Annotated in this window: 45 protein-coding genes and 1 pseudogene (1 of these 46 only partly in view); 25 read left to right on the top strand and 21 right to left on the bottom strand. The window is 57.1% G+C overall.

Annotation, left to right across the window (positions count from 1 at the left end):
- The 9 genes and pseudogenes from idi to M0639_RS17325 form a co-directional block, all read right to left on the bottom strand.
- Positions 1-191, bottom strand: partial view of an isopentenyl-diphosphate Delta-isomerase gene (gene idi / locus M0639_RS17360; protein WP_042445154.1) — the 5' end (the start) only. It extends 403 nt beyond the left edge of the window; only the first 191 of its 594 coding nucleotides appear in the window; it begins with the start codon at positions 189-191; its stop codon lies off the left edge, out of view.
- A complete protein-coding gene (locus tag M0639_RS17355; RefSeq protein ID WP_064075640.1) occupies positions 181-1,665 on the bottom strand; it encodes an MFS transporter in 1,485 nt (494 codons plus the stop codon). The genes idi and M0639_RS17355 overlap by 11 nt, the downstream gene beginning before the upstream one ends.
- Positions 1,662-2,216 (bottom strand): hypothetical protein, encoded by a 555-nt coding sequence (locus M0639_RS17350; protein ID WP_248671208.1) that lies wholly within the window; start codon positions 2,214-2,216, stop codon positions 1,662-1,664. The genes M0639_RS17355 and M0639_RS17350 overlap by 4 nt, the downstream gene beginning before the upstream one ends.
- Positions 2,217-2,894: 678 nt before the next feature.
- Positions 2,895-3,503 (bottom strand): annotated as a pseudogene (locus M0639_RS35205) (AMP-binding protein); the annotation flags it as partial.
- A 325-nt stretch (positions 3,504-3,828) separates the two neighbouring features.
- Positions 3,829-4,359, bottom strand: coding sequence for a hypothetical protein (locus M0639_RS17345; protein WP_042445148.1), 531 nt, complete (start codon positions 4,357-4,359; stop codon positions 3,829-3,831).
- Positions 4,356-5,510, bottom strand: a complete 1,155-nt coding sequence (locus M0639_RS17340) for a beta-ketoacyl synthase N-terminal-like domain-containing protein (RefSeq protein ID WP_144245798.1) — start codon at positions 5,508-5,510, stop codon at positions 4,356-4,358. Before M0639_RS17340 ends, M0639_RS17345 begins: the two co-directional genes overlap by 4 nt.
- Positions 5,511-5,512: 2 nt before the next feature.
- Complete coding sequence (locus tag M0639_RS17335; RefSeq protein WP_042445145.1) at positions 5,513-5,761, bottom strand: acyl carrier protein; 249 nt, start codon at positions 5,759-5,761, stop codon at positions 5,513-5,515.
- 13 nt (positions 5,762-5,774) lie between these two features.
- Positions 5,775-6,836: a UbiA family prenyltransferase gene (locus M0639_RS17330; protein WP_080726500.1), complete on the bottom strand. Its 1,062-nt coding sequence runs from the start codon at positions 6,834-6,836 to the stop codon at positions 5,775-5,777.
- A 2-nt stretch (positions 6,837-6,838) separates the two neighbouring features.
- Complete coding sequence (locus tag M0639_RS17325; protein WP_042445141.1) at positions 6,839-8,074, bottom strand: cytochrome P450; 1,236 nt, start codon at positions 8,072-8,074, stop codon at positions 6,839-6,841.
- Positions 8,075-8,434: 360 nt separating this feature from the next.
- On the opposite strand from M0639_RS17325, the gene M0639_RS17320 reads away from it, so the two are divergent.
- Positions 8,435-8,974: a TetR/AcrR family transcriptional regulator gene (locus M0639_RS17320; protein ID WP_042445134.1), complete on the top strand. Its 540-nt coding sequence runs from the start codon at positions 8,435-8,437 to the stop codon at positions 8,972-8,974.
- Between the two features lie 311 nt (positions 8,975-9,285).
- The gene (locus M0639_RS17315) at positions 9,286-10,104 is read left to right on the top strand and encodes a helix-turn-helix domain-containing protein (protein WP_042445132.1); all 819 of its coding nucleotides are present in this window, start codon (positions 9,286-9,288) and stop codon (positions 10,102-10,104) included.
- Between the two features lie 101 nt (positions 10,105-10,205).
- On the opposite strand, the gene M0639_RS17310 is transcribed toward M0639_RS17315, so the two are convergent.
- Entirely contained in the window at positions 10,206-10,967 is a 762-nt protein-coding gene (locus M0639_RS17310) for a hypothetical protein (RefSeq protein ID WP_064075642.1), read from the bottom strand.
- Between the two features lie 1,393 nt (positions 10,968-12,360).
- Between M0639_RS17310 and M0639_RS17305 the strand changes: the two genes are divergently transcribed.
- Positions 12,361-12,987 carry a hypothetical protein gene (locus tag M0639_RS17305; RefSeq protein ID WP_042445128.1) on the top strand — a complete coding sequence of 209 codons (627 nt, stop codon included), beginning with the start codon at positions 12,361-12,363 and terminating at the stop codon, positions 12,985-12,987.
- A gap of 552 nt (positions 12,988-13,539) precedes the next feature.
- On the top strand, positions 13,540-15,714 hold the full coding sequence (locus M0639_RS17300) for a bifunctional DNA primase/polymerase (RefSeq protein WP_042445125.1): 2,175 nt from the start codon (positions 13,540-13,542) through the stop codon (positions 15,712-15,714).
- 787 nt (positions 15,715-16,501) lie between these two features.
- Here the strand turns inward: M0639_RS17300 and M0639_RS17295 are convergent.
- Entirely contained in the window at positions 16,502-17,149 is a 648-nt protein-coding gene (locus tag M0639_RS17295) for a hypothetical protein (RefSeq protein ID WP_064075645.1), read from the bottom strand.
- Positions 17,150-17,306: 157 nt separating this feature from the next.
- Between M0639_RS17295 and M0639_RS17290 the strand changes: the two genes are divergently transcribed.
- The 3 genes from M0639_RS17290 to M0639_RS17280 all read left to right on the top strand — a co-directional run bounded on the left by M0639_RS17290 (position 17,307) and on the right by M0639_RS17280 (position 19,389).
- Positions 17,307-17,471, top strand: coding sequence for a hypothetical protein (locus M0639_RS17290; protein WP_156525113.1), 165 nt, complete (start codon positions 17,307-17,309; stop codon positions 17,469-17,471).
- A gap of 618 nt (positions 17,472-18,089) precedes the next feature.
- Positions 18,090-18,551: a hypothetical protein gene (locus M0639_RS17285; RefSeq protein ID WP_064075646.1), complete on the top strand. Its 462-nt coding sequence runs from the start codon at positions 18,090-18,092 to the stop codon at positions 18,549-18,551.
- Between the two features lie 133 nt (positions 18,552-18,684).
- Positions 18,685-19,389, top strand: a complete 705-nt coding sequence (locus M0639_RS17280) for a hypothetical protein (RefSeq protein WP_042445117.1) — start codon at positions 18,685-18,687, stop codon at positions 19,387-19,389.
- 22 nt (positions 19,390-19,411) lie between these two features.
- On the opposite strand, the gene M0639_RS17275 is transcribed toward M0639_RS17280, so the two are convergent.
- On the bottom strand, positions 19,412-21,253 hold the full coding sequence (locus M0639_RS17275; RefSeq protein WP_042445115.1) for a S8 family peptidase: 1,842 nt from the start codon (positions 21,251-21,253) through the stop codon (positions 19,412-19,414).
- Between the two features lie 504 nt (positions 21,254-21,757).
- Between M0639_RS17275 and M0639_RS17270 the strand changes: the two genes are divergently transcribed.
- The 12 genes from M0639_RS17270 (at position 21,758) to M0639_RS17215 (ending at position 38,887) form a co-directional block, all read left to right on the top strand.
- On the top strand, positions 21,758-22,408 hold the full coding sequence (locus M0639_RS17270) for a hypothetical protein (RefSeq protein ID WP_144245797.1): 651 nt from the start codon (positions 21,758-21,760) through the stop codon (positions 22,406-22,408).
- A gap of 1,006 nt (positions 22,409-23,414) precedes the next feature.
- Positions 23,415-26,705, top strand: a complete 3,291-nt coding sequence (locus M0639_RS17265; RefSeq protein WP_156525089.1) for a hypothetical protein — start codon at positions 23,415-23,417, stop codon at positions 26,703-26,705.
- 2,063 nt (positions 26,706-28,768) lie between these two features.
- On the top strand, positions 28,769-29,746 hold the full coding sequence (locus M0639_RS17260) for a helix-turn-helix transcriptional regulator (protein WP_197486232.1): 978 nt from the start codon (positions 28,769-28,771) through the stop codon (positions 29,744-29,746).
- A 101-nt stretch (positions 29,747-29,847) separates the two neighbouring features.
- A complete protein-coding gene (locus M0639_RS17255) occupies positions 29,848-30,237 on the top strand; it encodes an SRPBCC family protein (protein WP_042445863.1) in 390 nt (129 codons plus the stop codon).
- Between the two features lies 1 nt (position 30,238).
- Positions 30,239-31,483 carry an NAD(P)/FAD-dependent oxidoreductase gene (locus tag M0639_RS17250; RefSeq protein WP_042445866.1) on the top strand — a complete coding sequence of 415 codons (1,245 nt, stop codon included), beginning with the start codon at positions 30,239-30,241 and terminating at the stop codon, positions 31,481-31,483.
- Positions 31,484-31,545: 62 nt separating this feature from the next.
- Positions 31,546-32,751 carry a cytochrome P450 gene (locus M0639_RS17245; protein WP_042445869.1) on the top strand — a complete coding sequence of 402 codons (1,206 nt, stop codon included), beginning with the start codon at positions 31,546-31,548 and terminating at the stop codon, positions 32,749-32,751.
- A 5-nt stretch (positions 32,752-32,756) separates the two neighbouring features.
- On the top strand, positions 32,757-33,071 hold the full coding sequence (locus M0639_RS17240) for a 2Fe-2S iron-sulfur cluster-binding protein (RefSeq protein ID WP_042445962.1): 315 nt from the start codon (positions 32,757-32,759) through the stop codon (positions 33,069-33,071).
- A gap of 1,026 nt (positions 33,072-34,097) precedes the next feature.
- Positions 34,098-35,510, top strand: coding sequence for an SIR2 family protein (locus M0639_RS17235; protein WP_080726525.1), 1,413 nt, complete (start codon positions 34,098-34,100; stop codon positions 35,508-35,510).
- A 55-nt stretch (positions 35,511-35,565) separates the two neighbouring features.
- Complete coding sequence (locus M0639_RS17230) at positions 35,566-36,441, top strand: DNA-processing protein DprA (RefSeq protein WP_042445876.1); 876 nt, start codon at positions 35,566-35,568, stop codon at positions 36,439-36,441.
- A gap of 179 nt (positions 36,442-36,620) precedes the next feature.
- A complete protein-coding gene (locus M0639_RS17225) occupies positions 36,621-37,214 on the top strand; it encodes a hypothetical protein (RefSeq protein WP_042445879.1) in 594 nt (197 codons plus the stop codon).
- Positions 37,211-37,999 (top strand): primase 1D-like protein, encoded by a 789-nt coding sequence (locus tag M0639_RS17220; protein WP_042445882.1) that lies wholly within the window; start codon positions 37,211-37,213, stop codon positions 37,997-37,999. The genes M0639_RS17225 and M0639_RS17220 overlap by 4 nt, the downstream gene beginning before the upstream one ends.
- Positions 38,000-38,407: 408 nt before the next feature.
- Positions 38,408-38,887, top strand: coding sequence for a hypothetical protein (locus tag M0639_RS17215; RefSeq protein ID WP_064075763.1), 480 nt, complete (start codon positions 38,408-38,410; stop codon positions 38,885-38,887).
- A gap of 133 nt (positions 38,888-39,020) precedes the next feature.
- Here M0639_RS17215 and M0639_RS17210 read toward each other — a convergent pair.
- A protein-coding gene (locus M0639_RS17210) for an IS3 family transposase (protein WP_156525125.1) occupies positions 39,021-40,246 on the bottom strand; the annotation gives its coding sequence in 2 pieces (ribosomal slippage) (positions 39,021-39,937 and positions 39,937-40,246; 1,227 coding nt in all).
- A 621-nt stretch (positions 40,247-40,867) separates the two neighbouring features.
- Between M0639_RS17210 and M0639_RS17205 the strand changes: the two genes are divergently transcribed.
- On the top strand, positions 40,868-42,046 hold the full coding sequence (locus tag M0639_RS17205; protein ID WP_230793123.1) for an LppP/LprE family lipoprotein: 1,179 nt from the start codon (positions 40,868-40,870) through the stop codon (positions 42,044-42,046).
- A gap of 46 nt (positions 42,047-42,092) precedes the next feature.
- On the opposite strand, the gene M0639_RS17200 is transcribed toward M0639_RS17205, so the two are convergent.
- The 4 genes from M0639_RS17200 to M0639_RS17185 form a co-directional block, all read right to left on the bottom strand.
- Complete coding sequence (locus M0639_RS17200; RefSeq protein ID WP_042445890.1) at positions 42,093-42,278, bottom strand: hypothetical protein; 186 nt, start codon at positions 42,276-42,278, stop codon at positions 42,093-42,095.
- A 195-nt stretch (positions 42,279-42,473) separates the two neighbouring features.
- Positions 42,474-43,643, bottom strand: a complete 1,170-nt coding sequence (locus M0639_RS17195) for a helix-turn-helix domain-containing protein (protein ID WP_230793122.1) — start codon at positions 43,641-43,643, stop codon at positions 42,474-42,476.
- Positions 43,636-44,442, bottom strand: coding sequence for a hypothetical protein (locus M0639_RS17190; protein WP_042445893.1), 807 nt, complete (start codon positions 44,440-44,442; stop codon positions 43,636-43,638). Before M0639_RS17190 ends, M0639_RS17195 begins: the two co-directional genes overlap by 8 nt.
- 588 nt (positions 44,443-45,030) lie before the next feature.
- Entirely contained in the window at positions 45,031-46,056 is a 1,026-nt protein-coding gene (locus M0639_RS17185) for a sigma-70 family RNA polymerase sigma factor (RefSeq protein ID WP_042445897.1), read from the bottom strand.
- Between the two features lie 476 nt (positions 46,057-46,532).
- Here M0639_RS17185 and M0639_RS34955 point away from each other — a divergent pair, with 476 nt between their 5' ends.
- Together M0639_RS34955 and M0639_RS17170 are read left to right on the top strand one after the other, a co-directional pair.
- Positions 46,533-49,400 carry a VldE C-terminal domain-containing protein gene (locus tag M0639_RS34955; protein WP_080726526.1) on the top strand — a complete coding sequence of 956 codons (2,868 nt, stop codon included), beginning with the start codon at positions 46,533-46,535 and terminating at the stop codon, positions 49,398-49,400.
- 40 nt (positions 49,401-49,440) lie between these two features.
- Positions 49,441-50,037, top strand: a complete 597-nt coding sequence (locus M0639_RS17170; RefSeq protein ID WP_064075759.1) for a hypothetical protein — start codon at positions 49,441-49,443, stop codon at positions 50,035-50,037.
- A gap of 206 nt (positions 50,038-50,243) precedes the next feature.
- On the opposite strand, the gene M0639_RS17165 is transcribed toward M0639_RS17170, so the two are convergent.
- The 3 genes from M0639_RS17165 to M0639_RS17155 all read right to left on the bottom strand — a co-directional run bounded on the left by M0639_RS17165 (position 50,244) and on the right by M0639_RS17155 (position 53,709).
- Complete coding sequence (locus M0639_RS17165) at positions 50,244-51,608, bottom strand: hypothetical protein (RefSeq protein ID WP_042445905.1); 1,365 nt, start codon at positions 51,606-51,608, stop codon at positions 50,244-50,246.
- Between the two features lie 248 nt (positions 51,609-51,856).
- The gene (locus M0639_RS17160; RefSeq protein ID WP_042445907.1) at positions 51,857-52,759 is read right to left on the bottom strand and encodes a hypothetical protein; all 903 of its coding nucleotides are present in this window, start codon (positions 52,757-52,759) and stop codon (positions 51,857-51,859) included.
- A complete protein-coding gene (locus M0639_RS17155) occupies positions 52,756-53,709 on the bottom strand; it encodes a hypothetical protein (RefSeq protein ID WP_144245822.1) in 954 nt (317 codons plus the stop codon). The genes M0639_RS17160 and M0639_RS17155 overlap by 4 nt, the downstream gene beginning before the upstream one ends.
- A gap of 371 nt (positions 53,710-54,080) precedes the next feature.
- Between M0639_RS17155 and M0639_RS17150 the strand changes: the two genes are divergently transcribed.
- The gene (locus M0639_RS17150) at positions 54,081-54,584 is read left to right on the top strand and encodes a hypothetical protein (protein ID WP_144245823.1); all 504 of its coding nucleotides are present in this window, start codon (positions 54,081-54,083) and stop codon (positions 54,582-54,584) included.
- A 116-nt stretch (positions 54,585-54,700) separates the two neighbouring features.
- Here M0639_RS17150 and M0639_RS17145 read toward each other — a convergent pair whose 3' ends face one another.
- Positions 54,701-55,618: a site-specific integrase gene (locus M0639_RS17145; RefSeq protein ID WP_042445916.1), complete on the bottom strand. Its 918-nt coding sequence runs from the start codon at positions 55,616-55,618 to the stop codon at positions 54,701-54,703.
- A gap of 675 nt (positions 55,619-56,293) precedes the next feature.
- Here M0639_RS17145 and M0639_RS17140 point away from each other — a divergent pair.
- Together M0639_RS17140 and M0639_RS17135 are read left to right on the top strand one after the other, a co-directional pair.
- Positions 56,294-56,845, top strand: a complete 552-nt coding sequence (locus M0639_RS17140; protein ID WP_080726527.1) for a recombinase family protein — start codon at positions 56,294-56,296, stop codon at positions 56,843-56,845.
- 272 nt (positions 56,846-57,117) lie between these two features.
- Complete coding sequence (locus M0639_RS17135; protein WP_042445920.1) at positions 57,118-57,591, top strand: hypothetical protein; 474 nt, start codon at positions 57,118-57,120, stop codon at positions 57,589-57,591.
- Positions 57,592-57,671 lie beyond the last annotated feature (80 nt).

Here is a 57,671-nt window from a genome sequence, read left to right as displayed (position 1 = left end):
TGGTACTTCGTCGCAGCCCGTTGCTGCAGCAGGAGACGGCGGTCAAGACTGAACATGAAGACTGAGAACGCACGATGCCGGACGCCTCCATCCTTGTGGGCATGAAGTTTGTCCACGATTCCCAGGTCCGAGCTGGCGTCGTCGACTAGGCGAACGTGGCGGCGTATGTCCAAATCAGGCTCAAGCGTCATAGCGAAACAACCTCTCCTTTGCCGATACGAGCCACACGACAAGTGCGACGACTACAACAGCCGCCGAGAGTGTCACGACGAGATCCCATGCTTCGACGAACGCCGTGGCGAGGGCGAGACTGTTCGAAGGATCGGCCTCGGCGGTTGCCTGCATTTGATCGATGTCTACGCCCAACGACGAGTTGAGGCGATGCAGGAAAACGGATCCAAGGAATGCGACGCCGCAAGCTACGCCGAGTTCTTGGAGTGTATTTCCTGTTCCTGAAGCCATGCCCGTGGTTTCTTCGGGGACCAATGCTGCGGTGCCTTCGGCCCGCAGGGGGCTGAATATCCCCAACCCGACGCCGGCGACGACAAATCCTGCGATGAGAATCGTCCACGTGCTGTCGGGGGCGAGAAGTCGCAGTAGAGCTAACCCAGCCGCGAGCATCACGAGTGACAGCGTGACTGCATTCTTGCGACCGAGCGCGGTTTGCAGTGGCATCGCCAGGATCGACCCGACGAGAAGCGCACCAGTGAGCACCATCAGTCTGAGCCCGGTTGCGATCGGATCGAGACCGTTGATGATTTCGAAGTACAAGACAGAGATCAGGATGAGTGGAAAGACGGCAAGGTACACAAGCAGTGTCACGATGTTGATGCCGACGAATGTCGGGTTACGAAAGAGGCCCAGGTCGAGCAGTCGCATTGTGGGCTGTCGTTGCATCACGACGAACGCTGCGAAGACCGAAAGTGTGACGACGATCCCTGTGAGAATCCATGGGTGTGTAAGTCCCATGTCATAGGCATGCGTGAGAACGAATACGAGGGAGAACATCGATATACCCAGTACCGTTGCGGACAGCAGTCTTCGAGCAACCGGCTGTTGAGGGTCTCCGCTCGACTTGCACGGAATCAGCACGGCAGCAACGAGTATCATGGCAGGCACATTGATCCAGAAGATCCATTGCCAACTCCAACTCAGCAACACGCCACCAATGATCGGCCCAGCGGCAAGTGCGATACCAGAAGCGCCGCCGAAGATGCCGAACCCGATCGTTCGTTTGTCCTGGGCAAAGTTTTGAACGATCAGAACTGGAATTGAGGCGAGTAGGGCAGCGGCGCCTATGCCCTGGCACCCGCGGGAAACGATCAAAGGCAGCACGCTGGTCGAGAGTGCTGCGAAGGTTGATGCCACCGCGAATATTGCTGCGCCAGTGATCATCACGGTCCGAGGACCGAATCGGTCGGCGCATACTCCGAAGAAGAGCAGCACGCCGGCCATCGCGGTGGCGTAGGAGTCGAGTATCCATTGCAGATCGGTGAAGGTGGCGCCGAGGTCATTTTGCAGCGGTTCAAACGCCACATTGATGACGGTCAGATCAAGAATGAGAAAGAACGTCGCGACCAGGATTGCAACTCCTGCTGCTACCGGTCGTGGCCCCGGATCAGTCTTTGACAATTCGGGGGTTCTGGAAGCTGGTTGCGTTGTCATGATGCGTTCTCCTTCATGGCAGGAGTAGGTGCGTGAGCGATGAGGGCCGCAGCTTTTGCAGGGTCTGTGATCGGGAGGTAATGGCCACCGCGACTGACGATCTGGTGGCGGTGACACATCGTGACCGGGGCCACGGTTGAAATCGGATCGTCTTCCATGGTGATTTCTAGATGAGTCTGCATGTTGGTCAGAGGTTTTCGCAGTTCGGTCATCAAGGAAGAAGCGAGTGTCAGGTCGTTCGCAACGCGGCGGCGCGCCCTGTTCAGAGCAGCGGGAGATGCGATGAGTCGGGACATCAGCATGTGCTCGGTATGTTGTATCAATTGTTCTTGATGGACGGAGGTAAGCGTGACTGGGGGCGGCGCGCAGGCGATAACGATTCGATCGGCAAAGTGATCGGGATACTTGTCCTGGGCTAGACCGAGCAATGCAACTCCGAGGCTGTGGCCGAGCAAGATATCTCCGGCCTGTGTTTCCGACAGCACGTACTCGGTGATCGTTCGTGCGACTCTGTCCAGGTCGGACAGTTGCTGTAAGTCGTATTCGATCACTGCGACCCTCATCTCCAGATGGTCCGCGAGACCGGCATATGGTTCCGCGCTTGTGCCCGCGCAGGGCAGGACAACCAGAGTCGAGTCAAATCGTGAAGAGAGGTCCCGCCACCGCAGGCGAGAACCGACGCGGCGCGCCAACAAGCGATGGCAAGCACCACGATCGATCTTGCCGGTACTGGTGAGAGGAATTCGAGGCACAGAGACACAAATATCTGGAACCAAGTGGGAATCGAGCGCAGTAGACAAGGCACTGCGGGTTGCTTTGCTCAGATTTGTGACCGGTTCGTTGGCGTCGTTGTCTGCGACTCCCATTACGAGACGAGGCGCCGATACTCCATCGAGAGTGATCTCTGCGACTACAGTCTCGATGGAAAGCACTTCTCTTGCAGCATTTTCGACCTCAACAGGGGAGAAGAGTATCCCGCCACGATTCAGTAAGTCGTCAGCGCGGCCCAGTATGGCGAACCCTCGTCCCGATGGCTGGACTGCGTCGCCACTGATAAACGTGTTCTGTTGGAGGTGTGCATGGTCCGATTCTGGGGCGACGAGGTACCGAGAAGAAGCCATCGGCCCCTCGATGGTGAGTAGGGGACGGTCGGATCCACCTGGGTCGGTCGCGGTAGCGAGAGTTGTGGTGGGCAGGGCGGTAAACCCCGCATCGGTCGAGCGTCGCGTCGCAACTATGTGTAGAACTTCGGTCGCGCCGTATCCGTCGATGACTTGACCACCGATGTGGGCTTCGAGCTCTTGCCGCAGATTGTCGGGCAAAGGTTCACCTGCAGAAACTGCGGTCGAAAGTCCAGCGAGGTCATGGTTGGCGGCTGTGTTTCGAGATCGCCGTGCAATGGCTGCCCAAATTCGCGGTGACAGTGCAGCAATGTCAATCTTGTGTGCGACGAGTGTCGATATCAACTCATCGGTCGCTGTTGGCTGATTCCAAAGCACTGCCGTCGTGCCGGTGAGCAATGGAATCAGGACCGAGTTTCCAAATCCGTACCCGAAGCTCAGGTCTGCAGCGGTCAGAATACGGCTATCCGGTGTTGCGCCGTACAGTGCGGGGATGGTCTCGGCAAAAGCACGGAGGCCGCTCTCGTAGTGGCCAACTACTTTCGGCTTCCCTGTACTCCCGGACGTTAATTGCCCGAACTTCAGACGGCGGTCTCGATCGAGCGGCGAAATCTGACCGTCCCCGATGTAACGGATGTCGGGATTGCCGTCCGTGAGTTGAAGCGTTGCGGCCGCGTCAATCGATTCCGCGAGCGTCGACAGCTTCCCCTCCGCCATAGGCCGGCCGACGATGGGCACCGCACCGCACCTCCACAGCCCGCACAGTGCTTCGATCCACGCCATGGTGGTGTGCGCGGCGCATAAGACGAGATCACCGTTCTTTATACCGGTGGAGGAAAGGGTGAGCTGCCACTGATCGACTCTCGCGACGAACTCGCCAGCTGAGATTTCACGTTCACACTCGTCGACGTACAGGATCGCCGAGTTGGATGTCGGGACTGTGGGCAATGACCATAGCCATAGAGCGAGATCAATTGTTTGGGAGCGGGATTCAGTCATCCTTGGCTTCTCTGATTGGAGTTTCCCATCGACGACATATTGCTCATTCAGACACCGCAAGTACTGAGACAGCGGCGACGACCTGGCTTTCTGTTGAATAGCTGTAGCCAGACAGCATGATGTCGGTGGTCGAACTTCGTAAGTACTGGTGTGCGAACCACACATGGTGGTCGTGGAACGGTCCGAAGATCGACAGACAAGGACCCGTCATCGCATGTTCGGTCGCCAAGTAAGCCAGAATGCCATTGGCCCCGCTCACAGGACCGGACGCGGCGATCGATCGTTTGCGCGAGGCGCCAAGTCTGCTAATTACATTGAGATAGTGATCGGAACCCGATGTCGAGGATGCCCACACAGCTCCTACGCGGAGCCCAGACGTGTCGACAACACTGAGAGCCGTTCTGACTGCAAGTGCTGCGACCGATTGCTCAGTGCGATCAGGTAATTCGCACACAGACGCAAAGTCTCCGTACGGCTCCACTTCAATGTTCACACAGTCACTGTCCGGGTCGGTCACTGCAGTGACGTACCCGATGGCAGCAATCGGAACTTGCGCGATTGTGGTGACGTTCATGGTGCTCCTATTACGACCGCTGCTACAGACCCGCCGAAACCGAATGAGGTTGACAGCACATAGTTATTGCCAGCGAGCGGTACAGCAGAGCAGGGAACTTGCACGTGGGCAAGCTCCTCAATACCGCTCTCCAGGGTGGAGATGGTCTTATTGGGAGGGACAACACCTTCTCGAAGCGAGGTGACTGCGACGACGGTTTCGATCACCCCTGCCGCGCCCTGACAATGTCCTGTTGTTCCTTTGATCGATACCACTGGTACGCGATCGTGCCGCGCGGAGAATATTCGGTCGTACGCACTAGCTTCGAGTGCGTCATTGGCGCGAGTTCCTGTGCCATGGGCGCAGATCCACCCAACATCATCGACCGTGATCGAAGCGGACGCGAGTGCATCTGTGATTGCGATGGAAAGCCCCGTCGCGGTAGGCGAAGGGGCGACGAGGTTCCATCCGTCGCACGCTTCTCCATACCCGGCAATGCTTGCGAGTGGTGCTTTCGCAAATTCTGGGGGTTCAACGACGACAACACCGAACCCCTCGCCAGGCATCATTCCTCGCCGGTCGGCGTCGAATGGGCGAACCATGTCATCATCGCTCAATCCACCTAGGGCCAGGAAAAGGGTCAGCACTTCATAAGAAAGAACCTCCGCACCAAGGCATATGACCATATCCGCGCGCCCAGATGAGACGAGCGACTGCGCGAGCCCGATGACGGTAGTTCCGGCGGCACAGCCTGATCCGATTCCAATCACGTCGACATGTCCGCCGAGGAACGTCGCCACTGCTGCGGTATCAGAGTCAAGGGCAGCCCGCACTCCCTCAGCTGCCGAAATCGGGTCGCTGCGGTCATGGTCGGGGCGAGAGCCCATGACCGTGGACAGGAGAACTACAGGCCGATTACGTTCCACATCTTCGTCCGCAGCGACGATCCTGTTACGGATCGGACCCAATGCCTCTTGCAATAAGGACTCGAACAGATACTGATCGCCCTGTGCCTCGCAGGCGAGTGCATAAGCGCGATAGTCGCTGTCATGTCCGATCCCGGGAATTCGGCTCGCCTCGATAGCATCGCCGAAAAGCATTCTCTTCCAGAGTGTGTCGCGACTATCGCATTCCGAAGTCCGGCATTCTGCATAGGTGATCTTCGACGCCAAACTTAACACTGCGAGCCTGCCGCGGCCTTGGATTGGATCAGTTGCTGCAACTGAAGCAGTGTGAGGACTTCATCCGCCTCACTGTCGGATATAGAGATCTCGTACTTGTCCTCGAAGTATCCGTAGACTGCGATTAGATCGAGCGAAGAGAGCCCGAGATGGTCGTGGACATGGTCCTCGTCGGCAAGATCACTGGCTTGCAGACCCGTGGTTTTCGCTACGATCGCTCGGAGCTCATCGTCAATCGTCATGGTGATCCTTTCATCAAGCGAGGGAATCGACGGAGTCGTTGGTTAGGGAATGGCGAGGCCACAGAAGCGCCGACATACGAGACGCGGACTTGCGGGACAGGTGCTTGTTCCAGTGCGCCAGAAGTGACATCAGGACCCACGCGATAACGCAGACACCCGCGACGAGAGCAAACTGCAAGGACGGGTTCACTGCAATGCCGATGCTCACCACGGACGCCATTGTGACCAGGTAAACGTGCTCGCGGACCGCGATTGCGTCGGCCCGGGTACGAGCGCGCCGTACACCGAGAATGACGCTCACCTCGCCTGCTGCGATGATGGAACATGCGAGAAATACGGACAGTCCAACTTGGGTGACAGTGATTGCCCCGACCGTGAACTGCACAAGGGCCGTGATGAGAACAGTTCGCCCCGCGCCGTTCTCCACAGCGGTTAGCCAGACCGAGCGGTAGCCGATCAAGGTGTCACCGCGGCGATCTGTGAGGTCTTTTGCCCCAGCGATTATCACTGAGACCGTCGCCAGCAATACCGCGACTGCGACCGCTACCCGCCACTGCTCAGAGGAAAGCGTTCCGTTGCCGGCAGCGATGCCAGTCACCCACGGCATGACGAGCGTTGCAGTCAATAGTGCGATCGTGGCACCCGGATATCGTTTAGTCACCCTGCCGAACGAATAACCGATACCAATAGTGATATTGGCGACCAGAACGACAGCTAGGGCAGTCTTCGACGGTGCGTCGCTAGGGCTCAGTGCCACCATTGCTGTCGAAAGGAGCACGACCGATAACCACGCTACGAATGTTGCTCGACGCAGACCACGAGTCCCGAAACTCAACGCCCATCGTGTACGCAGCGGTTGATTAATTCGATCAGCGGGAAGATCTACCAGTCGGTTGAGCCATTCTACGGAGACGCAGAACGTAATCCAGTAGATAATCCACAACAGAAGATGTGGTGGCGCTTCGTGCGCGACAAAGAAGCTGCCGGAAAGGAACCCGGCAATATACAGGGCAGAGAATCGGGGCGATCCGGTTCTGACGAACCGGGAAGCGCGACTCGCCAGCGGTGCGGACATTGCTATCGGCTTACCGCTACGGAAAGTGTCTCTGGACCGCGTAACCCCATGCCAGGCTTGTAATTGATTGGCTCTGCAACTTCGATGGAGCGGTACCGTTGCGATAGTTCGCGTAGAAAGTGCTGAAGCATCGAGTTTGCCAGTGCCGAGCCGAGGCAGTGATGGATCCCACGCCCGTAAGAAAGTGAAGACACATCAGGGCGCGTGACTGAGAATGTGTCTCCGCGCTCGACTGCTTCTCGATTTCCGGAGGCAAGAAGGACCATGACGGCGTCACCCTTAGTGATATTTGCGCCACTTACCTCGCAGTCCTCCAATGCGATTCGCCCAGCTTCGTGCGCCGGAGGCTCAAAACGGAGCACCTCAGCCACTGCATTCTCAATGAACTGTGGGTTGGCGCGTACCTGTTCGAACTGATCCGCATGACGGGAGAAAGTGATCAGCATGTTGCCGATCGTGTTGGAGGTGGTTTCTTGTCCGGCGACCGTGATGAGGAGGCATGTCGCGGCGATCTCGTCAACGCTGAGCTGGTCACCGCCGTGACTGACTTCGGACAGTCGCCGGACAAGCCCCTCGGGCGCATTGCCGGATGTTGCGAGAGTTCGGAAGTAATCGATCGATTCTTCGATTGCGGCAGAGCGGCGATCGGCGACTTCTTTTGGAATCGCGAAGTTGATATCAAGTACGCCGGCCACAAGATTCGACCATTCGGAGAATCGCCCGCGATCTTTGTCCGGAATACCCAATATTGACGAAAGTACCTCTACAGGAAACGGTTCCGCAACCTCGGAAACGGCGTCAGTGCAGTGTTCGAGATGCCGAACCGCTGATGAGGCCGCGGATAGGACGATGTCGTCCATGGAAGTCGTGGTACTGCGGGTGAAGGCATCGGAGACGAGGCCCCGGAGCCGGGTGTGTTCGGGCGGATCTGTGAGCATGAAAGGACGGGCGTCGCCGTCGATGCCAAGACCAAGGAATGGTGGCATGTCTTCGCCCATCATCGACGTCAGATGGTCGAAGAAGGTGGAGTTGGCAAAATCCTTGCCGAATAATCTGCTTCGAAGCACCTTGTCGCACGACGTGTAGTCAGCAACGATCCAGGCGCCCAGAGCTGAGCGATGTATTGGAAGCTCCGTGCGCAATCTTGCGTAGACCGGGTATGGGTCTGCCTTGAAGGTTGGATCGAAAGGATTGACTGCGAGAGCGAGATCGCCCGTATCGTCGACCGTGTGTGTCATGTTTCCCCCTGTGTGGATCAATGTGTGCCGTCGCGCTGCCGCGCGAGACCGCGATGACGAAAAGCGAAGGAACTCAATCGGTTACAAGCCGGTAAATCACGTAGAAGCCGAACCAGGCGATTGCAGCGCAAGCAGCGACGAGGAGGATGTCGAAGAAGATGACCATGAAGCGAGCCCCATCCGTTTGGTTCATGGAGAACAAATCTCAGTATGAATCTGGTTGTGTGCCTGTGGATATAACCACATCGCAACACGAGTTGCAATAAATCCATTGCTTGACCCTGTTTGACGCAGCAAGCTAGGACCAAAGTCCCGAGAGTGAGGAGAACGAACCCGTTGGTTAAACGCAGAGGAACGCATGTGACCACGGCGGTGCTCGATGCAGCCGCCAAGCTGATCGTCGAGGATGGCTACGACTCGGTTACGGTTGCTCGTATCAGCAAGCTCGCCGATGTCCATCCGACCTCGATCTACCGTCGCTGGCAAACGCTCAACAACATCCTTGCCGAGGCCGTCTACAACATTGTCGAGGACGATGCCCCGATCCCCGATACGGGCGATGCTCGAACAGATCTCATACAGTTCTGTCAGACACTGAGAGACTTTATGGGGACTGCGGTTGGACAATCTCTGGCCCGCCAAGCCATCGAACCGGTCGACAGTGACGATATGGCCGAACGGAGGCGGGAGTTTTGGCAGAAACGATTCACTGCGGCCGGTACGATCATCCACCGCGGAATAGAGAATGGTCAGATCAGGAGAGATATTGATCCAGGGCAGGTTCTCGGGTTAGTGACGGCGCCACTTCACCTTGAGGTTCTTCTGGATGAAGCTCAGGAGCCCGTCAATATTGAGGCGAACGTGGATATCATTTGGAGGGCTATCGCGTCGAGTGAATGATTCTGTTGACGGTGAGCTTGGCCCAGTTGGAACATATGGACTGATGGGTTTCTGACCGTGGCAGTGAATCGATGAGCCGGATGCTGACGCGGCCGTGTGGCGTTCAATCGGGGAATGCCACACAGCCGCTCGCCGGGTCGACTCAGCCAGGGCACCTTTCTGCCTATCGATTGGTCTGTTCGTAAGTGCCCGGAATTCTCTAAACACTTGTCGCCCACTCCGCCGGGAACGAAGATTTCTTCAGGCTTAGGGCACAGCCCAATCGATGGCATTGCTGGTCAGGATAGTTTTCTCCCGGATACGCTCGAACGGTGACTTCTATACGAGACTTCATCGATGCTCGCACGCATATCGGCTTCAGTCAGCGAGAGGTTTCAGCGATATCGGGCGTCTCCGAATCAACCATCCGCCGCGCCGAGCTGGGCGAATCGAATGTCTCGATCGTTGTGTTCAATCAGTTGATGTATGCGGTCGGTGCCGAACGGGCTGGCTTTCAGCCAATTTGCGACTACTCCGCGATGGTGGCGGCACGATTTGTCTTGGGGGATGCAACAGTGCAGCTCAGTGATGCCGCCCGCGAATGGATTACCCGCTGGCGGAAGATGGGATCCGCAGCAGACGATGCCTCAGGGTTCAGGACAATCCTTCGAACTGCCGGATATGCGGCAAGGATTTTGGATCGACCGCACAAAGAGACGTATCGCGGTCCTTTGCTTCCGACCCAGATCTTTTCCAGACTCCGCGAGTTGCAACAGTCTGACAACCTCGATTGGGCGGTCACCGGTGCGGACGGCTTGCCGATGATCTACGTATCGGATCCCCGGCTGGCGTTAGAACGACTCAATGACAGTGGGGGCGGTAGTAATCGACGATCACGCTTCTGGGAGGGAGTGACGTTACTGGATATGTCTCCGGTGGTGAATGCGCGTGTGCGTGGACGTGTTTTAGCTGGGGGAGACAAGGTGCGTTCGATGGGCGAGATACAGACGGTGATCGACATGTATTCGGCCGGTCAGATAGACGCAGCAGATAGGCGTGCGAACAGCATCCATGCGAGATCGTTCGCCGACTGGGAAGGGCTCGGGTCAGGACTGGTTCGTCGTGCCCACGAGACAGGGGAGCAAGCGTGAGTCGCAGTCAAGCGTCATGCAGCGATCGCCGGCCCGGATAAGGCCGATGACAACATCGCGTAAGGGCTGGTCAGAGGAAGAACGTGCGTACCTCGCTGCGATCATCGAAAGTGAGGGAGGTGGTCTGGTGGACTATCGGGATCAGGTGTCTCGGTCGGGTTCAGGGATTCATTCCCGGGAGATCGAACCGCAGGAGCGGATGTAGGATTTTGCAGATATTGTTGCGCAGCTTCGGATCCCGAGGGAGTTGCCAGGCCCTGGACGGCATCATCCTGTCTGATTTCGCCGATCACCCACTCATATACCTCTGGCCAGCTCATCGATCGGATCATTGCGACAACGTCTTCGTTCGAAATGTGACCTCTCGCGGAGCGGAGTTCTGGTCGGGTCAACCATTCATCCGCGTAGTCGATCACGGCGTGCGTCAGGTCTGCGACGGATTCCGCGAGAGTCTGTTCACCCGACAAGAGGCCGAGATCTGGTGCGACGATCACAAACGCGCCGTTGTCGTCGAGGAGGGCCTCAAAGCCGGCGAACTGATAGGTGGAGGCTGCAGGTGCCGGGAGAAATGTTCTGGACGGGTCCGGTTCGCGGTTGATCCACTCGACGATCTCCTCGTCGGTCAGTCCGTCTACCTGGGCCGCAAGTGCTGCGCTCCGCTCCGGATGCTCCGAGGTTGGGTGGTCGGAGTGATTCCACCAGTATGCATACTGCCGCAGCTGTCGGACTAACTTGTCGGTCGCTTTGTCAGAGTCGGAGTCAGTGGCCGAAATCCCAAGCCCAGGAACATAGACCGTGTAGAAGCCGCTGACGAAGACCATCCGAAAGTCTGCATCGAATTCCGGTATCGGTTCAATCGACATTATGAAACCCCTTGTCTCTCAGGTATCTTACTCTGATATTAGAGAGACCGTTCGACAGTTATTTCAGATTTGAAGTCCCATGCATGGAGTGCCGTTAGGGCAGATTTCGTCGCAATCGAACGATGAAGCTCTCGTATGTGATTGGACAGCGGTTACTGAACTGGCCATGGCCGGGGGCTACATTGCCTGTCGCCGGATCGCGGTCAGGTTGTCGACCAACTTGGTGGTCAGTTGCCCACGAGCCAGAAGCTCAAGCGGAGTCTGGGTGCCCGCGATGCGAATTGGGGTCTCCCACCAAGCGAGGGCTCCCCACGGATCAATTTCCGCTTTGAGATCCGCGTTTGCGTGGGTGACGATTGGAATGACCGCCCGTGCTGCAATGTCGAATTGGAATGTCGGATACTCCCAGTTCGGTCCATGCGGAAGTCGGATTAGGGAGAATGCTCCTCTGAGTGCCTCCAGTCTGAGTTCTGCATCAGAGTGATTGCGGTACAGCAGGTTTGCGGCTTCTGCGGAGCGGATGCACGAGAGCCGCCGGCGTAGCGATTCTGTAAGCGTCGGCATCCTTGGGTCATCCTCATCCGGGTGAGTCGGTTCAGCCATCATGTGCCCTCAACTTGCCTTCTGGTGTGGCATTGCCCGTCGATCGTAGCTAGTTAGGTACCGTGTTTGTCCAGGCATTATGGGATGAATCGGGGAATCATGGTCACGAGATGGTCTGTTCGAGTCGATCCGGTCTTGTGGGATGACGTAAAAGGTCGGCTAAATTCACAGGAGAACCGTCAGCCGAGAGTGACTATGAGTTCGATCATCGAAGTTGCGTTGCGCAGGTGGGTTTCCGAGTGCGCCCCTATCACTGAATTGATTACGGCTGAGGAGCTCGAAGACACTAAATCGCCTAGAGTGCCGGTGCGAGGCAGGAATCGCCCAATCGACGCGTCCGACGATAACGACGATTTCGTAGCAGCGAAAGCGAAGGTCCGCCTCAGTTCGGGGCGACGAGTCGCGGATGCTTCCGTGCAGACCCCTTATGTACCAGCGAGAGAGCGGTTTGCGCCGAAGAGTTTGTCGATAAGCGCGAGTGTGAAATCTGACGTTCTCGCGACGGCGCGTGCAGTGGCTGCGTATCGGAAGTCCATGCACCTCGCACCGGGTACGTTGGCACATCCAGCGCTGGTCGTGCAGTCGGCGCTCCGAGATTGGCTCCGCGAAAATCCCCGGAAAAAGTGATCTACATCATATATTGGTTGATTTTTCGGCTGAAAAGTAAACGAAACATTGCTTCTGACCAGCGGAAATAGGTCTTTCGCTGGCAAAATATTATTACATCGCACTCCTCTGCTGCGTTCTATTAATCCAGCGCACCGCAAATCGCGGTGCGGAGAGGGTCGGAATGGCAGAGAAAGCGCTTGAAAAGCATGAGTGCGAAGCCGCGAAGCTTCACTGGTTAGCGTCCCAGTACGAGGATGCATACTGCAGGCTCCTTCTGCTCTGCGACGATGGTTTGGTCGGACATGCGGCCGGATTGACTCGTCCGGCTGCACTGCTCCGAGAGGCGGTTGCCCGCGCAAAGATCGGGCAGGAAGTCGCGGCGGAGTTGAATCTCCAGCGTGACGCTCTCGTCGAACCGCGTGACGACGACACCATCTACGATGCTCGCGATCGGGCAAATCTAGCTCGGGCGTTGATATTGGCCGAAGCGTATTTCGAAAAGATGTATCGCGTCGAATCTCGATTCATTGCCGAGATCGCAAGCCGACTGTCTGGACTCGTGGATATGAGTCAACGCTGTGCAGACATCGGTGACGATTGTATGGCAGACCGAAGGGCATTGGCCTCATGCTTGCTGGAAGATCAACCGGAATCTTCCCTGATAGCAGCGCTGTGGGACTTCAGGACGAACCTCGATGGCGATGACGGAAGGGCCGAAGTGGTTGATCGGTTGATTTCATACGTAGAGGTAGTGCGCGGGCTGCTTATGCCCGCCGATTACTTCCTGCACCATCAGAGTGCCGAATGACGAAGCGGGCCTCCGAGGTTGGCTCATTTTGTCCGCATCCAGACTGCGCTGACTCCAGTTGTGTCGTCGAAATTGGTTGCAGCGCGACGTGCCTCACCTGCGGGTCCAAGTGGATCGTGACGCTCTAGATGAACGAGCGGCGTGACCCCTCGGATGTTCAGCTGGCCTGATTGATCACCACAGCGGAAAACGGTTCGATCAATAGGGCTGATCGAGGGGTTGGGGGCTACTACCAGGCATCTGATCTCAAAGCAGGTCAGACTGCCTGGTAGTAGCAGGGGCGTCGCGGATCGCCTATTTTCAGATCAATACGGAGCGCAAATTCGGCACTAACGGTCCGTGGCATCTCTATGCCTTTTTGCTATTGGCGATATTGAAAACTGTTCGTCAATAGCGCTATCGAATCTGCATTAGTGATTATCGCTGGACATTTCGGCTATAAGCCGAATAAATTTCGTCGTAGACGAGTTAGCTACTCGTTCTGAAGAACTGAAGCAAGCAGGGTGGCTCGGTTAGAGGTGACCATGTTCGTCACCCTGCTTGATTTCAGAAATGAACAAACACCTCACTTTTAGGACATTCCGTATGATCCTCTGCGCGCCCGAAATCGATGAAGAAACTCGATCTTCGACTGACTATCTTAATGAGCTGCGCACACAGGAATGCCCTCGAATCACGCCGGAATCAACTCGGGATGAGCGAGGTCTACTGATCGATTGGCTACTCCTCGATAACGGAATCAGTTTGATTCCCTGCACGATTGACAAGACTCCAAAGATGCCGTGTCTGCAAAAGAAGCTGGATCCGGCCAATTATCAAGGTAAGAAACATCCCTCGTGTGAGAAGTTTGGGCACGGATTCAAGACTGCGACGCGGGATCGGGAGCTGCTGCTTGACGTTCTCGATCTGCATCCCGAAATGGTGCTCGGTGTGGTGCCCGGCCAGGACAGGCTGATCCTCGACATGGATTCGGACGACGCGATTGCGAGCTTTTTGGCTGCAACAGGTGCCGACGTGGAGGAGAATCCTTGGGTGTCGACCGAACGCGGCGCACACCTGCACGTTAAGTGGCCTGGCGCAAAGTCATTCAAGACCAAGCAGCTACCCAATGTTGACATCCGCAAGGGTGGAGTCGGCTTCGTGATCGCGCCGGGGTGTGAACGGTCAGAGCGGGCGTTGTATACCCATACGCGTGGTATCTGGGGGCATGTGGTCGAGAACGAGGCAGTCGTTCGGTACATTCTGAAGACGGTGGCGCGTCGGCCGAAAACCTCTGGTGTCCAACGGAAGCAACATGTGAAGGCCTGTGGGGCTGAGAAGATCTTGCTGGAGAAGTGGCAGAACAATTTCGATCTCATGTACGGGCAGCTGAAGGACACCCCAGCAGGCCGCGAATACCGATCCCGCCGGACCAAGCCCTCGTCCCGTACCGATGACCAAGACGCGTACGACCTCTGCTCTGTATGGAATGTGGCCTACCACTTGGGCTTCACCCAAGAGCAAGCCCTCGGCTTGGTGAAGAAGTTTCAGCCAAAGCTGGCGCAGAAGCGCCTCGAAACCCGTGACGAAGTTTGGCTGGTCGAAGACGTGGCACGGGTATACACATCTGCCGCGGGATGGACCGGCAATCCCCTCGTCAGGTATCAGGCCGAGCAGGCATTGCAGACGATTGAGCGACTGTGCGGTAAAGAATCTCGGCAGTATCTGCTGCTCGATTGGATAGTCCGTATGTGTACGACCACACAGAAGGACGTACTCAATGTCGGGCAAGAGGCTACCGCCGAACTTTTCGACGTCACGCATGTGACGATAGGTCGCGACCTCCGTTTCCTCCGCCAAACGATGGTGGAAGGCTTGGCCGGCGAAGACGGGCAACCCGTCCCGGTTCTCAGAGTCGTTCGGCGGCACTGGTATGACGCAAAGCGCTGGAAACACTGCAGGACGACGTCGTACGCAGTCGGTGGCATGGTGGCGGTCGGTGCGGACGGCAAGGAGTGCCCCGATCTGGAAAAGGCAGCCGTTCTACAGGCGGAGGAAGCATTACTCACACAGGTGAACGACGCGATCGGACAGTGTTGGTCATTGGTGCAGATGGATTACGAGGTCGACTTGGTCGGAGGCACGATCGATGTCCGAATCCTCGACGAGCGCCTTCAGACATCGGCCCCCGTCGTGCAGTTCGAGATCGCACCGAACCAAGAGGCTTTCAGTCCGCTGGTTCGGCGTGCCCAAGCGAACTGCCCGAACTTTGGCTCGCCTGAGAGCGGAAGCAACAGGTGCCCCGATGTGCGAAAGGCGCCAAACACGAAGGCGCCGGCGAAGCCCTTGGAGAAGTTGGTCGAGAAGGTGCCGGTCAAAGCTGCAACATTGGCTCGGCAGCGGTCACGGTACGAGCGGATATTCGATGGCGTCAAGTTGGAGCTTGACGACGAAGGCTTGCCGATGGACATGCAGGTGCTCGAGTGCATCGACAGCGCTTGTCTGATCCGTTCATGGGACGACGTCGATGTGATCCAGGTGGTAACAAACATCGCCATCGGGTGGGACGAGATCCGTCGCAAAGCCCTGACTATGAGGAATTCGCCCGAGGCTGAGGCGGCGATACGTGCAGTCGAAGGCGAGACGTGGAAACTCCTGTTCGAGGCTGAAGAGCGGCTGGGCAAACGGTATGACAGTCTCCGGAGAGCAGCGGAACGCAATGTTATCCGCGCAATCCGGCACCTCTAGGTCTGTATCGCTCACAGAAGGAGGTTTGCGCGGTCAAATCGATTGTGACGCAATGAACTCTCGATTCGAGTACGTCGTACCCCCTCGAACTTTCGGCGCGTCACAATCGCAATGCGGGGCCATTGGGGTCGCAGTGTGGTCGGTGAGAGCTTCGGGTTGCGCTTCGAATTCAATTACGATTTCTGTCATCGTAAACTGTCTGTCGGATGGTCGCATTGAAGGCGATCCGGGTGAATTTGATAGGGGCTCTGAGCTCTACGAATGGGGCAATGTTCAATACGTCCACGTCCTCCGCTTTAGGGGCACCACTGATCCCCGGGGTCCGTACAGAAGGGGTGCTCCGAAAAGAGGCTCCGCAACGTATAGGGAATCCACGCAAAGAGATGAACCTCGAAGCTGTTCCTACTCAAGGGATTCGCGTCGAATCGTGAGCTATCCATCGTGAGCTCTGAGCTCGTCGTATGGGTCAATGTTCAATACGTCCACGTCCTCCGCTTTGAGAGCACCACCGACCTCAGGGGTCCCGCAGATAAGGGCGATTCATCACAGGCTGTCCCCTAGGAGAGGTCTCGGTATGGAAGTCAGTCTCCCCGTGGGGCCATATCAGTCTGCGATCGACGGGAAAGTGATGTGCTGCACGGAGTTCCGACCAACTTCCGGGGCGAAGCCTCGACGTACCTGAAGCTTCATGGGGCTATTGCTGAAGCTGAGTGCGACGCTGACGAACTTTCGATACTTCTTACGAACGATCTATCGAGACGAAGCTCTGAATCGAACTGAGAGCGAATCAGAGCTCCCGGTATCCGTAGACCTCGCGGAGGATCTTCCGCGAAGATCGATCCTCTTCGAATGGAACCTCTTGCACCGCATGGGCCCACGACGATGATAGCCATTCGATCGGCGCTATATGGCCGGCATCGGAGGTCTTATGGCCGCAGGGGTAGAACATCCGATTCTCGGGCCAATGTCCGCGGTCGTAGTAGCCGACCGAAGCGCAGATCGTGCAGCGGGCGAGCCCGGCGGCGTGCGCATCGTGGATCGGTTCGAAGTCGTTACCCCGATCTGTCGGATCCTCGATGATGATGCCCGCGATGAACTCCCGAGAATGTGTGAGCCCGTCGATGCGGCCAGGCTTCCGATTCAGCAATGGTGCATCTGTGACCATCACATAGATATCATCTGGCCGTCGGTCGATGACGCGGGGCGGTTCGAACTGTCCGCTCGCGTGGTCCTCGACTACCAGGTGGGCCGATCTGTCGCTGTAACCGGTCGACAGGGTGAACGTGACACCGGCGAACTGCTGATAGGCCCAGTGTAATCCGAGGTCGGTCAGCAGTGCGGCCCATCGCCGGTGAGTGGGTGCCTCCAGTGCTGGCTCGTCTTGTGAAGTGCTGCCGCCGAACGGACGGAAGATGGATGAATGATCTGGGCTCATGGGAACTCCGATGGCGGAAAGGATTTGACGGGCGAAAAATCTCTATATGGCTATTTTACTAGGCTGGTCGCCGCATCTACAGCTCAAATAGACGGGTATAGAGCATATTTGGGTATCCGCGCTGTCAATGTCGAGCGTTGAGGAATAGGCTGACCGAATGAACGCAGATCCGACGCAGTCCAAGTGGGAAGCGATGGTGGAGCGCGGTGAGGTCCAGCTGGTCGATCCGAATGGCGCGCTCGATCCGCCGATTCCTGCGCTCGAACTTCCGCACGGCATGACGTCTGATTCCATCCTCGACGACCTCCGAGGTGATCACTGATGGAGGTACGCCAAGGTCAAAGGGAAGCGTAGGGAAGTTTTCGCGGGTGTCCCAGACAGAATTCCGGCTGGCGTCGGAAGTTGGGGCCTACCTGCCGGTCAGTGGAAAATGATGATGGTCGAGAACGCCTGACGACTATCGACTTGGAGGGCGCGTTGCGGCCCCCTAGCTGCGACGCTGATCGATACTGAAGCTCGTAGCGATCTTCGCTCTTCGATAGCGATTTGAATTAGCCCGCTTCGATCTGAACGCTCACAGGCCAATCGCGTCGATCACAGCTCGCCAGATCGAATTGGAGCGGTGGCGCCTCCGTCGGCCCTAGCTGAATGATTGGCTGCGAGAGCGAGAGGCGCCCGTCCAAGCGAGGGTCTACTGGGCGGACCAATGTCAGTCGTTCGAATATCCACATAACGAAGTTGATGCGAATCTACATGGTTGCTGAGTAGCTAGTTCTCGGATCAACGAAACGAGATGACGCCTCAGATCGATTGAGTGTTCATAGGTGTGCATCCCGATTCATCCGCCAAAAGTACTAGAAATAAGCATCACTGGTTTTCGTCGACGATGGCGACAGCTCTATTGTTGAGATCAATCCGGCCATTGCTCTACGGTTAGCCGATGACTTGCCGAGTCCACACAGTGTTCGACGACCCGACCTGCATCTACTGCAACTCTGTTGCGACCCGTCGTGCAGCGCAGGAGTCCGCCAAGGCGGACAAACAGATGCTGGATATGCATCAACAGGCTGCCCGTGCGCAACGACGGACTGCATCCGCTGCGAAATCGGAAGCGCGACGACAAGAGCGTATCGAGTGGTCGCAGCTGCAGAAACAGAAGAAGCAGGCCCAGTCCGCGGCCACGAAGGCAGCGAGACAGGCACAGGGTGGGGGTCTGCTGCCGAATGAGAAGTTGAAGATCGCCGCCGTCCTGCTGTTGTTTTGGGGCACAGGCATTGTGGTCGGATACCAGGACAGGAATTGGTTCGTGGTGATCGCCTTCCTCGCCGTCGGTGTGGGGGTGGGCTACTTGGCGTTGAAGCGTGTCACCAGACAGAAGAGGCAGCGGGATCGAGGCGACTAGCCCTTGGTGCTGAGCCATTGAGGTTCGACCGGGTTTTCGGGACGTTGTTGAAAGACAGGGGAATAGGTTCTTGAGGGTTTCAGTGCCCAACAATCCGACTCGACCGGCTCCTCCCGGTGCGGCGAGGACAAGTGTGAGCTGCACGCCGCCGATATTGCTGCCGTATATCGACGATCCTGAACTGATCCGGTTGGTCGAGGCTGATGGATTGCTTTCGCCATCAGAGCCACGGAAGGGAGTCCTCCAGTCCGTCGGCAAGGTCTTGTACGTCCAAGCACGAGGCTTGATTGTCGTGCCGATCGGCGTTAAGTCTTCCAAAATGATTCTCTGCATGGTGTTGCGTGGCAACGAATCCACGCAAGAAGGGCCGATCGTCACGATCGGCTGGGATCAGCTTTCGTATGCACCCGAGCTCGGAGTGCGACTTCCTGACGACCCACCTAGCCTGGATGCAGACAAGGGCGGGTCAGTTGGCGACGACGATTCAGAATCTGCGGTCGATGATGAGGAGTCGACAGATATTGGATCTGATCTGACTGTGGGTGAACCTCGGGAGAAGTTGCTGTTCGTGCCCCACCTGGATGATCCTGACGCGGTTGAAATGATCGGGGCGAGGTTGCATTGCTGTCCGCCGAGAGATGATGTTCGAACGCTGTACGGCAAACTCCTTTACATCCACGAGGGCGGGGTAATCGCAACCTTGATTGGAGTGGTCGATGGAGAAGAGGTCGCGGTACTGGTTGTTCGGGGCAATGCGACCTACAGGGACGGGGCGGAGGTCTGTCTTCCGTCAGCTCTGGTGTTGAGGGCGTTTGAAGTCGGAGTGCGGTGCCCCTAGGTGCGGAGTTCGCAGGTCATGATCAGAAGTGCACCGACGCGACCGAGCCCATACAAGCGGTACCCGTTGCGGACGCCGCCTGCAACCGCTGGCCCGCCCAGTTCGTGGATTCCTGGCCGGAGATCAAGCCGTATACGCGGACTGTGTAGTCGCCCTGTACTGAAATTCGAAGATCTATTTCAGATCTGCCTCCGTTGCCGGGGCTTGGTAAGTCCACGGTTCGTTCGGTCCATCCATCGGTATCGCGGATTACTTTCACCCTGTAGCCAGTCAGTTCAGCTTGAATTGTTTCCCATCTGAGGATCGCTGTCCTGCTATTTCCGCTCCCTTTTCTTTCGCATGAGGTCCAATTGGGTGTCCCCGACCTGACGCAATTCAGAGTTTCGTGGGCATCGATGATGTAGTACTTGCGAGAGCTGCCGTCGCCCGGGCGGGTGACGTATTTCCCTCCGGATCGGGCGCCTTGTTCCAAGCAGTACTTCATTTGGCGCGGCGTAACACTGGTATTTCCGCTGAATCCGAGTGCTGCGGTACCTGTCACGAACGGAGCAGCCATGGAAGTACCGGATGCTTGTGTGTAGTTTCTGACGCAGAAAAACAAGCAATCAACATTCGTCGTCGTAATTCCACTGTCTTGTACCCCGCCAGGCGCGACAACATTGACCGCGCCCCCGTATGCCGATTTAGGGGCCCACTCGTCGTCTCGTGTGGTCGCTCCGACAGTGATTACTCTGTCTGATAGTGCTCCGAGCGCTCCGGGATAGGAGAGGTTCGCGTCGGCGCAGAAGTTGCCCGCGGCCGCCACCCAGAGTGTGTTCGGACTGAAGTTGACCACTGCGAGCAGTTGTCGCTTCATCTCGTCGAGCTTTCGGCCGCTTGAGCTGACACCCAGACAGGTATTCAGAGTTTTCTCTCCGAATCCGAGGCTTATGTTGACGACTCGAGCTTGTGTACTGGCAGAACGCATTTCGCTGAGTAGATTTGCGAAGTACTTCGCAGTGTATGACCTGAGATCGCAAATCTGGGACACGCCAGAGATGCCCTTACCGTTGTTTCCCACAGCGCAAGCAATTCCTGCAGTCTGGGTGGCATGGCTCTGAGGTGCGTCGTAGTACGGGCCGTTTCGACGCATGTTCGACTTCAGATCTTCATGTTCTCCGTCGACGGGGAATTGATCGATCACACCGACTGTGACGTTTGATGAACCGGTGGTGACATTCCATGCATCTCGTGCCTCAATTTTCCGCAGTCCCCAGTTTGCCCGATTCTCGGTGTGCCACTCCTGCAAATATTGATCGTCGGTCTCGGCGAACTCTGCAGCTGGGGCGAAGTTGTGTGCGGTGTTGACAACGCCCGGGATTGCAGCGATGGACTCCACCATCGAATCTATATCGGCGCTCGATCTCCCCTCAAACCGCAATTGATACAGACCAATCTCCTCGGACGAACCGAAGATCACCGAAGATGTGGACGCTGCGATCTGGCGGATGGTGGTGCCCGCGGCAGCGCCGGGCTCCACCATCACAAGCACTTCGTCGGACACCACTTCAAAGTTGTCGTTCGTCACTATTCGATCGACTGGGGCGGTGGAGATGCCGACCGGGATATGGTCGGCGGTCACGAATTCCGTTGTGATAGTTACCCTGATGGGGTTTCCCAGCGCGGCCGACTCGCTGGACAGCTGAACGGTTCCCTCATACTTTTCCTCCGCGTCAGTTGGCAGGGTCACTTCAAGTGGGATGAAGTAACGGCCTTCGATGAAGGGTGGATTCTGATCTAGTCGAATCGTGGCGACAGTGCTGAGAGTCCCCGAGACTGACGCCTCGATCGTGCGAGATCCGTCTGTTCCTGAGATGAATCCCATCGGCACGATTTGGCTAGATCCGTTTCTGACCGAGGCAGTGATCTGATCCAATACCCAGTGATCGGGACCTGATGGGGTGGTAGTGACCGGCGGCGTAGTCGTAGGTTGTGACGAAGTTGAACTATCCGAGGATCCTGAGGAGCCGGCAGACCCGAACGGATCCGCCGCGCTGACGCCTGCTTGGTGAGTGGCGAGCGTTAGCGCTGCAACCGCTATAAGTGCAGTGGCGAACGTGCGCATTCGTGTCATTCCACTCCTCGCTAGACAGATTTGGGTCAATTTCTACACCAGTACGCGTCGAGGTGGCGCATTGTCAGCGGAGATTCATTCGAACGGATGACACTGTGGCGATGACAGAGGAGCGGCGTAATCAGGGAAGATCTATCACTGTCCAAATACCGGTCGGACCTTGCTCGCATTCAGCACCTTTCACTCTTGCCGTTTCTGTCGGAGCTCTGACTTAGGTTCCACGCGATACTGTTCAGCTTCCGTCTGGAGGTCCTCGTGACGATCGATCTGTCCGCTCCGGAACTTGTGCTGTTCCCACTAGCCGCATCGCCGGTAGCAGTGTCAGGCACAAGGACGTCCCGCGATAAGAAGCTCACCAAATCGGTAGGGGAGCACTGGGCCTGCACCGTCCTGGCTGGGCTCGGCTGGGCAGCTTCGCTGACGAGGGACGGAGTCGCTCGAACGGATGTCCTTGCGGTATATATGGAATCTGGAGCGATGGTGTCCGCGCAGGTCAAGGCGGCCTCGTTCAGTACGAACCCTTCCTGGTACTTCGGTGAGAAGGGATTGCTGCCGGCGATGTCACCGCAGGAGTGGTACCTGCTGGTTGTCCTGCCGGAGAATCCATTCGGTACCCCTCGCACCTTTGTCGTGCCGAGAGACCATGCCGCGGCCGGTGCGTGGATTGCGTACCGGGACTGGCTCACCGACCCGACTGCCGAGCCGGGGGCTAGGACGACCAAGCCCAGCGCTGCGCGTACGTATTCGTGGGTGTTTGAAGACTACGAGGATCAGTGGGAACGAATGACGATGCCCGCGGATGAAGCGCCGATCCTGCTGCCGACCTATATGAGGGATCTCGCTGCGAGTGAGCGGGTCGGGCTCCCTCCGGGTCATCCGTGGCAGCATCGTCTGCCGGAGTGGTGACAGACATGAACTTGATGTCGACGATCACCGCACGGTGGGACAGATCAGTCACATGTCCCCTTTCGGAAGTGTCAGCCGAAGGACCGAACGGGGCATCAAATGTGGAGGCTGATCTCACGGCATCCATGGCTGGTCACCCGTTCTCCCGCACCATTTCCAAGCTCCGTCCTCCTTGGTGAAGTACACCCGTGACTGGTACGGGGATCTGCTGGACTTGGTCTGCCATCTCATGTCCGCCCGAGCTGTCGCGGTGTCATCTCTGACGACGTTCGTGAACTCCAATATGTCTGCGGGGCTGTAGGTGCTCGGTCCTCCTGCCACGGAAAGGAATTCCTGACAGGCGAACTGCGGCATTGAAGAGCGATCCGGCGCGAGCAGTGAAGCATGAAAGCCTCGCTGTACTGACAGAAGCTCCGCCTTGAGATCTTCGCCGTCGTCAGCTCCGCATCCAGTCGCAAACGCTATCAGCGCGGAAGCGCAGGCTGCACCGTAGCGGCGATGGCGTTTCGGGTCCGATCGTTTTGTGGTGCGCACCAGTTCTCCTTCACGGATTTCAATCCGATTGTTGAGCAGACATTTTCGATTCTGTCTTGATGTTAGAACCGAGTTCCCTGTCTGGGCTGCGCTGCAGAGTTGAGCTGCATCAGAAGGGCTATCCTTCACGATTAGTGGAAATGTAAAGGGCTACTTTCTAATTCGAGAAGATCGAGCAATATGTGTCGGATTGGGTCGGGTCAACCGGAGCTCAGGAGTTTTGCGGCAGGCCTCGCGAAGAAAGCCTCACCTTGCCGAACCAGAGTGCAGGCAACCGCTTCAATGCGCCGCCGTGATCGAAATGTATTGCGCCCAGAAATCCACTACTGAACGGTCGAGGCCAATGAATCGAGAAGTGAAAGACAAGGCCGACGAGGAGAATCCGGCACCGTCACGATTGAGAGGGATGCTTCGACGATCGTTCAGAGCCGTCAGAAGTACCCGATGGTCAACGAGAGCCTTACTCCTCGCATTGATCTGCGCAGTTATCTTCGCGGCGAGTGGGCCGGCAACGGCTGCGTCGGAGACTGTTCAAGCGTCCGCCAGCGTATTGGCCCAATCCTCGGACGTGGTCGAGGCGGATTCCACAATCCGACCGCCGTCCGAATATCGAACCGTGATGCTCGAGGCCGGAAACCTTTTCCAGGCGAATCGGTACATGGTGTTCGAGCGATGGAGGAGTGCGACCGAGGTTCCGAGCCCAGATCAGTCATTCTCCTCGATGGCGCAGATCCCGTCGGCGATGATCAGCGGTATCGCAAAACTCCTCCTGTCTGGAGCAGCGCTGATCGCCTATGTGCTGGGATTCATGCTTACGGTGAGTCTTTCGATCGATCTGATGTCAAAAGCAATCTATTTCGTGGACGGGGTTGTTGGGAAGGCCGCTTTCGGTGCGTTTGGTTTGGGCGGAGGTTCGTCGGACCTGGTCTGGACAATTCTCATGTTCGCGGGCGCGCTTTTCCTGTGCAAGTACGTTCCAGCCAGATTGAAAGGGGAGTCAACCCGGCTAGCGTGGAAGGACTTGGGCACGGTCGTGGTCATTCTGTCCCTGTTCATCGGGATGGCCTTTCAGTCGACGAAGAACCACTACGACCCCAGCATTCCTGGATCCGGCACGGCTCCGGTCGCCCAATCCGAGGCCTCTTCGACAGTCTTGACCGCCGAGGAAGGTTCAATGGATCCGTCTGATTGGGCGGGGCTGTCGCCCGGATGGCTCGTCGTCGGCATTAACAAATTGGCGGGTTGGGGGATGGGTTGGCTCAGTTCTGCCGTCAACACGGTGACGAATGCCGTTGACAGCAGCGTGAATCCGACAGACCAAGATGGATCCGCGTGTGACAGGTACATCGACGGTATGCATGCGATCTACTTGAACACAGCTGCAGGCCAAGCTGCCGGAGGAAGGGCCAGGATCATGGTTTCGTTCGACAACCTGGTCAAGCAGCTGTACTTCTACAACTACCAGTCTGCGGCTCTCGGCACGAACGTGGGCGCGAGTAACGCATGGTGCCGATTCGCGGAGAACCAAGCGGGCTCTGCTACCGGCGATCAGATCCTGATTGCTCGAGTGGCGGGACTGTACAGCGAACTGATCGGCACCGGGGGACTCGGCGTCATAGGGGGCGATCCGGAGAAGGTGATCGATCCAAGTGTCGTCGCAACGAACAAGGACACCGGCTCCAGGAATGTCCCGGTATCGAATGGTCATCTTGTTGATGCCGACGGTGATTGGATCGACGGTCAGTCAAAGTCAGTCGCAGAGAGAATCTTTGGTCCGTCCTATTATGCGGAGAAGACCGAGCGGAAGGACAATGTCAACGGATCAACGATGAGTGTGTTCTACTTCGCCGCGTGCGTCTGGAATGAGATAGCCGGACCGGTGAGCCTGAACAAGGAATGGTTGAATGCCGGTCGCGGCTCGGTCGACAAGTTTGACCCGAACGACAAGATCACGGATGCCTCGGTGTGTGGCGTCGGTGGGAGCGAGAAGGACGACACGCAGATCTGGTCGCAAGGTTTCGGGCCCAACTATGAAGCCTCGAACACCTGGAACTACTGGAACTACAACGGGGACGCGTCGCTCAGCCTTCCGATAGTCGGGAATGTCTGGGGCATGAACAAGTCGGCGGCAGATCAGCAGTTCGATTCCGCCCCTGAAGCGAACATCACGTACCAGAAAGTGATCGGTGGCAGTTCCGGCAACGTACTCGTCTTGGGGCTGACCAGCTTGGTTCTTCTTGCATTTCTCGCACGCTACTTCGTGTCATTGGTGGCTGGAGTGGCGATAGCACAACTGATCGGAGTACTGATCCTGCTGGTGCTGCCGCTCATTCCAGTATTGCTGGTCTTTCCTGGCGCGAGGATGAAGCACATCTTCATGACACTGGCGAAGACATTCCTGTCGTCGCTGCTTGTGGTCTACATGGTCGGGATTGCATTCGAGATTCTGTTCGCAGCGCTTCGGTTCGTTACAGCACTCTTGCCGGTGAGAAGCTTGGATACCGAAGCAGGAGCGATCCTTTCAGGATTTGCCTGTATCGCGGTCTTCTTCGTCATGAAGTCGGGGCTGAGTCGTTTCGCCCAGATGGACATCGGTGACTTCAAATCGACTGCGATCAAGATCGGTGGTGCTGCAGGATCGCCGATACTCGGTGCAATGGGACTTCCCACACATTCGCTGTTCGATGCGAGTTTCTGGGGCGGCACTGGTTCGGATGGCACCAGGAATGTCACGACTGACGAGGACAAACTTGCAGGCCAGGATGACCACAAGAACGACGACATGTCCAACCTGATGGCGGGTTCCAAGACAAGTCAGTCTGCGACGAAGTGGAATGCCAAGGCTTTGGAAAACGGATACGCGAATCCTCTCCTCAACGGGGTCGCCGGTCTCGCGAACGGAGCGGGCTGGACCAAGGGGAAGTACACGGAGAGCAAACCCAAAGTCGCGTTAGGGCTTGCGTCGGCGAGAGATGGCCTTCGCTACCTCGCAACCGGCGTGGAGTCTCCACTGCGCGGGTCGACGGACGGCGAGGCGCGGAGCAGGAAGGACGATCTGGTCGACTCGATGGTGGACCGGCCCGACCTATCAGCCGAATCCAAAGCCTCGGCCGGGCTTCCTTCGGTGGACCCGTCGGACAGCGACAGCAAGGTTGCAAAACGGACAGGCGCAAGTTCCGCGAAAGGCGAGAGCCGACTTGCACCCGATGAGGTCAACGACGCACTTCGCGTGGAGGAGTTGGCGGCAAGTAGTAGCGGTCGGACTACTTCCGCACCCCTCGAACGGGACGGTTCAGTCGCGATCATGTCACCTGAGATCACCACTATGTTGGCGACCCAGGCGGACGCTATGGCGGAACTCCGATCCGCGAGTAGGGCCATGTCAGAGACGTTCGATCCGAGCAATCTGAATCTGAATGATCTCTTTGCCGACCGCAATGTAGTGGGCCGGGAGCTAGCAGCACAGTCGAATGCGATGGCAGATGTCGCACGGATCATCGAGGAGACTCAACGAAGTCTGACCGAGGGTATGGAGTCGGTCAGCGGGACAGCTCGTAGCTTGGGAAATGCTCAGGCTGAGACGAATCGACTGATCGGGGAGTCGCATGAACGTGTGTCGGCAGATCAACAGGCTTTCGCAGGTCAGATAGCGGACGCGACTGCCGAGATGACCAGATCAGTGAGCGACTCACACGAAGCGAGCAGTGACCTTGTGAGGGCCTATACCGCGGAGATCGAAAGGCACTCCTCGCGCAGCCGCTAGTCTCACCGCAGCTGTCGTTCTCTGACAGGGATCCCCCGATACTCGGCCAGTCAGAATATCGGGGGATACCTGTCAAGTATGAGTCTGTCCGAGACGGCAAGCCGGGATCCTGCCGTGGATTCATTCGGTCAAAAACGGCGAAAAGTTAACTCATGCAGCATATTCGATCCGACTGCGCCGAAAAACTACCGTTAAATCGAGCGAAAGATATCTTTTCGCCCCCGAAACGCTGTTCGAGCTTAGACACTCTCTTCTCCACATACTCATATCGCCCAGCACTGCGTGCTGGGCTCTGCCCTCAGGCCCACCGAAGCTGCCGCTCCGATGTGCCTTCGCTGCCCGGATCGGTACCCGCTCCGAACATCGATGCGTCCCACCGTTGAACCGCCTGGACTTCCGCCGTCGATGGACCTCGCTCCGTCTGCCCGTTCGGTCATCCGTGACCGGTCATCGCCGTCGTCGTCCTGTCGCTTCAACGGTGGATGAGCTCGTCGAGGTGACCCCACCAATGCCCGGATCGGATCCCTCCACGATGACCACCACGAATACCTGCAGCTCTGTGTGAAGCCCTGCCCGATCATTACGCCGTCACTGCAGAACAGTCTGCTCTGATCGACGACCGATGCAGAGGATCAATGAGATGAACAGGCTTGCCCGTCCTCGAGAATCTGTCAACCTGACTGCGAGACAGAATCATCGAACGGCCGATCGGGTATCCCCACAACGGAGTGAGACCAGCCTCCCTCATCGCGACCCCGACGGCGGTTCGGGACATCGAGAGGAGATCCGATAGGAGATCGCCTTCCGGCTCGGGTTCCGTGGAGACATCCGTGGTGATCAACCCCTGCTGGCAGATCTCCGAACATGAATTGAACGACGCAGCAAGATGAACTCACACTGATCTGTTGACCTCGCGTGGAGATCATCTGGAAACGGTTGACTCCGTACAGGTTCCCCTCACAGTGATGGCACCGGTTCGCGATCCGCGAGGACCCAGGATCTGCGCAGACAAGATGACCTCATGACGATCTCCGCACATCAACCGTTCGAGCCGTTGAGATCATCTGGGATAGAAGGATTCCGGGACTGCATCCATCGCAGAATGGACTCCGTTTCGGAAGTGCGACCGACGCTGAAGCGGCCATCCAAAATGACCTCATGATGATCTCAGCGGATCGGCCGATCGAGTCTTTGAGATCATCTGCGACGGAACTGTTTCGGGTCAGATTCAGTCTCCGTCGAGCGCAAGTTCAGGGCGGTGGACCGTTCTTGTAGGCGCCCGACAAGATGACCTCATGATGATCTCAGCGGATCATCCGATCTTTGTGTTGACCTCATTCGGACGGACTTCATTCCGGGCGTCGCTCCATGCAGAAGGACCTCACCATGACAGCACCGATCGGTGTGGAGTCCGATCCGGGATGCGCCGCGATGAGAAGCTCAGACGGACGTCGCGGAGATCCAGCAGGTTGGATGACCTCTTCATGAGCACTCAATCGATGTACTGACGAAGAGCTGTTCCGTCGGTCGGACCTCTGCACGAAATCCTGTCCGGATTCCGCGCCGATGCCCGACCGACGGGAAACTGCTTGAGCTTTCAGATGTCCTAGTTCAGACGCCCTTCCGGTCCTCCGATCAACTCGTCTACCCCGGACAGAGACGAGCCGATACAACTAGAGAGCCCCTGATTAATAGAGAGCGAAGCGAACGTCATGCCCTCGAGCTAGTCGAGGGAGAGGGAACCGAAACCGCGGGCTAACGCCCGCACTTGCTGTTGTAGTTGGAGTGGCGATGAGGGGCGAACGCGGACTCTGTCCTCGTGGTTTACGAGGCGCGGAGTGCCTCATCTGGAACATGCGGGACTTTGATCAAAGTGAAGCACTGGCGCATTGGGGATCAATGACCGCCGTGTAGTGGATAGACGCACAGGGCATCGGGCCTGCACACTTAGATGCAGATTGTGGTGTGGATCACGATCTGTGGCGAGGGGTTGTGGCGACCCCGGTACTCAGACTTTGGATTGAAGGGAATGAAGACACGTGCAACCCATGACTTATCCTTCGATGCCATCCACTCTGTTCCAGTCAGAGTCCACGTCGTTCGATTTGGTCGAGGAGTCCGAGGCCGCTGTGGGGTCCGCCTTCTATCCTCATCGGACGACGGCAGCCCGAGTCGAAGAACGGTTTCAAGGGAAACTGACGTTGCACCGACTTGGATCGATCCTCGTCGGTGAGATCGATTACAACAGCGCGATTGCGATGGAGTGTCCGGATATCCCTGGCAGCTACCACCTCAACGTGCCGGTCGACGGAAAGATCAGTTCCCGCACAACTGGGCACGACGAATTGCGCATGACATCGCGGCGCGCTGCCCTGTACAGCGAGGGGTCGAATGCGATTTTGTCCTCTGAACTCCCGTTTCACATGATTGCCGTTCGATTCGATGGTGCGGAGTTGGAGCGAACACTCACTGCGATGATCGGCCGACCTGTTCGGCTCGGTATTGAACTCGACGCTGAACTCGACCTTTCGGCTGGACTAGCCAAGCAGTGGTGGAATCTCCTAGCCGGCGTCCGCCATCAGTTGAACAGTGGTTGCAACGAACTTCTATCGGTCCCAGCCGTTGCTGAGCCGTTGTCGCACAGTTTGATGTCTGGGTTCCTTCTTGCTGCGCGCCATCAGTTCTCGGGCCAGCTGCATTCGGAGGCAGATGCAGCAACGCCCGCGTCAATCAAACTTGTCCGCGACCGGATAGAGGATCGACTCGGTGAGCCAATTCTGTTGTCCGACATAGCCGCAGGGACAGGCCTGAGTGTGCGTACGATTCAGCGAGGTTTTATTGAACACCTCGGGGTTACGCCTTCAGAGTACATTCGCGCAGCCAGGTTGCGTCACGCTCACCTCGAACTGCTGGCCGGTGATCCGTCGACCACACTGGTCGCCGAGGTGGCGATGCGATGGGGCTTCGGTCACCTCGGTCGATTCGCCGCCCATTACAAGAGAATGTTCGGCGTTTCGCCATCCGAGACCTTGCGCCTGTAATTAGCAGGGAAAGTCAAATTGAGTTCTACCTGCAATGGCAGGGCCGGTACTCCTTGCCCAAATCTGCTTCCGTTAGTTGAACATAGAAATGGAGAATAGAAATGGCTACAATTCGATCATCGATTACGGTCGACCGTTCCGTGGACGATGTCTGGAAATTGATCGCGGATGCGGGAACGATTAACGAATGGTTCCCGCTCGTCGAGGAATCTGCAATGCTGGATGATAATCATCGGACGGTAACCCTGCGGGGTGGCATCAGATTAACTGAAGAGATCATCACGAACGACGCGGATCTGCGCCGCTTTCAGTATCGAATTATTGACGGTGATCTTCCGATTGAGCATCACATTGGCACGATCGACGTGATTGAGGTCGAGGGCAAGTCCCTTGTCGTTTACAGCACCGACGTCGAGCCCGCCGAGCTTGCCGAGATGGTCTCGGGAGCAATCGAGGGTGCCGTAACTGGTCTTGCGAAGAAGCTCTGCTGAAATGCCCGAGCAAGTTGTCATCATCGGTTCGGGGCAGGCTGGCGCACAGGCCGCGGTTTCGTTGCGGGAGCATGGTTTTACGGGTTCGGTGACTCTTATTGGCGACGAGGCGGGGCTGCCGTATCAGCGCCCCCCACTATCGAAGTCCTATCTCACGATCGACAGTCCGGATTCGGCACTGGCCCTTCGCGCCGCTTCCGTATACGAACGGATGGGCATCACCATCGACGACACTGATCCCGCCATCCGAATTGACCGAAAGGCTGCCAAGGTGCTCCTGCGCTCGGGGCGGAGGCTTGACTTCACCCATGTCGTAATCGCTACCGGTGCACGAGTGCGGAGACTACCGATCGAAGGTGATGACCTCGACGGAGTCGTACAACTCCGAACACTGCAGGACGCGCGGATATTGCGTGAATTGCTGAGGTCACCCCGCAGTGTTGTCGTAATCGGTGGAGGCTTCATCGGGACCGAGGTAGCAGCCGCTGCGGTCAAGAATGGTCACGGCGTCACTATTATCGAATCGACCACCCGTTTGATGTCCCGCGTCGTATCGCCTGACGTGTCTAACTTCGTAACCAGTGTCCACCAACAGCGTGGGACTGTCGTGAGACTGAATGCTTCAGCTTCGGCGATCGTGGGCAAGGAAGGGAAAGCCATTGCCGTCAAACTCGATAACGGCGAAACAATCCCGGCTGACGTTGTGGTCTCAGGTATTGGGGTTTTACCGAACACCGAACTTGCGGCAGACGCCGGCCTCGCCGTTCATAACGGAGTGTTGGTGAATGCGCACCTGCGCACCACGGATCCCCGGATCAGCGCGATCGGCGACTGTGCCGCCTTCCCTTGCACGCATGCTTCGGGGCAGATTTTGCGTCTCGAATCGGTGCAGAATGCGGTCGATCAAGCACGTCATGTCGCCGCCCGGATTGCCGCCCGTGACGAGTCCGTATACAGCACCGTACCGTGGTTTTGGACCGATCAGTTCGGTATGAAGATCCAGATGGTCGGCATCGGTGCCGACACCGATCGGATAATTCGCCACGGATCCATCGCCGAAGATTCGTTCTCCGTGTTGCGCTTTTCGGGCGATGGCCAACTGAGGTGTGTCGAGTCTGTTAATCGAAGTTCGGATCATATTTCCGCACGAAAACTACTTTCGCGTGGCGCCTATATAGGCGAATTTGAGAATTACCCGGGAGCGAGCTTGAAGGATCTCGTTGATCGGACAGTAGTAAACCGATAGTCGAAACTCGGTACGAAATCTGGAAATTTCATGGAAATTCAAACGGAACAACGGAGAGTGTTATGACAACCGCAGCCACAACCGCAGTCGAGGAAAAGTACTCCACCGACATCGATCTTTTTTCGTCGGAATCGTTGAACGAACCCTACAAATACTATCGAAAGCTGCGAGATGTCGGTCGTGCTGCTTATATGACGAAGTACGGTATGTGGGCGATAACCCGATATGACGAAGTTAAGGGAATGCTCAGTGACTGGGAAACATTCTCGTCGGCTCAGGGTATTGGTATAAGTAACGTCCTCAACGAAGCATGGAGGGATTTCGCGCCATGCAAGGATGGTGCTGAGCACCTCCCTATGCGCCAAATGATGATGTCGACCCTTGGGCCGAAGGCGGTCAACGCATACCGTCAAGATGTGGAAGTGGCGGCTGCGGAACTCGTTGACGAGGTGATTGAAAAGGGTGAGTTCGACGCGGTGGTCGATTTCGCGCAACTGATGCCAATTCGCATATTTCTTCAGGTACTAGGCGTCTCTCCCGACCTCCAGACTCGGTACGACATGTTGCATTGGGCAACTGACACCTATAACTGCGCGGGCCCGGACGGGACCTTCACACAGACTCAACCCAGCATGGAGAAGCTCTATGGTTGGGCTCTGGAGAATGTCACGCCCGAGAATGCCCGGCCCGGCAGCGTTGCAGACCTCACCTGGCAGTCGGTGAAACGAGGGGAGATCAGCGATATCGACGCGAAAGCCACAATTGCGGCCTATATGACGGCAGGCTTAGATACCACTGCCGGCTCTCTGGGGAACACCATGAGCCAGTTCGTCGACAATCCAGACCAGTGGGCAATGGTTCGCGATGACCCGTCGCTGATACCCAGCGCCGTGCTGGAGGGTGTCCGAATCGACTCGGTAGCACAGTGGTTCACGCGCGTTACCACCCGCGACGTCGAAATTGACGACATCTTGATACCGGAGGGATCCCGCGTCTTGCACTCCTATGCCGCGGCGAATCGGGATGAGCGCCACTATCCTGACCCGGACCGATTTGATGTCCGACGCAACCCGCGCGACACGTTGGCCTTCGGCTACGGCCCCCACACCTGTATGGGCAAAGCTCTCTCGAACATGGAGATGACCGCGCTGTGGACCGAACTCGCGAAAAAGGTCCACAGCATCGAACCCAACGGCACGCCGCGACGCCACATGAACAACCTAATTCGCAGCCTCGAGACGTTGCCCGTTCGCGTCCGGGTGAAGTGAACACCGTGCCCAAGATCAGATTCTCCTGCTCCGGTTCCGAATGGGCGGTCGACGCAGAGGTCGGCACGACTGTCATGCTCGCTGCAGTGTCCGAAGGGGTCGACGGAATCACCGCTGAATGCGGCGGAAATGCGATGTGCGCAACGTGTCACGTCTACGTCGATCCCGAGACCGCCACCTCGCTTCCATCGATGACTCAGGAAGAAGACGACATGCTCGATTGTGCCGCGGGGGAGCGTCGCCCAACTAGCCGACTGTCCTGCCAAATTGCAGTTACCGAGGAGCTCGACGGACTCAGGGTTGAGGTGGCAGGTGACTAATTGACCAACTAAACAGAGAGGATTGCGGAGAATACAGACGACGGCATAGCGTGGTCGTTGCAACGCCAATGAACTCACTAGGTGTTGCAACGACCCCCGATTGAGTGCGATGAGCATCTGGTTCCGAGATCGACAAGTTGTGGGAGGGTTCCCACGGTGGATCATCCACTCGGTTTGCGCTGTGAGCCCGCGAACAAGGAAGGGGTCTTCATGCGATGTGCTGGCGTAATCCTCCAAAGTCGTTCTTTATCAACCGAACTCGGGAAATCGGAAGTCGTGTTTCAAGAGTGGACCTGACGGGGTATGGGTGTTCGTATCGAATCGATTCCCTGATTGCTGAGGGCTCGTGACGCTGCGAGGGCTGTATCTTGACTTGAATTCTGGTCACACCGTCGTCGTAGATGAGCTCTCGGACTCGGTTACCGGATGCAAAACGATTGAGATGAACGGAAGACAACCCAATAGCCATGCGCCGAAAAGCCGCCGTCCAGCGCGCACTCCACGCTGCGGTGATCGCCAAGCTGAAGGCTGACCCTTCCATCCCCTACGTGGAGATTGCGCATCGGAACACCGACAGGATGCGCTCGGCTGTGCATGGGCCTTCGATGGGACGCTGTCTGGACACGTGGGCTGAGTTGATCAGCGGCCCATTCGCTCGGATGGAGTCGGCATCGCTCGCAGATAGTGAGTCTGGACGAGAGTTGCGGGCGCTCAACCCGTTCACCGGAGTGCTGACGCAGAAAGAGCGACTTGCAGTCATAAGAGGTTTTGCAAATGGGGATGCTGGGATGTTCGAAGGATGATGTGAAGGCACGCTTTACAATCCGTGCTGAGGGGTGAAAGCTATTCGGCGGTTACCGCCACTTTGATCAAGCGGCAACTTTCGAACTCTTTGGGATCCTGCTGGTGCGGAGCACATCGCGCAACGTGGAGATTCGGCGATGCACCGTTACGGTGATCGCCGTGCAACACCCATTTCGTGGGCCCATTCGCAATGGGGGTAAGTCCTTCGTTCACAATTGCAAAATGCCCATGGAGAGGTTCGACCTAATTGATTCGTTTGGTGATGCTGTACTCGCCGGCAACGGAGCCATGTTCGTAGGGGCTGGACTGTCGTTGGATGCGGGGATGCCCGGCTGGAAAGGTCTTCTTCTCGGGTTGAAGGACAAGTGTGAGATCCCATCGATGGAGGACCTGCCTCTGTTGGCAGAGTACATCGCAAACGACGCCAAAAACGCGGGTCGGGCAGCGTTGGAAGAGCACATTCTTGACGAAATCGCGTCGAAGGGCTGTGTTCCAACTGACGGACACCAGCTGGTGGGTCGGATTCCGATACAGGAGATCTGGACTACGAATTACGATCGACTGTTGGAGTCTGCGCTGGGACAGGATGTAACCGTTGCGATCACCGATTCGGACATCCAGTCGATTGGTTCGGCTCGCAGAACTCTCGTGAAGATGCATGGCAGCATTTCAAACGGACCTCCGCCAGTGTGGGCGGCCAGGCCGGTCATCACACGTAGTGACTACGAGCAGTATGAGCAGAAACATCCCCGCACTTGGGCATTGCTCCGCGCGGCCTACCTGAGCCGCACCATCTTGTTCCTAGGCTTTAGTTTCACTGATCCAAATGTCGAAGTTTTGCTGCGTCTTGCGAGACAGCTTGGGACAGCCGTCACCGATCGACACATGACCGTGATGAAGCGACCGACCGACACGGATGAGCTTCGGTTGCATGAGTTGCGTGTGCGTGATCTCGAATCGAGCGGAGTCAAGGTCTGTGAGATCAATGAGTATTCAGAGCTCGGTACCGTGCTTCAGGAGTTGGTGAGGCGCACGCGTCCCCCGCAGGTCTTCATCTCGGGCAGCGCAGGAAAGAACGCTGGCGGTGGTGAGAATCCGGACGAGACGATCCTTCCTTGGTGTGAACCGATCGCCCAGCAAATTACCGATGACGCGAACTGGTTGCTGACATCGCTGGGCGGTCCAGCGGGTTGGCAAATCACCCGCGACGTAGCCCGGGCTCGTCGCGCGGAAGATACCTACGATCCACACCTCTTGACCTTCCATTTCCGCTCTAAGCAGGAGCCCCCTCCGAGGATGGACGAGCGCATCGGAACCGCCGTTTACACGAGTTTGGAGCGCGAGCAACTAGTGGGTGGGCTTCTCGATGATTGTCGTGCGTTGGTTGCCGTGTGTGGTGGACGTCGAACAGCTGAGGAGATTCGATGGGCGCGTGAGCGTGGCGTGGGTGTAATACCTGTTGCTGCTTCTGGCGGGGCGGCGCGCGCGTACTGGGAGGAAGTCGGCACCCAGCCCCCGGATCTCGGTGGCCGTCCAACAGACTTAGATGTGTGGAGGAGGCTGGGTGATGGCAATTACGTGGTAGCCGCGCGGGCAGCGTATACCCTCCTCAAGCAGGCGATGTACCAGCGGTGACTCATCCGCTTCGACACCTTCGAATATGTCGTAGAGGTGCAATACAGTCAGAAGCATGGATACCGACACCATCAAGGACGCCAGTACGGTGTTGGCGGCACTTGAGCTTCTCCCCGCGGAGCCTCGCGATCTAACCGCTATATTGCGTGACCCCGACGAACGGGCTGCGCTACTTGGTGTGCGTCCTTCGTCAGGCCTTTCGCCTCTGGTTACCTACCTTGTCGAGAATCTCGATCTCGGACGCGTGGACCACTGGTTTAAAGCTGTGGATCGACTGCACCAGGTAGGCTCAGCGATTGCACTCGTCGCCGGAACGCCGGAGTACCCCGCTAAACTTGCCGAGTGCTGGGACGCTCCACCACTGTTGTTCGCGACAGGAGCAGTGCCTACTGGGAGTGCGCTGGCGATAGTGGGTAGTCGGTCGGCACCGGACGATGTGTTGGTTACAACGCGGAGTTTGGCAGCGGACCTAGCTAGTCGCGGTCTCGTCGTGGTGTCCGGACTCGCAGCCGGAGTTGATGCAGCAGCCCATCGTGGTGCCCTCGACGTCGGTGGGACCACCATCGCTGTGATGGGCACAGGGATAGATAGGGTCTTCCCCGAGGAGAACATCGACCTCGCTGAGCAGATTCGAGAGTCCGGTACTGTGCTGTCACAGTTTGCTCCGTCGGCACCTAGAACAGGGACAACCTTCTTAAGGCGTAATTCCGTTATTGCGGCGCTAACCGACGTCAGTCTCGTCATGGATGGCCGTGAACGAAGTGGAAGTAGGCATGAGATCGAACAAGCGATTGCGTTTGGTCGAAGCGCATTGATGTGGGCGCCGTCGCTCGCCAGCGAAGACTGGGCGCAGGATTTGGCAAATCGAGGTCTGGCGTCGTTTGTTTCATCTGTTGAGCAAGTCGTGGCCAAAATCGAGAGGTCAAATTGAAGCTCACCGGGGGGATCGAGGATATCGTTGCTCGGTCTAACAGTCTCGTCGACGAACTTGTGGCGCCTCCGGGCGTAGGACAGGGTATTTGTTTGCGCTGTCGAACATGGAATGATTCACTACCCGCAACTGAGTGTAGTAATTGCCAAGATGTAAGAACGAAACTCGAAACGTCGCCCGTGCCTCTCGACGTCATTTCGCTATATCAAAAACCTTCGAATTTGCGCGACTGGCTGACCCGCTACAAGGGCCGACTCGAGGATTTAGATGAGCCGTACGTCGCCGAGTACGAGCCGATCGTCGAAGCACTTATCGGACGATACATTCACGATTATGGAGCACGCATCGACGCACGCAGCGGAGGGATCGATTGCATCGTCGTTGTGCCTTCCACCAAGCGGCCATCGCCACACCCGCTTGAGGCGCTCTTGCGTAAAATGCCGCTCGACGTACCGGTGCGCACCCTCCTTCGAAGAGGTCCAGGATTGCTTGATTTCCGGCGACCCGCAGTTGACGCATATGTCGTCAATGACTCGGGCGAGGACTGCGGACCTCAGCAGATTTACTTGGTCGATGATGTCTACACCACCGGTGCACGGATTAACAGTGCTGCACTTGCGCTGGCCGCCGCGGGTCATCACGTAGTGGGAGCTTTTGTTGTTGCTCGACGTGTGAACACGGGATACCACGAACAGGCTCGCGAGATGTGGGATCGCCAGGCAGCGAGACGATTCGATTGGACTTCAAGCCCAATCGTAGGGGAGTGGTCATGACTATGAAGTTCGTTGACACCAGTTCTCACTGGGAACTGTGCCGGGAGGAGTCGCTGGGCCTCGAGGATATGCTCCCGAGCTTGTTAGCGAATGCAGGAGTCGGTGAAGTTAATTTGGTTACCGTCGCGCGGGGTTCCTCACTGCGCGGACGTGAAATCTCCGAAGAAGCGCGCGGTCTCACGGCCGCTGCCCGAGCTGAACACCGAGAGCGTGGGTTCGGGTTTTGGGATTTTGTTCTTTCTTCAGTCACCAAGGCGAGCGATGATACCCGGATCGCGCTCATTCGCCGAGCTCTGCAGCATAGTGCCGCGGAGCAGCAAGATGCACTTTCGGTCGACGAGTTTGTCAGCCTATTAGTCGACGGTGCGTTCCAGAGTTTACCTGCTCGAACGGTCGTCTCAATTACGTCGCGCATCACTGGGCGAACGGACACCGTTCCCCTTCATCTCCCCATGTTGGACTTCGCTATTCACGCTGATTATTCTAGCGACCAAACAGCAGTTGATGTGGCTGGGGCGCTCGGACTTTCAGGGGATCTGTACCGGTCAGGAACCTCTTACCATCTAATTTGTGACCGGCCGGTCGACCAGCTGACCCTCCATCAGGTTTTGGGTCGAGCGCAATTGTTGAGTCCAATCATCGACCATAGATGGGCCGCACACCAGATAATTGATGGGTTCTGTGCACTGCGGATTTCTACCGATCTTGAGCGCCACACTTCACGCCATAGGTTGATTGCCTCAACCCGGGATTGTGGGACAGTGGATAAGCAAATAGTCCCATAACGAGGCCAGCTGAGCCAGTGGTCGGGGCTGAGCATCGAAGCCGCGAGGAAACCCATCCCGAGGGCGTTGTCGGTCGAGTTGCCGACTTCGGCCGTAGCGAGCTGGGAATGGGGCTTACGAACCGAAAGCTAGTTTGAAACGATCAGCGATTGATTCAGGCGATGGGCTTCACTGCGACTATGAGCGACTATGAGAACGTCGAGCTAGTTCGAGTCGATTCTCGTATACTGATTCGTCAGAATCGATTGTGGGAGATAGTAATCGATCGTGATCGACGTTGCGCTCGAACGAAATCTACCTACCGCTGAGCCGGCTCAGTTGTGGCGTCGCCATGCAATCGCGAGCCCAGAATCCGATCGTCGCGTGTTCACTCAGTCAGATGAACGGTGAGAGCGGTAGCTTTGCCGCATGGAGAACTGCAGCGATGCTCTCGACGCACTGGCCTCGTGGACTGCATGGCTTCCCTTGAACGTCGTACGTGCAGAGGTCAGCCCACGCCGGCCAGGGGTACATGTCGCCCGGTACGCCGATACAGGCCACATCTTCTATGTTGGCGAGGCCCACCAGCGAGGCGTGAGGGAGCGGTTGGATGAATACAGACTGGGCAACGATCTGAACGGACTCGGTGCCGTTCTCGCGGATTTGGCTCTTGCGGACGCGGAGTTCGTGCGGGAACGCCTGGCGGACATCGAATCTGGAAACCCTCGAACAGCGGTCCAGTGGATGAAGCTCGCGATGGAACGGCGGAACATCCAGTTTTCGGTTTCCGAGACTGAGGACGGCCCATCGGCGCAATTGCTGGAGAGCCGAGTCCTCGATGCAATACCGAATGAGCATCTTCTGAACAAAGCCGCTGTACGTGCGCGGCGGAGCCCAGCCGTGACCTAGGCGCGGGTTCAATTCAGTTTGTTTGGATCAACATTGGGGCAGATCTCGTCTCGGACGAAGTTATAGAACGTGACCACGTCTTCGTCATTTAGGCTGGGGCCTTGACCCCGGAAGCTGGACACGGGGTTTGTGATTACGCGGCTTGCTGCAGGCTATCGGATGTGTGGGCGTTTTCGTAGTCGGCAGGACTGAGATAGTCGCAGTACGAGTGCCGACGCCGGGTGTTGTAGCGGGTGATCCACCGGAACACCGCCAGCCGCGCTGCCCGAGGTGATTCCCAGCGGGCTGCGCCTTGCAGGGTCTCCCGTTTGAGTGTCGCGTTGAATGACTCGGCCAGGGCATTGTCGGCGCTCGTGCCCACCGCTCCCATCGATTGCGCGACATCCAACTTCGCGCAGAGCATCGCGAAACCCTTTGAGGTGTACTGACTTCCGTGATCGGCGTGGAACACTGCACCGGCAAGACCGCCGCGGGTCAGTGCTGCGGCACTCAAAGCGTTCTCGACGAGTTCGGTGCGCATGTGCTCGGCGATCGACCACCCGACCAGTCGGCGGGAGAAACAGTCGATCACCGTGGCCAAATACAAGCACTCACTGTCCCCGCAAGGCAAGTACGTGATGTCGCCGACGTATCTGGTGTTCGGTGCGGCTGCGGTGAAATCACGGTTGAGCAGGTCCGGGGACGCAGTGTCGGCTGGTTCTGCGATGGTGGTGCGGTGTTTTCGGCGCAGTCGCAGGCCCTCGATGTTGTTCTCGCACATGACCCGTCCGATCCGTTTGTGATTGATCCGTTGGCCGCCGGGTTGTCCGTGATTGATCTCGGCGGTGATCCGGGGCCGCCCGTAGGTGTTGTCCACTTTGTGGATGGCGCGGATCTTCTCGGCGAGTTCGACGTCGGCAGCGGCGCGGGCAGCCCGCGTGTCGGCGGCGTTGATCCACGCGTAGTACGACGAGCGAGCGATATCGATGACCTGGCATAACCGCTTCACCGGGTAGGTGTCGGAGTGGTCTGCAACAAATTGGAAGCGGTTCACCAATTCGTCTCTCCGGCGAAATATTTGGCCGCCGACCGCAGGATGTCTCGCTCGGTCTCGAGCTTGGTTTTCTCCGCTCGCAGGTGTGCGACCTCGGCGCGGAGCCTGGCGGCTTCCTGCTCTGGTGTTTCGCCGGGGTCTGGCCGCGGTGCACTGCTGGTGCCGTGTCTGCGGATCTGGATACCCGCATTTCTCAGCCATGTGGTCAGGGAGCCGTGGGATATGCCGAGATCGGCGGCGATCCCGGCCACGGTCGCACCGTCGGTATCGCGGTACAGCTCGACTGCGTCGCGGCGGAACTCTTCGGTGTAATTCTTTTTGGTCATCGGGTTAGATCTTCTCGCTTTCCCTGGTCTGAGACCAGGATCAAGCGTGTCCATCACACGGGGTCAAGGCCCCTGGTGTGTTGCTGAGTATCTGAGATCAATCCGTCCCAACTCGCGATCTGGCGCGTGACATCGCCGCAGTTAGAGATTACCTGGTAGGTGACGGTGTCGAGAAGAACAGGTTTAGCTCCCACCTCACCCATCCGTCCGAAATTGGTCTTCACAGAGATCTCTCCGAGCCGTGTGTAGAGATCATCCGTCAACCAGGTGGTCCAGATTCCAGGTTCCGGGGGATTCGTAGTCGAGGGGTAGACGTACTGAACTTCTTCTTTCTCGGTGCAACCGATAAGGCCACCCGCCAGGACCAATGCTCCGATTCCGATCACAGACCTTCTGGTGTAGTGCCGAAATCTTGACCTGCCAGCGTTCAACACAATTCCTCCGTTGAGTCAGCGAAACTGGATCCTATCGGGAGTGTGAATTCGGCCCCTATAAATCCAGGCAATCTGTGGGATGTCGAAGTGCAACTGCCATACTTCTCGATAGTTGCATCAATCCGATCGTGGTTTGTGTATCGAATCAGGGGGCGTAGTGAGAACCAAACTGGCGATTTCTGTTTGCGTGTCAGCCGCATTGTTGTTGGCTGGGTGTGGGGCCGATTCAGTCGAAGGCGCTGCACAAGCGGGGGAGAGCGCAGCGGCTTTGTCACCGACCACGACGACGTCGTCCGCGCCTGATGTCTGTTCGGGTAAACAGGACTGTGTGTCCTTGGCTGTGGTGGATGTCGACGGCGACGGCAAAGATGATTCGATCGGCCGTGCAGGTGGTCAGATTGTGGTGCTGACAGCATCCGGCATCGAAGCTGCGGTAGCCGGTACGGACTCCAAGTTGCTGACCGATCCGAAGGCGCAGGATGCGGCAGGGTTTGTCGGAGCGTGGGACGTTGACGGTGTGCCGGGTGCGGAGGTTGTCGTCGCCACGAAGGAGCTCGGCGGCTCTGCCTCATACAAGGTGTTGTCGTGGGAGGACGCGAATTTGGCCGTCATGTCACCGCCCGCCTCGTTGTACGAAGGCAATCCCGTCGAGTGGAAACTGCATCGAGGTGAAGGGGCCGAGACCGCGGTTCGTTGTACAGGCGACCCGTCCAGGCCGATCGAGGTCTGGAATTTCACTGCGCCGTACGGCGGAAGTTCCTCGCAACCGGCGATGAAGGTGACTTCGTACAGCTATGACGCTGCGAACGGTGGTCAGTTCGGTGACGGTTCCCTGTTCGGGGACGAGCAGAGTTTCTCCGCGGAACCGCAAAATCTCGGTCAGATGACCGGATGGCCGTGGCTGTGTGGGGCAAACGCTGTCGATTCGGCAGCGGTTGCGACAGTCAGGTGTGGAACGACCCCGAAAGTCGCGGCGATATCGGCCGGCCTCGACCAGGTGCCGGCCGCAACCCAGATTCCTGGCATTGAGTGGACGTTCTTGGGGGAGACGAACTTTGATCCGTGTGCCGAGCTGAGCTATGCGATCGCCGAAACCAATGGCGGGACCGGTAGTTCGCCGCAGCACGTGATGTTGTTCCACCGTGGGGAGTATCAGGGGACAGCTACGGCGTGTTCGTTCGGCTTCACTTCGGTGATTGATTCCTCCAGCGATAGCGTGACGGTGCAGTACAAGTGGCCGCGAGGGATGGACTCGAATGCGAATCCGTCAGGTCTGGCCACCGCGACTTTCGTATGGGACGGCGACGGCGTCGTGATGCAGAATGACCTTCCTGCAGAGTTGCTCAAGGTCAGTGGCTGCAAGTAGCGGTTTCGACGACCGATGATCACATCCTTGTGTGAGCGGCGGGGCGCTAACCACGCAGCTGAGCTCGGAAGGCTGAAAGCTCTTGCTCGACTTCGCTCTCGCCGTTGAGAACGCGGCGGCAGGTGGTTTCGGTATCCGCGTCGAAACTGCCACCGGACAGAAGGACGGCCGCCTTGGCGACACTGATGGCTTCGTCGTCACCGCGGGTATGCGCGCTATCGGGGTTATCCATCCTCGTCCGACTTCCTGCAAAGTGTCTGTTACTCAGTGCGATCCAGAACGTCTCGGAGCGAATCGAGATACGTCGAGTCGATTAGACCCCGAACGGGCGTCAGAATCGCCTGTGGGGATCAGCGCGAGTCGTTCTGACGTCATCTCGATCTCGGTGGCGACGTTCCATCAATGAAAATGGGCGGGTCGAACCGCGTCAAACCAGGTGCAAGGTAGGGCGTGTGTCCCCTTCGCCGAGCAATAGTCTCAGTCTAGGCAGGGTTATTCGTAGCTCGGCTGCCAGTGCTTTCAGGCTCAATCCGTTCTGTTCCGCTACCTCGTAGGCAGATCGGAGCAATGTCGGGACCTCGCCAGGAAACCCCTCGATGGGCTCACTCCGAATCACGTCGGCGTCTCGAAGCGCCGCCAATCGTTGATACGCGCGCCGATAGGTTGCCTCGGAAGCCATTCCGACTTCCTTGCATCGACGGAGAAGTGAGTCGACAGACACACCCCATGTCGCGCTCAATTCGATCAGCGCATTGAAGTCGATTCGAGCGGGCAGCTCCGGGCTGATCTGATCCTTCGGCGTGAGGAACTCAGCAGCGAAGATGTCGGCTTCCTTCTCCTGCAACGGATCTCCAGGCACGCAGTTTCCATGCATGACCAGATGACCGAGCTCGTGTGCGGCTGTGAAGCGGTGTCGATACACGTCGTCAGCCCGGCCTCGTGTGAGTACGACGACCGGTCGGGGGAGCTGAGTCGTGGAGAACGCATCGATCGTTTTCGCGTCGTCAGGGTTGAACGGTGCCAACGTAACGATGATCCCGTGCTGTTCCATGGTTCGGACGACTCTGGGAATCCGCCGAAGACCTAGGCCCCAGTATTTCCTGAGCTCACCGGCTGCGCCGATGGGGTCGGTTGGAAACCCCAATTGTTCGACCTCACCGGCGGAGAATCCCGGCAGATCGACCGCGGGGAGACGGACGCGCTTTTCCAGCGCATTGGTCAGTTCCCACAGCTGTTCAGTGAACGCGACCGCCTTGCTGCGTTGGATTGCTGGTGTCCGCCGCAGACTACGGAAATGAGCTGCAGCAGAGTCGAGTCGGGCATACGGACGACCTGATGCCAGAAATGACACCGGCACTTCGAGCGCTTTGGCGAGTGCTTCCACATTGTCCGGGCGGGGACTGGCTGTGCCAGCCTCCCACTGTCCAACTGCTACCGGTGAGACCCCGATCGTGTCGGCGACTGTCTTCTTCGTCAGCCCTGCGAGTCGGCGCGCCTGAGTTAGACGCGCAGCATCGAATGCGCCCGAGATGACGTCGTGAGGGATCTCGTCATCTGCCAAGAGACGAAGCTGACCGGGCTGTTCGTGGTCATTCACTGTTCTCACTGCCTGTGATGTCGATTTCCGGGATATTTTCGCTGTTCACCGCGCCGGGTTCAACATTGGGAGTCAGGCTGAATCCGACATCATCGGATTCCTCATCGAAGCGAGGCAACCGCGCTGTCGCGATTTCTGCGAGGCGAAGATGCTTTCCCGAAGCCGGGGCGTCGGGCCGAGTCAAAGGTTCCGAAAACAGCACGTGGATCCGGCCAGTGTCGTCGTCGACATCGACGTCGCCCCAATAGAGGTCGAAGACGCCATCGGGGCTGCACGCGATACCGATTGTGACAACGCGTCCGCTTCTCAGCAGTTCTGCGCGGAGTTCGTTCTCGGCGTCCTGACGTCGGACAATCTCTTCCTCACTGAGTAGGGGCTCGAAGAGGTCGAATTGTTTCTCAGCCTGACGCGCCACGCCCGAATGCAGTAGGTCTCGGCGTACCTGTGACATCGTGATTTTGGCACCATCACGCTTCACCTTGCCGTCCTTGCCGTATCGCAGCGGGTACAGCAAGGTCTTGGTCTCAAGAATGAGAGGCAGTTCGTACTGGACCTTGGCGTTCTCAGGCTTTCTCAGCTCCACGCCTTCAAGGTCACGTGTGTGGTCCGCCAACTCCTCGAACTGTGCGACCGCGAACTGAGTTCCGTATGCGTGTTCCGTACGGGCTCCACCGCCGAGGTGAGCCCCCAAAGCCCGGGCTTGCGCCTGATACATCGACGCAATCGCAGCGTCCTTGGCGACCTGGAACTTCGATCCGAAGCGGAGGATCTCCCACTCGGTGGGTTCAGTGGATGCCATCTGAGAAGCCCCTTTGGCTTGTTTTTCTCGGGACAATACATGGATTGACTTCATTTCCATGCAAAATCCTATCACTTGATGCCGACAGGCTTCAGGGAAGTGACGGGTTCGACCGCCCAAATGGAGATAGAAGTGCTGGTCACCGGGCCGACGAGGAATTCACGTGTGTGACCCCGCGCAGCCGAGTTGGCGCTGCCTGAGGGCTGAGTCCCGCGTGACGGTCGCCTATTCGCCGATCCGCCCGCACCGATCTCTGCCATCCTCGATCAACTTGAGGAGGGCCTCTGCCGCCCTGGTTGAGTGAACGCGTTGATAGAGAGCCGAAGTACGCGCGTGCTCGACCGATGCTCCTTCGGGTCGAGAGGCTTCGTGATCGAACTCCATGGAAATAGCGTACGTCGAATCGCCCGGGCACCCCATGGCTTTACACGTGGTCGTGGCTGCGGCAACTTTGCCCTCGACGTTCGTGGATAGATGAACTCAGAAGACTGTCGTACCGTCCGGATAATCTGGTTTTCTGCGGCGATCTCTTCTGTTGGCAAACCGATACCGAGGTAGTCCGTCGAGGCATTCGGTCACCAAGGTTCGTCAAGCAATGGCGGTAGATCGAAGCTGATCCGCCCGAAGCTCATCCTGCTGGATGTGAACCGCGGCATCGGACGGGGCTTGTCCCGCTCCGGTCGGCCGGAGTCGTTCGAGTCTCTTGCGGTTCTCACTGGCACGGATACCTTTGCGGATGGCGTCCTTCTCCTTGATGATCTCGTATGCCCAGACGCGGTAACGGGGGTGCGAGATGAAGTTGAGCAGGTACTCGTTGACAGCTTCGACCCGTCGAGTCGGAACTCCGAGGATCCGGGCAGCATTGCCTGCTTCGTAGGGCACGTTCTCGTCGGCGCAGAAGAGAATGCGGGCGTACTTCATGTACTTCTCCGCCAACATGGTTTCCAGCACCTCGAGGAGGAGTTCCGCGCTCTGCTTGTATGCGACGTCATCTGAGATGGACGCGGGATCCGATTCCGGGATCGACACGTACACCGGGTCGTGAACATCCCCGAAAGTGGACCGCGACGGAATTGAGGGGAGCACATACGTGCAGGCAAATCCGGTGATGTCTTCCAGCTCTTCGTCTGTCGGACGTCGACCATGATCACGCACGAATTCGTCAGTCGCAGCGAGCCAACTCCAGGTCGCTTGAATTGCTGCAGTGTCGGCGCGATACGGAGTGCTGTTCTTTGCGATCAGCCTGTTCATCGCCTTGCTGATCGCTAGGGATGAGTAGTTGGCGAACCGAACTCCGGGATGGTTGTTCGTCCCGCGAGCGTTGAACGAGTTGGTCACTTTGAGTGCAGCGATGACTCCCTCATCGAAGAGATCGTCGCGGTCCCATCCGACCGAGGATTTGTTCTCAATGTTTCGGTCGCAAATTGTGCTTGCAAGTTTGCTTATGTATGGCAGGTAGGCGCGGACGAGATCCGTTGCTGCAGTGTCGCCGTCGCTCAGTATCGCCGCTTCCTCTTCGGTCGGGGCTCTCTCCTCGGCGCAAAGCTTGTCCCGAACTTGGCGTCGAGCAACCAATCGGTCGGAGAGGGCCAATTCGTCATCGTAGGTCAACATGATCGGTCTCCTGCCGTGTCTGGCAATTGATCTGCGCGAGCCAGTTCAGACTGCGACTCTGGAGTGCATGTGGCGGCGAGTCTGGATCTGTGTCGCAGGCCGGTGCATCAGTGGAATGGTCGATATTCTTTGCGGTGCAGGGGAACAGCGGTGAAGTATGCGTTGTGGTCACCTCTGCACGGGGTCCATCTGATCGGTGCGTGAAAACGGCAATACCGCTGACCTGTCATATTCACGGTCATGCGTAGCTTTGGCTCCACCCATTCTTGGATCTCCCTCGTCTGGGATCGCGTTAATTAACGCTCGCGATTTATCTATTTATCGTATTAGGAATTGCTCTGAAATGACAGTTATATTTCGTAGAAAAATTCTTCTCCGGTGTCATTATCCTTTAGTTGAAGGTTGTGAAAGGGATAGTTTATTAATCGAAAGATGGATTTTGAAAAGACCAAGCTTGGTGTGCCGGAGAGGCTGGGATGCTCGAACCAGATCACGATGAGGCTGAGTTGCAGAATGATGCTGATGATTTCCTCTCCGCCATGGTGGAAGAACTTGAATCCCTCATCGATGAACAATATGAAGAAAGTCTCGGCCAGTTCGCGATGGACGAAGCACTGCGGGTGGATCGCCGAGCATTAGCCACTGGTAGGGGACTGCCACCTCGTCCAATTCCTCAACCAGTTCGCCTCAGTGACGGCGAGCGGGATGAGCTCGCCAAGATTCGGGCGAAACAGCAAACGAGCAAAGCTGCGTCTGGGAGAAAGTCGAGTGGAGAGGCACAGACGTCTCGCCGCGACAAGGGCCAGCTGGGTCGTGGAGTATCGGGACACCCGGATAGCGAAGCGGCATCCGCAGGTAAAGTTCCACGGAAGAAATCGGAATCAAGCGCTGAAAAAGTATTTGATTCGGCGAAGAAGGTGAAAGGCAAGTTCGCGGGCCTCGGCTCGGAGAACAAGCAAACTGTTCCTTCCCCTGAAGGAAACGACACCACGATTGCTGGAACCAAGCCACCTAGCCCGGCGAAGGATAAAACGGCGGAGTCTCTGTCGAAGGGCGCAAAGGGAGAGAAGCCGCTCAATCGGGTCGCCAAGAAGGTGGCCAAAAAGGGCCTCGAAATGGCCTCCAATTCTGTCATCTCCCCAGCGGGGACCGCGATCCTGAAGAAGTCGATTCGCCCGGTCAAGTATGTGGCGACGGCGGGGTCCCTCTTGTTGGTGATCGTGCTTTTTGTATCGGTCATCGGTGCTGCGATCACCGCAGGAGGCGGGGCAGCCGGCGGGGCAGCAGCCGCAGCTTCGCTGTCTTGCCCGCCGTCGCTTTCCGACTCGGAGTCGATCAATGACAGTCACGCGACCAGGCGGACCGCTTCGGAAACCAATCCGATTCTGCAGGAGAGTGCTGAGCCGGGTTCTTCGACTGAGCCGACGACTACGGACTGGGATGCGATCGCAGATTGTGAGTCAGGGGGAGATTGGTCGTCCAACACCGGCAACGGATACATGGGCGGGCTCCAATTTGACCAATCCACATGGGATTCGGTGGATGGCAGCCAATATGCGCTTACTCCGGACAAGGCCAGCAAGGAAGAACAGATCAAAGTCGCGCTCGAAGTTTGGCGTACACGGGGCTGGGATCCATGGGGCTGCGCGACAAACCTTGGCTACATCGGCGGGCCGGAAGGTTGGGTAAATCCGAGTGGGGTTCGATTCGAGCCTGCTCGTGAAATCGAACCGACGAGCCAAACCGAATCGGCGTCGGAGCCGATCGACTACAACAAGATTGACTCCGAAAAATCCAACGGCACAGAGGAATCTACGTCCTCAAGTCCTGTTCCGAAACCCGCTGACAGCGTTGCAGATATCGGTCGTGACGATAGTCTGACATCTCTTGCGGCGGGCGACATTGTCCTGGACAAGGAACAGATTAGTCTTGCTCGCACCATCATTGGCGTAGTTGACCGGTCGGGGCTGGGTGATTACGCGGCAGTCATCACCTTGGCGACCGCCCTCCAGGAGTCAACGCTCCGGAATCTGGACTGGGGTGACCGAGACAGCCAAGGTCTGTACCAACAGCGTCCCAGCATGGGGTGGGGAACCCTGGACCAGATTCGCGATCCCGTGCTGGCGACAGAGGCGTTCCTGGGTACGAGTGCTCATTCTACGAACGCTGGACTCAAGGATGTGATCGGTTGGGAGAACATGACGCTGACAGACGCAGCGCAAGCGGTGCAGAGGTCTGGATTCCCTGAGGCATACGCAAAGTGGGAGAGTTCCGCCAAGAAGATCGTGCAGTCGTTGACAGGGAAGTCTGCGCAGTCATCTTCGTCCTCATTGACATCGGAACCCTGCTCCGACCTAGGCGGAATGTCCAAGCACGAGTGCATCAGCCTGCTCGACACGACAGAAACAGCCGGGCCGTCGAGCTCGGTACTCAAGGGTATGAAGCCGGACACCGAGATGGTTACTCGCACGGTCAACAAGGAGTACGGGGCTCACACCTACTACGGTTACCGTGATCCCGACGGTTACAACGAGCATTACAACGGTGTCGCCGTCGACATCATGATCGAGCCCGTGCCGGGCAACGAGATGCCCAAATCACCGGAGAACCCGGAAGGGCTGAAGTACGGCGACGGTATCGCTCTCTACCTCCAGCAGAACGCCAAGCAGCTCGGCATCGAGTATCTGATTTGGAAGCAACACATCTGGATGTCGTCTGATCCGATCGAATCCTGGGACGCGATGGAAGATCGGGGCGGGCCTACCGCAAATCACATGGACCACATCCACGTGAACACGTTCGGAAACTCCGCTGAAGGCGGCGCAGGATCTGCGGGGCAGGCCTGTCAGCGGATCGAGGCGCCCGGCGTGGAGCTGGTTTCGAACGTGGGCGGGCTCAGTGCTCCGGCCCGTGTGCAGGAGTACACGATCTCTGACTTCTTCGGGACTAGAGGTGGCTCACACAGAGGCGTCGACATCGCATCGTTTGGAGCCAAGCCGATCGACCTCTTCTCGATGGGAGATGGCACGATTTCCGAGGTAGTGACTGGTTGTGCTCCTCTGACGCAGGACAATTCGTGTGGTGGTGGATGGGGAAATCACATTGTGATCGACCTCGGAGCAGGGGTTGGACTTCGGTACGCGCATATGAGCGACGTCAGTGTTTCGCAGGGCCAACAGGTCAAGTCGGGCCAACCGATCGGGCGGATGGGGAACTCAGGATGGTCGGAAGGGGTTCACCTTCATCTTGAACAACTCGACATGAACAACGGACGGACACAGGTCGATCCATCTGAGTTGTTGAAGAAGGCCGGCGGATGGACCAACGGGCAACAAGTCACATAGCGGTCTCGATCGAAAGATGTTGAATAAGAGAGGTTCTACGATGTCCAGGAAGCCGAAACTAATCTTCGCAGCGGCGGTTGTGATGATCCTTCTTGCGATAGGGATTCGCAACATCTTCTTCAGCGGGGATGAAACTGTGCAGACTGAGCGGACTCCCAGCTCAACGCACGATACGGGCGATCGACATTCAGATGGTCACATCCCGGAAGGATGGGTCCCGGAGGGCAAGGAACGTCCTACGCCGCCAGGGCAGAAGCGGGTCGCCGAATGTCAGGATGGGCAGTGCCAAGGTGATGAAGCGATTGACTTCAATCTGAATCCGGTCGTCGTCGAGCAGTGGAAGCCTGTCGCCGTCCAGTTCGCCAACAACTTCGGAGCTATCGAGGGACGGAGCTCGGAAGAATGGCTGGACTCGTTGCATCCGTTCACCATTCCTTCCCTGTTCTCCAAGATGTCGTCGATCGATACCACTCGGCTGAGGTCAGGAAGCCGACCGTTTATCATCGCGACCGATCTGACTCAGTTTCAAGAGGTCAGTGTCCGAGTTGACTACCCGGAAGGGTGGACCATCTATTTGAAGTTGCAGATGATGGGTGCTCAGGACTGGAAGGTGATCACTTACGACACTCCGAGGTAGTCGCTCGGAGCGTTGGCTCGGTTTGGCTGGAGCATTTCCGGTCAGGATCCGAAGTCGGGTTCGTTTCTCGCACCGAGAATTCAACCGATTGCCCATGATGGTGGTTCAGACGTACCTGCGAGCGCGGAAGCACGAGTGCTTCCGATGGCAGCAACACGACGGATTCGCTGCGGGACAATCGAAATAGGGCCTCAATCATTTGTGAATCAGTTCTTGCGGTCGTAACCGTCATCGAGGCCGTCAAGGTGGATGGAGACTCCGTCGGTCTGGGGAGATGTATCGGCGGGCATTTCACCGTCCAGCAGGTTGGCTTCCTCAGTGCTCAGCCAGAGGCGTCCGTGGATCATCTTGAATTCCAAAGAGGCATATGTGGTCAACGGCTCCTTGTCCTTGATGTGGAGCTGGTGATTGACGACGGCCAATCGCATTCGTTTCCAGGCGATCTCATACTGGTCATGAACGTGGACATTCACCTCGTCCAGTGCCCTCTCGAATCTACGGCCGGAAAAGCACTCCCGAACCATCTGCACGATCCTGTAGCCGTGCTCCCGGCTGGATGCCTGAGATATTGCCAAGCCCATGTAAGAGATGGTCTCGGAGTGCATTGTCGACGCACTCTCGCCCTTCTGAATGACCGGAACCGAAAGCGTGGCCGCGATGTTTCCAAAAGCGACCAGCACACTCTGGACTCTTCCGTACAGGTCTTCCGCATCTTCAAGTATCGAGGCCATATCGGGAGCCGGTTGAGCCAGTTCGTTCCGGTATCGGGCCGCGATCTCGAACAATCTAGGTTCGATGACAGTAATCCAGGACCCCGAGCTGTCGTCGAAGTCGAGGTCGCTGCGATGTAAAGCCCCGTCTCTTCCGCCCAAACATTGGTAAGCGATGTCTAGGCAACTGGTTTGGCGATCCAGGAATGCCTTCAGGTCTGCAAGCAGAGCGCTCTCGCAGCGAGCGATCGCCGACCGGTAGTGCTCCTCAACAGCGGCGAGTCCGCCAACGATGTCTGACTCATTGAGGAACCGGTACCGGTCACCGGCCTCCGCCGACTGAGCTGCATCCTGGTCCGGGGCGGAAGTTGGTAGGTCGATGGAAATCCTGGGCAGTGAACCCATGTGGTAGCCCTCGACGTCAACAGGATTGTAGTCAAACCCCTTGGAACTGAGGAAGTTAATCCACCCCTTCTCGGGATTCCAGTATCCCATCAACAGGATCAGGTAGTACATGCGAATGGACCAGTTCTCCTCAGTCTCACCGACTCTCGCCTCGGTAAGATGGGGTTCTATCCAGAAGATGGGATGCCCAAGAGTTTCACGGAACTCATCCCGTGCGGCGCCGGGAGCAAGTCGAATGATGCCCCGGCTGCTCTTTCGGATGATTGGTTTGGGTATCGCAGGAAATCCGAATACATTGGTGGCAAACTGATTCGGCTCCAAACCTGTCTGCAAAACCATGTGAGAGATCATGCTCTCGCGCTCGATCGACGAGATCAGGTGGAAGTGGCTGTAGTTCAAGCCGTCCGAAGCTTGGATTCCTCCGTCTGAGTTGGGCTCAAATGTTGTCGTAGTCATGGTTTCGAGTCCTCTTTCGTCGTGCTTTCGTTTGGAAGATAGCCCTAGGGGTAGGGAATCAGGACGGCTCAGGAAATCCGTCGATCTATCGAAGGGCCTTCTGCCAGTGGCCAAGTACAGTCACGACTTTGCGGTCGTTCTCCGTTCTGAGCATCACTCACACGCCGAGTAACTTTGTCGTCGAAGAGCGCTCGATTGAGTGTGATTCACCAATCGCTGTCAGCACTGCAAGGTCGTCATCTGGAGTGTTATTTTTCCTTTGGCGCATCTTCTGCCTTCACGAGCAGGTCGGCAGACGGGAGCATTTGCCCCTGTTTGCCGTACGGCTTGATTAGATCGGAGATCCGAATCATCGTGGCCAACAGCATGTTTATGCATCCGATGGCTATCGCCAAGAAGAGGGGAAAGAGTTGATCGGCACCTAGCCTCGTTGTGGCGGCGTTCGCGAGCACGATCGCCAGGATTGGCGTGCCCAGCGCGGAAATCGCCAAACTCGCACTCATGCGCAGACGGCGTGGGTTCAGTACTCCGTCCGGTATGGAACCACTCCTTCGGAGGACTGCAGCCTCGGTGAAGGGAAATCGCGATCTGAACCGAAACAGACGAAGCCGCCATCGCTCGAATCCAGTCTTGGATCCGTACGACTCGTACTCGGATGCGCTCATTGCGACGTTGATGACATAGGCGCGGTATCCGCCGCTCACAGCCGCGAATGTGCTCACCAGGATGAGCAAGAGTAGGAACGCGGCGCCGCCGTCGGACAATTTGTTGAGGAGTTGGTGTCTGCCAACCAATCCACTGATGAATATTGCGAAAAGGAGGAGTAGACCCAGTTGGAAGGAGAGATCGCGCTTGGCTCGCCGAAGGACCTCCGATACCTCCGCCCATGGTCCCTGAACAAGTCCAGCCACAATTGAGACGACGACAACGGTGAAGATGAAGAAGGCATTGATAGATGCTTCCAATACGAGGACGTATCGTTGAAGTTCAATCTGGTCGCTGGAATTGAACAGAGTCGGAACGAGCCGAATCGATCCCGCTATGGCGGTGAAGACGAGTATGTTCAAGAGCGACCTCGCGAACCAGAACAGGGTCTGTTGGTCCGGAATCGTGAGCGCATTGGGTTTGAGTGCTTTGATGATTCGTTTCACGATGCATCCTTGAGTTGAAGTTTCTCGTGGATGTCGGCTGGGAGGATGATTTCCTCGCCGGTGTGGGCGATATTGCAAATTAGTGATCCGTGGCGACTGGCGTGAGCAGATCTCAGAGCTGACCACTCCTGGTCGTGAACTGCGCGCGCAGTAGCGACGAGGCGATCCATGGAACCGCGAACTCGGTTGTCAAAGCAATCGAATACCCCCGCCTCAAAATCGAGCACCGAGTGCAGGTTTGTGGAGAGCTCGGGTATCGACGGCCTCGCAGGTCCGAATGAGTGAGTTTGATGTTGCCGGTACTGGCGCGCGCAGTCGCGGTACAAGAGGATGAGATCCTCCAGTTGGCGGAACTCTGCCAACGACAGCCTCAACAAGTGCCCCCATATAGGTTTCCGCAAGTTTGCGAACTGTCGTTCGTACTGCATCGACAGGTCATCGAGAGCAGGTTGAACGTGATTGCTCCAGTAGGTATTTGAGTCGAAACACGGTCGCAGGGAGTTCTCCACCACCGCCAAAGAGTCTCGATACCGATAGGCGAGATCCTCGTCCAGTCCGTCCGCGACCTCCTGGCAACGCTCTACCGCGCTTTCGGTCAAAGACGTCCAGGTCGCATGTTCCTTGTCGGTCAGATCTTGTCGACCGATCAGTCGATATTGGGGCGAAGAGTCCAACCAGATTTCGGGAAGCGACGGGCAGTGATACTGCTCCAATGTGTTCCAGTCGTCGAACCGCCGAACTTTGAGGAAATCGAAGTGATCGTCCGCTTTGTACGTCTTCTTCTTGTAGCCGGTTACCTGCATCAGATAGTGCATCCGAATGCTCCATGCACCTTCGGACTCCTGATATTGTTCGCCGTACTGTATGCGGCCCGCCAAATCTTCATCGAACCAATAGATGGGATGGCCGACGAAGTCTGCATTCACATTGCTGGGTGCGTTGCGAATCAACCCGTTTCGCTGACGCGGGTATCGCTTGGGAACTGGTGGAAATCCCCAAGCGCTGACTGCGATCTGATCCTCGTAGAGGCCAGATCGGATCCGGAAGCCCGATTTCATTTGGTTGGCATCTCGACGCGAAAGTCGGTGAAACTTGGGGTATCGCGGGTTAACTGGAATTCTTGTTATCATGGGTTTTCTGGCCTCCTTTTGGAAAGGGAAGTCGACAGTCTGAGATTTCTATTTCTTCGATAAAGATCTTTATCTAGAAATATATTACTAGGATATGGGGTGAAATGTAACCCGATGTAAGCCGGTTATCTTTACTGATGTATATATTGATCGTAGAATTAGACTATAATTTGACGTCGATATGGGGCTGTATGAATTCGATTCGGGAAATGCTCATCAGTGGTTACGAAGGCCGATATCGCAAGAAGCTGCTCAGGCGGGGGCAGTTGGATTGGCGCAATGTTCCGAAGCGTGACCGGCCTTCTGTACTGCAGCGATCGTACAATGAATTCGTCTCTGCGAACACGCATCTGGAGAGTTTCAGAACTGATCATCTCTCCGGGTACAGTGGTGATGTCACAATCGTTTTCAGCCAGCGGTACCTGTCCAGGTTTCAAGCGATAGCTGGAGGAGTCGTTGAGAAATCGATCGAGAGAACCCTCCAGAAGTCGGCAATGATGTTTCTGGAAACCGGCCCCACCATCGTGCTCGTTTATCATGAGCTTGGGGTTCGGAACGCAAAGTGGACCAGCCTTCAGCCAGCTGAAATCGATCCGAAGCTGCTGAAGGGGCGGGTGGCCCGTAGGGTCTCACATCAGATGAACAGAGATCACCTGGCTGTATTGGAAAGTGTTCAGATGGAAGTGGATTCGTGACGCCGAGTGAGGACCTCCGTTCGGGAAGGAGACGTCCGATCTGAGTGCTCGGTTTCCGCGAGCGAGGTCGGGATCGTGCAGTCCCTTGTCATCAGTGTCCGCGGGCGGCGCCGACCTCACAGTACGTCTGCTTTACGCACCAGTCGACCGCATTGAAGGGTGTGATCGGTGTACTGCGACGGGTCCAGGCCTGCTCGGTCCAGTGCGTCAGCGAGGATCAAGTCCACTCGGGAAGGTTTGCTCCGCTCCATAGTTCGGATGTCAGCTGGAAACAGCGGGCCGTCAGATCGTCCTCGGTGGAGGATCCAACTCCGAAGAGCTGACGTCGGTGACATTTGGACATCAGAGAGTATGGGCAGATCGACAAGCTCAGGCTCTCTGATGTCGGGTCCACCAATCGAAAGCTGAATCGGTTCGCTCGCCTTTCCGAATGAGACATCCTCGAAGTTCAGGGACACGACCTGCTGGGGACTCAATCGGCCGAAGTGCGACACCAATAGTATTGCCCTCTCCAGCGGCGATTCCGCGGAGAGGGCGCCGACTGCCTGGCGGAACTCTCGCCATGGCATCTGCGACTCACCTGCTGACTCTTCTTCATTCATAACGGCTTTCAGCGCAGACAGGACTGACCTGATGTTCTCCGCGCTGGCGACGTTGCCGCTCAGGTAGGGCACTGAGTGATGGCCGTGGAAGTACTTGATTGCTGATACGCGGCCCTCAATTGTTGCGACCGCTTCAGGGGCGGGGAAACCGTTCCGCTGCATGGGGCTCAGCGTGCCGGAGCTGCATGCGAAGATGTATTCCACAAGCGTCTTCTCGGCGGCGGGCAGTTCGGCTAGGTGACGTTCGCGGCAGAACGCCTTGAAGTGGGCCCATCGAGATGCGTATGTTGCGGCGGTGGATGCGTTGGGTAGCTTCCGGATTGAAGCGTTTCTCACTGCAGCGTGGAACTCCGGGTCGGCCAGGCTGGACTGTGCCAACTCTCGAGCTTGCGCCAGAAAATGCCGAAATTGCTGGATATCACTCTGCGTCATCGATGGTCCCTTTGCGTTTTGGGGAGGTGAATTGTCGCGGTAGATCACGTCCATTGCCGGGCAGAACTGTCACTGGTGCTCTGGTGGCAAGAAATGCTCGACGAAACTCCTAGTCGAGATATTCGCTTCTCTAAGAATCGATTCTATTAGGGACATTGGAGGAGGTACAGCTCTACGGAAGCGTGCTGTGGCGTTGCGTCGATGATCGGAAGAGGATGGCGTCAGGCAGAAATGGATGAGTGGCCCCGCCAGGTGAATTGAATCGAGCTTGCTTCGGCGGGGCCTGCACACCATCCATCCGGGACGAGTACGCGACGTCAACGATAGCGTGTTGAGAGAGTTGATGCCGATTGATTGCGTCTGCGCATCGATGGGTGGTTAAACCATCTGTGCTGCAACCAATTCACCAACTGACTCTTTTAGAATCGAAGAGTCGACGAGTCCATCCGAATTGCTTGAGTCGGCCCGGATGCGGAACTCGAGGCGAACGAACCAGTGGTGATGAAGCGGAGGGAACTTGCAGATGGGCATCTCGAAAACGAACGATTCAGAGACTCGATCTACAGATGGTCGAGGTAGCTCGCTCACTAGCGAGTTCGGAGTCTCAAAAACCCGTCTCATTCGCACCGTCTCGAAACGTAGTGCATCGGTTGAGTTCTGGGACAGAGGTATCGCGTGAGCGCCTTGTTGGGGTATGCCCGGGTGTCAACCTCGGAACAGAACGCCGATCTGCAGGAGGACGCTCTCAGCGCCGCCGGCTGTTTCAGGGTCTGGACCGACACGGCTTCAGGGGCGAGATCTGACAGGCCAGAATTGGCCAAGCTCTTGGATACGCTTAGGGAAGGAGACACCCTGGTGGTTTGGCGGCTCGATCGGCTCGGTCGTTCGCTCCCACATCTGATCGACACCGTCGATCAACTGAAAAGTCGTGGAGTCTCGTTCAAGTCACTGAATGAGTCGATCGACACTTCAACGTCGGGTGGCACGTTGATCTTTCACATCTTCGGGGCTCTCGCTGAATTCGAACGCAGTCTCATCAAGGAAAGAACCATGGCTGGGTTGGCCGCGGCTCGTGATCGCGGACGCATCGGTGGACGGCCAGCCGCACTATCTGTGGCGAAGCGACGTCTGGCGATCAAGATGCGAGGGGAGGGAGTTCCTATGGGAGAGATAGCTGAGGTTCTCAACGTGGCGCGCAGTACGTTGTATCGGAATCTGGCGAAGTGATCGGGCTGGCGACAGCGGACTCTCTGAATGGCGTTGTGACGCCTGATCTCGAAGTCTTCTAGACGAGACGTCGTCGATTCTAAGTCGACCCGTCAACGCGATCTAGGGGCGCAAAAGACTATCGATCATCGATCAATCGTCTATATATCAAGCACTGCAATAGCTTTCAGAGAAATCGGTCCGGGGTGCCGTATAGCTTGACTTCGTCCCCCGCGCGCGCGAGAAAGCCGTTTCCCGTACACGCCGACGATCCGAGTAGCGAGGAGTCCAACATGTACCTGACTGACGAAGACAAGCGAACGATCCACGGTCGGACACGTACGATTCGAAACAGATTGAGTGGTGAACTGAGTGAAGCGGTTCTCGAGGTCGTCGAGGAGAGCGGCAACGATGACTTCCTCGCAATCTACAAGTCACTGAAGCGACTGCGGCCCTTGGATGTTGATCGCGCCATGACGGCCAGAGTGGTCCGGTTCCTCCTCGCCAAGATGGTCGCCGCGGGAGATCAGGGTTTGGATAGGATCGAGTTCGATTGTGCTCAGACGGTTCGAGATTGGGGTGGAACCAGCGCCGCGATCGCAGATGCCTATTCCTTGGTCGGCCCAGCAGACACGACAGACCGTGGAATTTCCGATGCAATCGTCATCTACCTCGATCGTCTCGGGCCCGCGAAGGCCAAGCGGAAGGCCAAGCCTGGGGATCCGTTCGCGGAGATATTGAGAAGGCATGGGGTGCAACCGGAATGATCTCGGTACCGCGTATAGGGGAGGGTGAGATGGATTAACGCTGACACTTTACCGGCGCCAGCCATTCATCTGCACCTGCG

Origin of the sequence: Rhodococcus qingshengii JCM 15477, from assembly GCF_023221595.1 — a bacterium.
In the GTDB taxonomy this organism is placed as follows: Bacteria; Actinomycetota; Actinomycetes; order Mycobacteriales; family Mycobacteriaceae; genus Rhodococcus_F; species Rhodococcus_F qingshengii.
This window is presented reverse-complemented; position numbering and strand designations above follow the sequence as displayed.

Bases quoted from the DNA above. Each gene is read 5' to 3' on its own strand.
- M0639_RS17135 (WP_042445920.1), top strand. From the start codon at position 57,118: ATGTACCTGACTGACGAAGACAAGCGAACGATCCACGGTCGGACACGT.
- M0639_RS17330 (WP_080726500.1), bottom strand. From the start codon at position 6,836: ATGTCCGCACCGCTGGCGAGTCGCGCTTCCCGGTTCGTCAGAACCGGA.
- M0639_RS17335 (WP_042445145.1), bottom strand. From the start codon at position 5,761: ATGACGATTGACGATGAGCTCCGAGCGATCGTAGCGAAAACCACGGGT.
- M0639_RS17170 (WP_064075759.1), top strand. From the start codon at position 49,441: ATGTCCAGGAAGCCGAAACTAATCTTCGCAGCGGCGGTTGTGATGATC.
- M0639_RS17310 (WP_064075642.1), bottom strand. From the start codon at position 10,967: ATGTCGATTGAACCGATACCGGAATTCGATGCAGACTTTCGGATGGTC.
- M0639_RS17290 (WP_156525113.1), top strand. From the start codon at position 17,307: ATGAACGCAGATCCGACGCAGTCCAAGTGGGAAGCGATGGTGGAGCGC.
- M0639_RS17235 (WP_080726525.1), top strand. From the start codon at position 34,098: ATGCCCATGGAGAGGTTCGACCTAATTGATTCGTTTGGTGATGCTGTA.
- M0639_RS17275 (WP_042445115.1), bottom strand. From the start codon at position 21,253: ATGGGATTCATCTCAGGAACAGACGGATCTCGCACGATCGAGGCGTCA.
- M0639_RS17255 (WP_042445863.1), top strand. From the start codon at position 29,848: ATGGCTACAATTCGATCATCGATTACGGTCGACCGTTCCGTGGACGAT.
- M0639_RS17300 (WP_042445125.1), top strand. From the start codon at position 13,540: ATGAACAAACACCTCACTTTTAGGACATTCCGTATGATCCTCTGCGCG.
- M0639_RS17285 (WP_064075646.1), top strand. From the start codon at position 18,090: ATGACTTGCCGAGTCCACACAGTGTTCGACGACCCGACCTGCATCTAC.
- M0639_RS17250 (WP_042445866.1), top strand. From the start codon at position 30,239: ATGCCCGAGCAAGTTGTCATCATCGGTTCGGGGCAGGCTGGCGCACAG.
- M0639_RS17355 (WP_064075640.1), bottom strand. From the start codon at position 1,665: ATGACAACGCAACCAGCTTCCAGAACCCCCGAATTGTCAAAGACTGAT.
- M0639_RS17145 (WP_042445916.1), bottom strand. From the start codon at position 55,618: ATGACGCAGAGTGATATCCAGCAATTTCGGCATTTTCTGGCGCAAGCT.
- M0639_RS17345 (WP_042445148.1), bottom strand. From the start codon at position 4,359: ATGAACGTCACCACAATCGCGCAAGTTCCGATTGCTGCCATCGGGTAC.
- M0639_RS17260 (WP_197486232.1), top strand. From the start codon at position 28,769: ATGCCATCCACTCTGTTCCAGTCAGAGTCCACGTCGTTCGATTTGGTC.
- M0639_RS17200 (WP_042445890.1), bottom strand. From the start codon at position 42,278: ATGGATAACCCCGATAGCGCGCATACCCGCGGTGACGACGAAGCCATC.
- M0639_RS17190 (WP_042445893.1), bottom strand. From the start codon at position 44,442: ATGGCATCCACTGAACCCACCGAGTGGGAGATCCTCCGCTTCGGATCG.
- M0639_RS17245 (WP_042445869.1), top strand. From the start codon at position 31,546: ATGACAACCGCAGCCACAACCGCAGTCGAGGAAAAGTACTCCACCGAC.
- M0639_RS17305 (WP_042445128.1), top strand. From the start codon at position 12,361: ATGGCAGAGAAAGCGCTTGAAAAGCATGAGTGCGAAGCCGCGAAGCTT.
- M0639_RS17220 (WP_042445882.1), top strand. From the start codon at position 37,211: ATGACTATGAAGTTCGTTGACACCAGTTCTCACTGGGAACTGTGCCGG.
- M0639_RS34955 (WP_080726526.1), top strand. From the start codon at position 46,533: ATGCTCGAACCAGATCACGATGAGGCTGAGTTGCAGAATGATGCTGAT.
- M0639_RS17295 (WP_064075645.1), bottom strand. From the start codon at position 17,149: ATGAGCCCAGATCATTCATCCATCTTCCGTCCGTTCGGCGGCAGCACT.
- M0639_RS17150 (WP_144245823.1), top strand. From the start codon at position 54,081: ATGAATTCGATTCGGGAAATGCTCATCAGTGGTTACGAAGGCCGATAT.
- M0639_RS17230 (WP_042445876.1), top strand. From the start codon at position 35,566: ATGGATACCGACACCATCAAGGACGCCAGTACGGTGTTGGCGGCACTT.
- M0639_RS17185 (WP_042445897.1), bottom strand. From the start codon at position 46,056: ATGTTGACCTACGATGACGAATTGGCCCTCTCCGACCGATTGGTTGCT.
- M0639_RS17165 (WP_042445905.1), bottom strand. From the start codon at position 51,608: ATGACTACGACAACATTTGAGCCCAACTCAGACGGAGGAATCCAAGCT.
- M0639_RS17325 (WP_042445141.1), bottom strand. From the start codon at position 8,074: ATGACACACACGGTCGACGATACGGGCGATCTCGCTCTCGCAGTCAAT.
- M0639_RS17215 (WP_064075763.1), top strand. From the start codon at position 38,408: ATGGAGAACTGCAGCGATGCTCTCGACGCACTGGCCTCGTGGACTGCA.